Below are 57,671 nucleotides of genomic sequence, written 5' to 3' on the forward strand. Positions count from 1 at the left end.
GGACGCGACAACCGCGGCGGCGGCCGCGACCGCGGCTGGCGCGACTAAGCCGCTGCTTCAGGTCGCTCTACAACGGCCATGAATACGTAAGCGCCCCTGTCCCGCACCACGTAGGTGGTGGGAGAGGGGCGCTTTACTGTTCCATGCGAATGCCATGCGATGCTGGCATTCGGGGAGCGCCGTGGCCTGTGGTGTTATGCCGGGGTGGGCAGGAACATCAGGATCAGGACCAGGAACCACAGCAAGGAGAAGATTCCGGCACCGGCGGCGGCCTTGACGCGGGCGGAGTCGAAGTCGGTGGCCACATCGCGCGGGTCGGCGTCAGCCGGGGGAAGGGCGCCGAGACTGCCCATCATCTTGCGCTGCTGCGGAATGACCATGGCGAACAGGAAACCCCAGGCGAGGACGCTCAGGACAATCGCGGTGTGCATCCAGTAGTTGGACTTGTAGGTCTCCCAGTCGAAGGCGAGCAGGGCGCCACCGAGCAGCGGCACCAGCAGGGAGATCATGCCGTAGGTGGTGGATGTGCGGTGCAGGAAGGACGCGCGGCCGACGGCCTCCTCCGAACCGGAATTAGCTTGCTGGGCGGCTTTGGGGAACGCGGACACTGCCACGGTGACCGGGCCGATCAGCAGGACAGCAGCGGCAACGTGCAGGAAAAGCATGAATGTTGTCATGGCACTTCACTCTACGGAATGCAGCGGAATTGTCCCACCCGAAACGAAGGGAGCGATCAGGCCGCGTACACCGGAGCACTGGCGGCGCATAGCCCGCACGTCGGGCTTCGGGAGCGCAAGGTCGTACTTCCTGGCGATGGCTGCGATGCGCCGGGCATAGGAGCATCGGGCACTGGTGTCAGGTGGGAGCCACTCGCTGGGCAAGGCGTCGGACTTGGCCTGGTTCGCGGTGCGTGAGGTCACCACCAGGTTGAGCGGGTCGTTGGCGAAGGCCAGGCGCTTGTCCTCCGGCCACGCATGGGCGCCGGAGTCCCAGGCGGCGCGCAGGGGAATTATATGGTCGATCTCCACGTCGGCCGGGTCGAGCAGCTCTCCCGTGTACGGGTCGGTGAATGGTGGGGTAGCGGCCATGTCCCATTGGCGGTAGGGGATGGTGCACCTGTCCACCTCCCATGCGCTGGCCATGACTGCCTCGCGCGTGGTGCAGCCGTTGCGCTGCATGCCCCATCCGTCGCCGAAGAAGCTGCGCTCGTAGCCCAGGACGGTGTGGCGGGGGTGGGGGCTGACGGGGACGTCGACAAGCGAGCTCGGCGTGGGGAACGGCACGACCGCAACTGTGGCGATGATGAGGGCGCAAAGGTACGCGCGGAAACGTGTCATGCCTTATTGGACTGCGGTGGGCGTGCGCGGGTTCCCCGCCGGGCATGAAAAAGGGGATGCGGGCGGCGGTGAGGCCGCGCATCCCCGTCTTCGGGTCAGGCGTTTAGCGCTGGGTGCTCTTCAGAGCGTCGTCGAAGCTGTTGTCCGGGTGCGCCATGGCGTAGTCGAAGACGGCGCCTGCGCGGTCGAACTCCGCCTCGGAGGCCGGGTCCGGCTTGGTGGCCAGGGACACGGCGATAAGGGCGATGGTGGCGAAGAGGACACCCGGGACCATCTCGTAGATCAGCTCGGAGGTGGCCGGGACGTAGCCCCAGATCATCACGGTCAGCGCACCGACGACCATGCCGGCCATCGCACCCTGGGCGGTGAGGCGGCGCCAGAACAGGGAGGCCACCACGACAGGGCCGAAGGCGGCGCCGAATCCGGCCCACGCGAAGCCGACCAGGCCCAGGATGGTGTCAGACGGGTTGAGCGCCATGAGGATAGCCACCACGGCGACGAGAATAACCATGGCGCGGGATGCGATGAGCAGCGTGCGGCTGGACAGCTCTTTCTTGGTCAGGCCGCGGAAGAGGTCTTCGATCAGCGCGGAGGACGTGACCAGCAGCTGAGAGGACATGGTGGACATGATCGCGGCTAACACAGCGGTGAGGACCAGGCCGGCGAACAGCGGGTGGAACAGGACGTAGGTCATGTCCAGGAAGATCGTTTCAAAGCCTTCGCGGTCGGTGACGAAGTGCTCGGTCTGGCCGAAGAAGCTCGCGCCGATGATGGCGGTGAACACGGCGCCGACGTAGCAGATGCCCACCCAGATCATGCCGGCGTTGCGGCCCGCGCGGGCCTCGGACGGGCTGCGCAGCGCCATGAAGCGGGTGACAATGTGCGGCTGGCCCATGTAGCCGAAGCCCCAGGCCAGGTTGCCGATGATGGTGGCCGCGGACACCCCGGCGAAGAAGTTGAAGAACGTCGGGTTGCCGTCCGGGTGGGGGCCGTACGGGTTGTCCAGCGGGTAGGAGAAGATGTCGCCGGGGTTGTCGATGGCGAACAGGGCCATGATCGGAACGATGATCAGCGCGGCGAACATGAGCAGGCCCTGCGCGACGTCGGTGTAGGACACAGCGAAGAAGCCGCCGATGAAGGTGTACAGGACGGTGATCGCACCGACGATCAGCATGCCCCACACGTAGTCGCCGCGGAAGGTGGACTCGAAGTAGCGTCCGCCGGCGACCATGCCGGAGGAGACGTAGAAGGTGAAGAAGAAGATGATGATCGCGGCGGCAATGATGCGCAGTGCGCGCGACTGGTCGTGCGTGCGGTTCTCAAAGAAACTCGGCAAGGTGATCGAGTTGTTGGCCACCTCGGAGTAGGCGCGCATGCGGGGCGCGACCCACTGCCAGTTCGCCCACGCGCCGAGGAAGAGGCCGATGACGATCCACAGCTCACTCATGCCGGAGACGAACAGTGCGCCGGGCAGGCCCATCAGCAGCCAGCCGGACATGTCCGAGGCACCGGCGGAAATTCCGGCGACGAACGGGGGAAGGTCGCGCCCGCCGATGACGTAGTCGCCGTACTGGGTGGTTTTGCGCCACCCGTAGTAGCCGATGGCCACCATCAATCCGAAGTAGATGACCACCGCGATGATCATCCAGGTGTTCTCGGACATTGCATCTCCTTTGCAGTTCTTCAAGACCGTAGCTTTTTCAAGGCTCGTGGTTGTCAGAAGCAAGGCTTAAGGATAACGTACGGCTGCACCCAGGGTGCGCGTATGCACTTTTGGGTTGGGTGGTGGTGTCCGCCACCGGTGGTAGAAAAGAAGTTATGCCTAAATTCCTTCTGCACGGCCTGTGGCTGCCCGCCACGGGACTCAACCTGTGGGTTGAGCGTGTGGACGGACACAAGATCCTCATGCCGTCGCAAGTGCCCAAAGGCACGTTTCCGCCGGTAGTAGAGAATATGCTGCAGGATTCGCAGTTCCGGCGGCGCGATTCCATCACCCTGCAAACGCCGCGGGGAAAGCAGGTGCAACTGCGCGCGCCCACAGCGGCATTCTCGCCCGAGGACACAGTGGCGTTTCTGAGCAGTATCGCGCTTCTCGACGACGCGTCGCCCGCCGCCACCTCCGCACAACGCGAGTCCATCGCCCCGGATTTGTACTGGATCATCCGCCTGTACACGGGGCTGACGCGGTTCGTCCGCGCCGGGCGGGTGAGCATCCGCGTCCGCCCGGCGGACGGCATGTGGTTCCCCGAGTGGCAGCTGGGCACCGGCCTGGAGGAGCGCGGCTGGCTGGCGTCCATGGTGGCGGCGGCCCCCGGCGTGATCACAGCGAACAACCTGAACCTGGGCGAGAACGTGTCCACCACGCTGGTCCACTGGATTGCTAGCGCGCACCTGTCCCACTTGAAGGAGCAGACCCGTGCGTACCCGTGGCACGATTTCGCCGACGCCCTGCTGAACTCGCAGGCACTGCGCCGCGGTGGGTCGAGCGTGTCCAAGCAGATCGCGCACTGGAATGGCTCGATCACCGCGGTGAACGTGCAACTGGTCTTCATCGTGGAGGAGCCCGCGGACCCAGTGAAGCTGGCGGAAGAAGCGGACCCCGCCGGCGCGATGCTCAGTGAGCTGGCGGACATCACTGGCCCTGCCGGCTCTGCCCGAGGCGTGAAGGGCGCGCCGATGGATCCGGCGACAGTGCAGTGGCCCGTGCGTGCCCAGGTCCGCGCGGGCACCGACGCGCCCCGGCCGATCCACTTAGACGAGGTGGATGTGGCGGCCTTGTCCAGCCTGCGCGACCAGCTCCGCCGCGCCGTGGAAGTCACGGACCTGGTGGACCCGGAAGCCCACCCGCGCCTGCCGCAGACACCGCTGACTGGCCGTGACGGCGACTGGGACGCGTACCTGAGCACCGACGAGCTGATGCAGCTAGTGGCGCGCGACGCCACACGCCTGCAAATGAAAGGCATCACCGTCATGCTGCCGCGGTCCTGGCAGCGGATGGAAACGACGGCGAAGCTCACTGTCGGCTCGCAGAATGACGGCGACGACGGCGCCACCACCCGCCACTTCGGATTCGAGCAGCTCGTCTCATACGACTGGTCCATCTCTGTCGGCGACACCGAGCTGACCCCAGAGGAGATGCGCCAGCTGATCAACTCCAAGTCCGGCTTGATCCAGCTGCGCGGGCAGTGGGTGATGGCGGACGCGCGCTCGCTGGCCAAGTCCCGCAAATACATCGAGTCGCTTTCGGAGAAGGAAGTCGAAGACGGTGTGATCACCGCCGAGGAGCTGCGCCAGCTCGCGCTTGAGGCGGCCGCGGAAGCGGAGGGCGGGGCGCTGGAGATCGCCGGCGACGTCGATTCGCCCGCCTGGATGGACGCGCTCATCGGCGGCACCGACCGTCCGGCACCGGACCGCCAGCCAATCCCGGACACCGTCACGGTGGAGCTGCGCGACTACCAGCGCCGCGGCGTGGACTGGCTGTACTTCATGTCCCGCAACCAGCTCGGCGCTGTGCTCGCCGACGATATGGGTCTGGGCAAGACGCTCCAGCTCCTGGCGCTCCTCGCCGTCGAGGAAGCCAACGGTGTGAAGACAGGCCCCACGCTCGTCGTCGCGCCCACGTCCGTCGTGGGCAACTGGGCACGGGAGGCCGCGCGCTTCGTCCCCGGCATGCGCATCGGGGTGCACCACGGTCAAGGCCGCCTCAAAGGGGATGCCCTCGTCGAGGAGATCGGGCAGCTCGATGTGCTGATCACCTCCTACGGCGTGGTCTCACGCGATTACAAGCAGCTGGGGCGCGTCGAGTGGGACCACGTGGTGCTCGATGAGGCGCAGGCGATCAAGAATGCGTCCACGAGGGCGTCGCAAAGCGTGCGTGCGATCGGCGCGCGCCACCGCATCGCGCTGACAGGCACCCCCGTGGAGAACCGCTTGGCGGAGCTGCGCAGCCTGCTCGATTTTGTCAATCCCGGCATCCTGGGATCGCAAAGTTTTTTCCGCAACCACTTCGCCAAAGCCATTGAGACGCGCCGGGACGAGCGGCTCGCCGACGAAATGCAGGACCGCCTGCAGCGCCTCACCGCGCCGTTCGTGCTGCGCAGGCTGAAGACGGATCCGGCGATCATCTCGGACCTGCCGGAAAAGAGCGAGCAAGTGGTCACCGTGGACATGACCGACGAGCAAGTGGCGCTGTACACCGCACTCGTCGAGTCAATGAAAAAGGAGCTGGAGCAGCGTACAGGCATGGCGCGCAAGGGGCTCGTGCTGTCCACCATCACGCGCATCAAGCAGATCTGCAACCACCCTGCGCACTTCCTCGGCGACGGCTCGCCCGTGACCATCAAAGGCAAGCACCGCTCCGGCAAGGTGCAGAAGCTTTTGCAGCTTATCGACGAAGCCGTGGAAACCGACCAGCGCGTCCTCGTCTTCACCCAGTACAAGGCCTTCGGCGACATCCTTCAGCCCTACCTGAGCGACCGGCTGGGACAGGCCATCCCGTTCCTGCACGGCGGGGTGTCCAAATCCGCCCGCGACGCCATGGTGGACCAGTTCCAGGACCCGAACGGCCCCCGCGCCATGATTCTGTCGCTGCGCGCCGGCGGCACCGGCCTGAACCTCACCGCCGCCTCCATGGTCATCCACATGGACCGCTGGTGGAACCCGGCTGTGGAGAACCAGGCCACGGACCGCGCCTACCGCATCGGGCAATCGAAGAATGTGCAGGTGTACAAGATGATCACCCGCGGCACGATGGAGGAGTCCATCCAGGACATCCTCGCCGGCAAGCTCCAGCTCGCCGGCGCCGTTGTGGGGGAGGGCGAAGGCTGGATCACCGAGCTGGACACCGAAGACCTGGCTACGCTCATGAGCTACCGGACCAGCGAGTAGGGGAGGAGAAGGAAAAGACATGCCGCGGCCGCAGCTGGACAACGTCACGTGGGTCAATTTCGGCTCCCGCCAAAAGGTGGGGAGTGCAGCGGAGACCACCACGCCGCACGACGCGTCCGAGACCACTCGCTCGCAGATTCTGCGCTACAACGAGGCGGCGCGCACCATCTACCGCGCCGCGGTGCAGAGCGCAGACCAGGGGCGTTTCGCACGTGGCCGCAATTACGCCGACCAGGGCAACGTGCTGGAGCTGCGCGCCGAGCACGGCCGCTTCACCGCCACTGTCGCTGGCTCCCAGAACGAGCCGTTCACCACCCTGGTCATCCTACCGTACCGCGATGCCGCCACCATCCGCGAGGCCCTGGGGATCATGTCGCGCAACGCGAACGCGCTCGCGGAGGTCCGCAACGGCATTTTCAGCCGCGAGCTGCTGGACTGCCTCTTCGCCGCCGAGGACGAGAAGATCCGCTTCCGCTGCGACTGCCCGGACGACTCCCGGGTGTGCAAGCACGGCGTTGCCGCCGCCATTAAGGCAGCCGAGCTTATCGACGCCGACCCCACCCTCCTCTTCCGCCTCCGCAACCTCGACCTGAACACGTTGGAGCGGCAGCTCCGCGAATCCGCCGGTGAGCGAGCAAAAGAATCCGCGAAGGAGGGGTCCGAATTCTTCTGGGACGGCCACGTCCTCCCGCACTTGCCGGATCCGAAGATCGCCCCGATGATCGAGGACTCTGATCTGGACCTGCTGCACAAGGCGATGCAGACCATCTCCTTCACCAACATCGACCAGCTGCGCGCCGTGTCCGATCTGGAGGACCTGTACGACGAGCTGACACGCCGTTGACCGAACGCGCGTTCGCCCGCATCAGCCCACGTCAACGACATGGTTCACTGCGGGTGGTAGTACTAGCAGCATGACCTCGAGCCCACAGTCAGCCACATCTGCCGGCACGCAGCACGTCACCTTCATTCATTCCTCCGATTTCCAGCTGGGCATGACCCGCTGGTTCCTGGATGACGATGCGCAGTCGCGTTTCGACGATTCACGCCTCCGCGCGATCAGGCGCCTCGGCGACCTGGCGACCGAGACTGGCGCCGAGTTCATCGTTGTCGCCGGCGATGTCTTCGATGCCAACGCGTTGAAAGCCCAGACCATGGACCGCGCTTTGGAGGAGCTCGATGCTTTGCCCGTGCCGGTCTACCTGCTGCCCGGTAATCACGACCCGCTGGTCCCCGGTGCAGCGCTGGAACGCGCCGGGCAGCGCGACAACATCACGGTGCTCGCGGATTCCACCCCTGTGGAAGTCCGCCCTGGTGTGGAAATCGTCGGCGCTCCGCTGTTGGCCCGATACGCCACCGAGGACCTCGCGGCCGCAGCACTCGCCGGACTCGAATCGACCGACTCCATCCGCATTCTCGTCGCCCACGGCCAGTGCGAGGACCGCAGCGGCGACAATAAGCCCGACCGGATCGACCTGCCCGGACTCGAAGCCGCACTGAATGCCGGCACCATCGACTACGTGGCTATGGGCGACACCCACTCCGCCGGACCTGTGGGGACGAGCGGCCGTGTGTGGTTCTCCGGCGCGCCCGAGGTCACCGACTTCCACGACCGCCGCGAGGGCGTCGAAGGCGGAGAGGTCAACTCCGGCAAGGCGCTGGTGGGGGAGGTGGAGAAAGAGTCCGCAGCCACCGCCCACGTGAGCGTGGGTGAGCGCGTTGTCGGCGAGTGGACCTTCGACGCCCTGCACTTCGAGGTCGCCGACGCCGCCGATGTGGATGCGCTCCTGGAGCGCCTCGAGTCCTACCCGGAGAAAGCCCGCACGGTGGTCAAATACTCCATCGCTGGCACCCTCGGACTGGAGGCCACCCGGGCCCTCGAGGAGGGAATCGCCGCCAAGGAGAATGTCTTCGGTGCCCTTTTTGAGCGCGAGCGACTCATGGACCTCCACCTGGAGCCCAGCGATGAGGAGCTGGCCAACCTGCCGTTGACCGGATACGCCCGCGACGCGATGTCCTCGCTGTTGGACATGGCTGCCGCACCGTTCGGCGCTGAGCCCGCCCGCGACGCCGTCAACCTGTTGTTCCGTCTGAGCAAGGAGCCGAACTAATGCGCATCCACTCCCTGATAATCGACAACGTCCGCGCTGTCGAGCACCTGGAACTCACCGACCTGCCGGACACCGGTGTCATCCTCATCCACGGCGACAACGAGGCCGGCAAGTCGACGATCCTCGACGCCCTCGACGCTGTGCTTACCGTCAAGCACGACTCGTCCGCCGCGAAGATCCGTGCGCTGTACCCCATCGGCCGCGACGAGCAGCCCGAGGTCACGCTCGGCGCCACCATCGGCCCATACACCTTCACCGTGCACAAGCGCTTCGGCAAAGGCGCGAAAGGCAAAGCCGAGCTATCCATCACCGCGCCCCGCCGCGAGGAGCTGACGGGGGAGCAGGCCCACAACCGCTTGAACGAGATCCTCGCCGAGCACGTCGACCAAGAGCTTTTTGACGCGTTGTTTCTCCGCCAAGGCGCCTTCACCGAGACCATCGAGGCCGCCGGCATTCCGTCGTTCACCCGGGCACTGGAAGCCTCCGGCACTGACCCGGATGCGACGGCTGAGGGCCTGCACGATGACTCCGGGCTGATACAGCGCGTCGAAGCCGAGTTCGGCCGCTATTTCACTGCCAAAGGCAACGACAAACAGGTGCTCACCGCCGCCGACAAGGCTGTTTCCGAGGCCGAGGACGCTGTGCGCGAGGCGGAGGCGAACCTCGACGCGTATGAGCGCGACGTCGACGAATTCGCCCAGTGCGAAGCCACCATGGCGGGCATCGCCGCCGAACTTCCCGCCGCCGAGGAGGAACTCGCGGAACGCGAAAAGGATGCCGCTGCTGCCGCTGAGCTGGCGGGCAAACTCGATGCCGCTCAAGAAAAAGCCGCCCGCGCCGCCGTGGACGTCGAGCGCGCCGGGGAGGACCTCGAGCGCCGCGCCGCCCTCGTCGTCCGCGTCGAAGAGGTCGAGGCGGAACTCGCCGCGGTCACCGAAGAGCTCGAGCCTGCTCGCGAACGCGACCGCGCCGAAGCAGAGGCAGTGGCCGAGAAAGAGGAAGCCCACGCGCACGCACGCGAGAAGGAGACTGCCGCCCGCACGACACTTGCCGATGCCGAGCGTGCGCTTGCAGCAGCCCAAGCGAAGCTGCGCTTAGACGCGCTCGCCGACACCGTTTCGCGTCTGGGCGACGCCGACGACGACATTGCCCGCCTGCGCGAGGCCGTCCCGGAGCGACCCGTCACCGATGACGATGTCCGCGCGCTGGAAACCGCCGCGAACGAGGTCGCTCTTCAGCGCCGCCTCCGCGACGCGGCTGCCGCACGCGTCGATGTGGCTGGTCCCGCAGGCACCGTCATCACCGTCGACGGCGCAGAACACGAAATCGGCGGCGACGATGATGCCGTCGCGCTTCACCATGGCACCGAGCTGACCATCGGCGATGTCACGCTGACCTACCGTGCCGCCGCAGGCACCGACACCGCCAACGACGCTCTGGATGCTGCCGAAGCGGAGCTCGCCCGACTCACCGCAGCGATCGGGTGCGAAGACGTGGCCGGTGCCCGCGCGCTGCGCGACGTCCACCGCGAGTCCGCAGCCGCTCTCACGGCGGCGCTCGATCGCCGACGGGATATCCTCCGCGGGCGCGACGCCGATGTGGTCCGCCACGACCATGCACGGCTGGCCGAACTCGTCGAAGAGAACTCCGATTCCGCAGAACTCGACATCGACTCCGCCGCAGCCGCAGTGGAGGACGCCCGTGCTGAGGTGGAGGACGCCGCGCAGGCAGTGCACGATTTGGCTCTGGCGCTGGTGCAATTGCGCACCAAGCCTGAACACGCGAAACTCGTTGCGCTCGAGGCCCAGGTCGCCGGACTCACCTCCACCGCCGAAGGCACCCGGTCCGATCTCGCCGCAGCGCGGGAGAAGATCGATGACGACGCTTTGGCCGCCACCCGCGACGCTGTCGTCACCGCCAGCGACACCGCGGCTGCCGAGGTAGCTGCCGTCGCCGACGAGGTGGCGCAGGCCGATCCGAAGCAAGCTGAAAGCCTCCGTGACGGTGCGCGCAACCGCGTGGACAACTTGACCAAGCGCTACAACACCGCCAGGGACCGCCGTCTGCAGCTGGAATCTCGCGTCACCAGCGCTGAGGGCGAAGGGGAGAAGCTCGACGCTGCCCGCTCCGCGCTCGAGGTCGCCCGCGTGACGCGCGACCGGCTGCGCAGGAAAGCCGACGCAGTCAAGCTGCTGCGCGAAACACTCGTAGCCCACCGCGACGCCGCCCGCGCGAAATACGCGGCACCGTTCGCGCAAGCGCTGCAGCGCTACGCCAGCCAAGTCTTCGGCCCGGGCACCGAGTTCACGCTCGATGATGCCCTGCAGGTGCAAGCCCGCACCGTCGGTAGCACCACCGTCGACTTGGCCCAGCTCTCCGGCGGCGCGAAAGAGCAGATGGCGCTGCTCACTCGGTTCGCCATCGCTGACATGGTCGCGGGCGGGGATTCCGCCGACACCCATGTGCCTGTCGTCGTCGATGATGCTCTGGGAGCAACCGACCCGCAGCGTCTCGCACTCATGAACGCGTTGTTTTCCCAAGTGGGGGAGAACTCGCAAGTGTTCGTGCTCACGTGCTTCCCGCAACGGTTCGACCGTGTCGCAGCCGCCCGCAGCGCCTCGATCCAGGAACTCAAAGCGCCCCGCTAGGGTCGAATACTCATGGTCCCGGTGCTGGCAGGTTTGATTTCCAGGTGGTGGCCGCTTTTAGTAACCTCGGCATCATGACGGCAGAACCCCGCTGGTTGAGCGATGACGAGCAGTCTTTTTGGCGGCTTTTGATCGCAACTCGCACGACGCTCATGCGCGTCGTGGAGGACTCCCTGCTCGCCAGCTCTGGCCTGTCCAGCCCCGAGTACGCCGCTCTCGTCGTCTTGTCTGAAGCTGAAGGGCAGCAACTGCGCTTGCGCGACCTCTGCTCGGCGCTCGGGTGGGACCGCTCCCGCACCTCCCACCAAGTCACGCGTATGGAGCGCCGGGATCTGGTGACCAAGGAGAAGAGCCCGGGCGACGGGCGCGGGGTCTTGGTCCGGCTCACTGAGAACGGAATGCAGCGTCTTGAGCGTGCAGTGCCCGACCACGTTGAGACTGTCCGCCGCGCAGTGTTCGACCACCTCGACCCAGAGGATATGCCTGCAATTCGGCGTTTCTTCGAGGGAATTCTGTCTGCGGAGGAAATCGCGGCGAAAACTCCCGACGAGTAGTTCCGGCACCGTTCTGGCTGCCATTCTGCTGCTTAGCTGTGAGTTCGTTGTCGCCACCGGTGAGTCGGGGTTGAATGGATGTGGTTAGAGGAACCCGTTCCATCAATGAGTGAAGCGTCCTGGTTTTTGTTCCGCTTATTTAACGCCCAACGTTTGAGCGTCTGATCGTTGATAGTAGGCGTCCTCCATCTCCTGTGGAGTGATATATCCCAGGGATTGATGAAGTCGCTGGTTGTTCCACCAGTGCACCCAGCGAAGGGTGGCGATCTCGACTTCACCGACCGATGCCCACGGCCGGTGGGGATAAATCAGCTCTGTTTTGTAGAGCCCGTTGACCGTTTCAGCCAACGCGTTGTCATAGGAGTCGCCGACGGTGCCGACAGACGGATCGATACCTGCCTGGGTGAGCGCTTCACCGTAACGGATCGAGACATACTGCGAGCCGCGGTCACTGTGGTGGACAAGCCCTTCTGAGCGAAGATCACCAGCGTGATACAGGGCGTGCTCAAAGGCCTCCAACGGCAGTTCATCGGTACGCATGCTCGCCCGAGTCGCCACACCGACGATCTTCCTGGAGTACACATCGGTGATAAACGCGGTGTAGGCAAAACCAGACAAGGTGCGCACATAGGTGATGTCAGCGACCCACAACCGGTGCGGCGCGGGTGCAGTGAAGTCACGGTTGACCAGGTCAGGGCGGCAATCCGGCACGTTGGCCCGAAGCGTTGTCATCGGTGTGCGGCCACGCCTGCGGCCTTGAATACCAGCTTGCTTCATCAAACGCGCGGTCTGATCACGACCGATGTTCCAGCCGGCGCGCTGCATAGCCTTCCACATCTTGCGGACCCCGTAGACGCTGAAGTTGTCCTCGTAGACCCTCACCAATTCAGGAATAAGCAGCGCATCTGACAAACTCCTCGCCGACGGCGCTCGTGCTTTCGCTGCTCGGTAACCGCGAGAGGTGATGAACCCACATTCTGTCTCTTTCAAGGTGCGACAGATAGCCTCGACCCCGAAGCGATCGCGATACGCATCGATGTATTCGATCATCTTCTGGTGGGACGGTCGAGTTCCGCCGCGAAAAAAGCTGACGCGGTTTTCAAGATCTCGTTAGCCCTGCGTAGCTCCTTAATCTCTTTCCGGAGCCGCTTCAGCTCGTCAGCCGCTGACTCGCCGGCGCCAATCTCAACATCGGACGAGGCCATATTCGGCTTCAACCAATCGTTGAGCGTGTGCGCTGGAATGCCGAGCTTTTCACCGATCTCTACGGCTGCACCCCATTTCGAACACCCTTCGAGCTCAACGAGATCCTCAGCCAAACGCACTGCCTTGGCCTTGAACTCGTCACTGTACTTCCTTGGCATGATTCCAATCCTTCTCTAGAAATGATCGGAACTAAACCCAGGACACTTCAGAGGGAGGACCCGATATGTCCACACCGACCAACCCGAACGACAATAACCAGGGCAACATCAACCCGAACCCGTACCCGAACCAGGGCCCTGTGAACCCGGGCGCGTACCAGCAGGGCCAGGAACCGCTGGGGTCCCGTAAGCTGCACCGCTCGGCCAACAACCGCATGCTCGGCGGAGTCTGCGGCGGCATCGCCGAGACCTATAACCTCGATCCCACACTTGTCCGCGTCATTTTCGTCGCGCTGACTCTCCTCGGGTTCTCCGGGATCCTGCTGTACATCATCTGCTGGATTGTCATTCCGGACTACCGCTACTAACCAACAGTTCAAACACATGAAACGGCGGTGCAGGCTGTAAAACCTGCACCCCCGGTTCAGTCTTGCGCGCGGCAGCGGGCGTTAGGCGCGCTTGATGCCGGAGCCCTCGATCTCGATGGCGATCTTCTCGCCGACCAGTGCGCCGCCGGAGTTCAGCGGAGCGTCGAAGTCGATGCCGAAGTCCTTGCGGTTGATGGTGGTGGACGCCTCGAAGCCCAGGCGGGTGTTGCCGAACGGGTCTTCCTCAACACCGAAGGTCTCTACGTCGAGAGTGACGGGCTTGGTCGTGCCCTTGATGGTCAGGTCGCCGGTGACGGTGCCGTTGCCGGAAGCGTCGACGTCGAAAGAGGCGGAAGCGAACGTCATCTGCGGGAACTTCTCCACGTCGAAGAAGTCCTCGCCCTTGATGTGCGCGTCGCGGTCCTCGTTGCGCGTATCGACGGACCCCGTCACCACCGTTGCCTCCACCTTGCTGTCAGCCGGGTTCTCCTGGTTGGCGGTAAGAGTAGCGGTGAAATCGGTGAACTCGCCGCGGACCTTGGTCACCATTGCATGGCGGACGGTGAATCCCACGGAGGAGTGGGCGGTGTCGAGATCGTAAATGCCGCTGAAGTTGGACGGGTTAGTCACGAGCAATGCTCCTTTAGTTTCGGTTCAGATTTAATGTTTCGTTGTTGTCACGTCTACGACGCAACGGGTCCCACTATAGAACGCATGATGTAGACACGTCAACAAAATGGGTTCCTGCAGGCGCTCGACGGCCCTGACGCAATTACCGGCTTGGCTTGACGTAGTGATAGATTAATGGGCGCTGTTGAAAGCACTGTCTCCGTAGCTCAGTGGATTAGAGCATCGGTTTCCGGTACCGAAGGTCGCAGGTTCGAATCCTGTCGGGGACACCATTTGACCTGGGGGTTTCACGAAACTGTTCCAATCTTTTCACGAAACCCCGCGCCGGCCGAAGGAAAACGGCCGCGAACACAAAAATGACCCGCTCCGTTCGTTCGGAGGGGTCATTTTTCTCTTCTAAAGCGCCGTTCCTGCGGGTTAAGTAGCAAAAAGTGTGTCTGGTCGGCGTGTCGTCGGTTGGGTGCACTTTTTGTTATTTGAGTGGTCCTTTTCTGATTCCTATCGAGTGTTCGTATTCGGTTGGGATAGCGTTGTCGTAGAAGGCTGGTCGGCCTGTTTGGTGGTCGGCTTTGTTTCGGTCTTCTGGGACGAGATCGGGAACTTTGGCGAGTTGATCTTGTCCATAAGCGCACTGCCTGGCGATCTGTAACGGGTCGTCAGGCAGTTGCGTTTTCGTATGCAAGTACCATTCGAGCATTTTGCGTTGCCGCTCGCCTGATCTGCCGCGGTGGGCATCAGCGATGCGCTTGAGTTGAGCGTTGACGCCACCTTCAAGACTATTGGTGGTCGATGCCCACCGGGCTGGTTCGAGTGCGCCTGGTGGTGGCTGCAGGTAGGTGAATAGCCAGTTGTTGCGCGATAGGTGCAGAAGCGAGTTATATGCCTTGCGTACCCGGATGTGGGTGAATTCCCACTGGTGATTCAGCGTACGACGCTCTTTGGGCACAGGTGTCTTCTCGTTCAAAAAGTCCTTGTAGACCTGGCCGAAGTCGTGCAGGTGTAGTGTCCATTCCCTGGCTTGGTCGAGGTTGGTGATTGTGGTCAGTTTCAACGCGAGTGCGTAGATGGCTTTGCCGGCATCAGTGCGGGGGCGTGCTGTGGTGTAGCGGCGGATGACGCGTTGGGCATGGACAAGACAGCGTTGGATCACAGTGTTGGGCCAGCAGGCTTTGATCGCCGAGTAGGCGCCTTGGCCGCCGTCGAGGACGACGCATAACGGTTCGGCGATACCGCGCAGCAGTTGTGTGTAGGCGTGGGCTGATTCGCCTTTGGCCCAGTGCCAGGCGATGACGTGGTCGAAGCTTGCAGCTACGAGCAGGCAGCCGGCGTCGGTGTAGGTGCCGTCGATGAAGATCTGGTCGTAGACCCGGTTGGGGTCTGGGGTGTTGGGCACATCGATGAGCCAGAACGAGGCGAACCGGCGGTCCAAGGTCCACCTACTGACACCTGCTTGCCTGGCAATGTCTGTCAACGGGGCTGTGCCGGTGACGTAGGTGTGGAACCTGGCGAAGTCGCGGGCGCGGGTCTGGTCGGTACGGCGGCGAGTGAAAGTGGATCCGCAATCTTTGCACCGCCACCTGATAGAGCCTTTGGAGGTGGTGCCGTTCTTCTTCGTTTCCCCATTACATAAGGGGCATCGTGGTCTGTTTGGTGTCACCGGGAAAGCACACCAACACCCGGGTAGCACATGCAGGTGCCATTCCGGTGGATTGAACGAAAAACGGGCCCGAATAAGGTCTGGAACCTAATTCAAGCCCGATTTAGGTAGGTTGAGCAGCGTCAACGATGAAACTCAGACACACATTCTGCTACTTAACCCGTTCCTGCTCGGGTTGTCGCGCAGGATTGTTTAGGAGCGCGGACCCAGCCGGGAAGAGTTTCCGTACTCATTCCGAGCTCGCCGGCGATGCAGAATTCCGCACCGCGAGACGTGTGAGGGTCAGCTTGCCCGTGCAGCACCAGTTCGATGGCGCGCTACTGAACTCAGGGGCGAATTTCGAGGGAGTATGTAGGATTCCTTTTCCAAATTCCCGCCCTCTACTAAACCCGTGGCGAACCAGTAGTGGCGCGTGCACTCAGAGGCTGTGGCCTCGTTCAATTGGTGGCGCGGTTTTTGCAGCGCTCCATGGCGGCCTTGTTGCTGCGATCACACAGGACTGGCTGCGTGTAGTTGTTGGGGTCTGAACCGAGAGGGGTACGCCCGGTCGGGGCTGTGTGGAACACTGTCGCTACGTCAGAGCCCGAAGGCTCCGCCGCTAACGAGGATCACGATGCCGAGGCCTATGAGAACGACGGGAAAGAGGATGTCCTCCCAGCGTTCGAGCACTTCCGCGATCGGGGGGCGGGTGGCGACGAACTTTGCCAGGGCCACCAAGACCGCAACGAGCGCGAGGAAGATAACGCAGTAGGCGACTACTGCGAGAGGTTCCACGCTGAGGAAGACAGGGGTGTAGACACCGATGTTGTCGCCGCCATTGGCAAAAGTGACGCCTGCGACTGTCCCTACGCCGACCTTCTTGCCGGAAACCTTGGCCTCGTCGTCATCGTCGTCATCGTCTCCGCGCCAGGCCTCCCATGCGGCCCAGAGGCCGATGCCCAGCGGGATGAGACCAAAGTATGGAATGGCTGCCGGGGGCAGAAATGCTCCGGCGCCGATGGTCACAAGGATCGCGGCGACGAGGATGCCGGCAAATCCGAGGTACTGGCCGGCCAAAATACGGGCGGTGGTGCCGCTCTGGCCTGCCCCTCGCGCGAAGAAAAGGGAGAGCACGATGATGTCGTCGATGTTGGTAGCTGCGAACAGGCCTATAGCCTGCAAGACCGTGGTGAGCATTACGCGCCCTCCCCAGCTACGTCGCATCCGGGAAGCGAGCAGGCGGGATCCATGCACGGGGCGTCTTCGTCTACTGCCAGGGTGGCATCGACCAGTGTCGTCAGCGCCTGCGCCAGGTGCGGATCGGCAATCTCGTATCGTGTCCGACGACCCTCGGGCTCGGAGACGACGATCCCGCAATCGCGCAGGCATGCCAGGTGGTTGGACACATTCGAGCGTGTCAGGTCCAAAGCTCGAGCCAGTTCCGCCGGGTAAGCGGGATGGTCGAGCAGGGTCAAGATGATCCGCGATCGAGTGGGATCGGCCAGTGCACGACCCAGGCGGTTCATCACGTCGAGACGCGAAGCAATAGTCAGCATGAACTGAACTATACAGCGAGCACTGAACCTGTCAAGTCTGATGTAGTGGCGTAGCCGTGTGTGCTGCCCAGAAGACAGTGGAAGTGGCAGAGATACCGGCAAAGTTGCGAAACAGCGTCGCCAGCTCGAGATCCAAGTTGTGCGCGAGCCTGGCGTAGTTGGCGAGATCGGTTTTCAGGCCCCAAGCAATGACCCGAACGGAACAAAACACGATGGCCTCATCATCTTGAACCGGGAAGGCTCGAACAAACTTATCCACCTCATCCACAGCCTCGACTCGATTCCCGTTTGCAGCGGGGACACCTCGGGGTTCGACGACGGTTCGCGCCGCCAAGGAGAGCCTTGCCGGATGGATTGCCGAGAGGGACAACAAGGGAGAGAACACTGGCGACGGTGCATACTTGGTTGAACCACGCTCGTTTCTGACGATCGGCCCATACGCGATTTGTGCCGCGCCCAAGGCAAACGAATTAGCTCGAAGTTCCGTAGCTTTGGAAGTTTCCGCTCGAACCGCAAGTCACCGGAGGTACTCACCTTTGACGAGCTTGTCGAGCGTTCACGTTGGAGCGTGGAGCTTGCCGAGAGGCAGGAAGAGGCGGAAGCGGAATTTCCTAACTTTCCGCCCTAAGGAGCGCTCCTGCTCACGTCATATAATTGACTCCTGTTGTGTAACCGGAGTCGGAACCCGGTGTAACCGGAGCGTAACCGCGAACCTGATATAACTGGTCAGGACGTTTCATGAAAGCCCCGACCTGGGGGTTTGCGTTTCTGACGGATTCAGATTTACAAAACTTTCGTTTGGCCCTGCTCCAAAATTAGAAACGCACCCCAGAGTGAGAACGCTGGGAAACCACTTTCCAGGTATCCCAGCGCGAACCCCTCCCCAAAACTCGCCCCTCAAGTTTTGCTGGCTATGACCATCTGCTTTCTCGCTCGCCATGCGAGTACCGCTAGGGTGCTCGGCTCCGGCGGCGAGCACCACACTGTTGGCGCTGTGAAGGCGTGCGAGTATTTATCAGTGCTGAACACTGACCGCCGTACGGGCGTAATCACCCTTTCTGGGCCGAGTAGTTTTCTTGCTTCGTAACCGCAAAAGCCGCTAAAACGGCCCCAAAAACCTTTCCAAAAACTCTCTTACCTGTAGAAATGTTTTCTTGCCCGTTTTTTGCTTCCTGACTGCCCGTTCCAGATGCCTGGCCGGCCCGGGGAGCTAGGCGGATCTAGTCGATCGGGGCGACGCGGATGAGGTTTCTGTCGGGGTCGGCGACGACGAAGGTGGTGCCAAAGACCTCCTCGTACGGTTCGCGGAGGACGGACACACCCTTGCCTTTCCACCTCTCAAAGGTGGGAATGACATCGTCGGCGGGAACATTGAGGCACACCTCGGTGGTGCGGGTGCCCGCGGTTCCAAGAGCGCCGGAGTTGCCGGTCCAAAGGGCTAGGGAAACGTCTTCGGCCAGAGCGAACGTGACGTAGCGGGGCGAGACGAAGCCGGTGTCGAGGCCGAGAAGATCGCGGTAGAAGTCGACGGATGTGTCGATGTCCGAGACGTAGACGATGAAAACGATTTCGCGGTTCACGGATTGCTCCTTAAGTAGGGGACGGTACTGCCAGCATAAGAGCAAAGGGACTCATCGAGCCGACGACAATTCCTCAGGGCTATTCCTGCACCTGCGGCCGGGCAGCGGAACCGCCGGCCTCGCTGCGGGGTTTAGAGCGCCACGTGACCACGGCGCCGGCGAGCGCGACCATAGGGATGCCCACGAGCATGCGGGTGGTCAGCTCGTCGCCCATGAACAGCCAGCCGAGGATCGACCCGACCACAGGATCAAGAGCAAAGAGCGTGCCGACGACCTGCGCAGACGTAATCCTCGCCGCCAAAGTGTCGGCGATGTAGGGGATCACCACACCGATGAGTGCGGCGAGGGTGAGGATGAGCCAGGAGTGGGGGGAGACGTCGATAAGCTTCGGTGCCGCGATGGGGAGCGTGACAAGTGCAGCGACGGCGACCGAAATGGCCAGGTCCGTGAGCCCGCCGCCCTCGGCCTTGCCCACGCGCTCAGCGAAGACGGTGTACGCGGCGAAGAACGCGCCGGCGAGGAACCCGTAAACGAGGCCGACCGGGTCCATGCCGGACGACGGCCCCGCGATGAGAACCACACCGATGAAGGCGACGAGCGCCCAGCCGCGTTCGCGCCAGCGCTTGAGCCCCAGGAACGACACGAGGCAGGGTCCAAGGAAGTCGAGCGTGACCGCCACGCCGAGCGGGAGACGCTCGACAGCCGCGAAGTAGAACTGGTTCATCGCGGCCATGGCGATGCCGTAGATGCCCGCGTTGATCCAGCGTTGCAGCGTGAACGTGCGCACCGCCGGGCGGAACGCCACGAGCATGACCACCGCGGAGACGACCAAGCGGAACGTCGACACAGCGACGGTGCCCAGCTCCGCGAAGAGCGTGGACGAGACCACCGCCGACGCCTGGATTCCCAGCGAGCCGACCAGCACGAGCGCGACCGGACGTAGGTCCACCGAGCTGTTCATGTGCGCCATATGCAGCCTCCTTTGCCTGGAAAACCCGACTACAGCGGCAAAACCCGTTCATCGTATAGGCCGCGCCGCAGCGGGGGCAAGATAGGGTGGCTTAGGCGAAGGCGAGCACGATCAGCTGCACCAGAATGTTGTTGCACATGTGCAGGATGAAGCCCGCCCACAGCGAGCGGTGCCAGCGGGTCACCAGCGCGAACGCGACGCCGGCGAAGAACGTGTAGACGATGGCCGGCGGGGCGATGTGCACAAGCCCGAACACCAGCGAGGTCAGCAGCACGCTGGCAACCGCCGGCATCACGGTGTCCAGGTACCCCATGAGGAGGCGGCGGAACACGAGCTCTTCGAGGAACGGTCCGATCAACAAGTACGCGCCCAAAGTAATGAGCACGAGGGTGCTGCCGGCGCCGGCCGGACTCGAAGCGCCAGACGACTCGAGACCAAGCAGTGGCCCGACAATCGACGTGCAGGCCGCAGACGCGACGATCGCGAGGGGGACTTGCCACACCAGATGCCATCCGCGCTTGCCCAGGGGCCGGAACCCGAGTGGGAGCCCGCGGCGCTTCATGTACGCGACCAACGCGACGCTAGGGATAGCCAGAGACAGGATGATCAGCACCGGCAGGAGCGTCCTGACCATGCCGCCGAGGTCGAGGCCCTTCAGGCCGAATGCCGAGCCGATCAGCAGCGCGTACACCGCCAGCATCGCGGCGACGCCGACGATCATGTCCTTCAGTTGCGGGCGGACGCTCAGGGGATCCAGCTCAGAGTCGCTCATGGGAGCACAGCTTATCGACGACACATGAGCCCCGCCCGCCGCTGCCAGGCAACGGTGAGCCAACCCCGATGCAACGGGCATTAGTTCATCATTGCTCTCAACGGTTCATGTCTCATAGTGGTTCTTGCGGGGTTAAGTAGCAAAAAGTGTGTCTGGTCGGCGTGTCGTCGGTTGGGTGCACTTTTTGTTATTTGAGTGGTCCTTTTCTGATTCCTATCGAGTGTTCGTATTCGGTTGGGATAGCGTTGTCGTAGAAGGCTGGTCGGCCTGTTTGGTGGTCGGCTTTGTTTCGGTCTTCTGGGACGAGATCGGGAACTTTGGCGAGTTGATCTTGTCCATAAGCGCACTGCCTGGCGATCTGTAACGGGTCGTCAGGCAGTTGCGTTTTCGTATGCAAGTACCATTCGAGCATTTTGCGTTGCCGCTCGCCTGATCTGCCGCGGTGGGCATCAGCGATGCGCTTGAGTTGAGCGTTGACGCCACCTTCAAGACTATTGGTGGTCGATGCCCACCGGGCTGGTTCGAGTGCGCCTGGTGGTGGCTGCAGGTAGGTGAATAGCCAGTTGTTGCGCGATAGGTGCAGAAGCGAGTTATATGCCTTGCGTACCCGGATGTGGGTGAATTCCCACTGGTGATTCAGCGTACGACGCTCTTTGGGCACAGGTGTCTTCTCGTTCAAAAAGTCCTTGTAGACCTGGCCGAAGTTGAAGCGTCCTGGTTTTCGTTCCGCTTATTGAACGCCCAACGGCTGGGCGTGTGATTGTTGATAGTAGGCATCTTCCATCTCTTGTGGGGTGATGTATCCCAATGACTCGTGCAGGCGGTGGTTGTTCCACCAGTACACCCAGCGAAGGGTCGCGATTTCGACTTCCCCAACCGACGTCCACGGCCGGTGGGGATAGATCAGCTCGGTCTTGTAGAGACCGTTGACCGTTTCCGCCAACGCGTTGTCGTAGGAATCGCCGACGGTGCCAACGGACGGATCGATCCCAGCTTGAGCGAGTGCCTCACCGTAGCGGATGGACACGTACTGCGAGCCGCGATCGCTGTGGTGGACTAGTCCTGCAGCACGAAGATCACCTGCGTGATAAAGAGCGTGCTCAAAAGCCTCAAGAGGCAGCTCATCGGTGCGCATGCTCGCCCTGGTGGCAACCCCGACAATCTTGCGGGAGTACACATCGGTGATGAACGCGGTGTATGCAAACCCCGACAGGGTACGCACGTAGGTGATGTCAGCGACCCACAGCCGGTGCGGCGCTGACGCGGTGAAGTCACGATTGACCAGATCAGGACGACGATCCGGGACATCAGCCCGAAGCGTTGTGATCGGAGTGCGGCCCCTTCTGCGGCCTTGGATGCCGGCGAGTTTCATCAACCGTGCCGTCTGATCACGACCGATGTCCCAGCCGGCGCGCTGCATGGCCTTCCACATCTTGCGTACCCCGTAGACGCTGAAGTTGTCCTCGAAGACTCTCACCAATTCGGGGATCAGCAGCGCGTCTGACAAGCTCCTGGCCGACGGGGCTCGTGTTTTAGCTGCTCGGTAGCCGCGAGAGGTGATAAACCCACATTCTGTCTGCCTTAACGTGCGACAGATGGCCTCGACCCCGAAGCGATCGCGATACGTGTCGATGTATTCGATCATCTTCTGGTGGGACGGTCGAGTTCCGCTGCGAAAAAAGCTGACGCGGTCTTTAAGATCTCGTTCGCCCTGCGCAGCTCTTTGTTCTCCTGCCGCAGACGCTTCAGTTCGTCGTCAACCGACTCGCCAGTGCTCCGCTGAACGTCGGGGGACGCTTTGACAGGTTTCAACCAGTTGTTGAGCGTGTGCGCCGAGACGCCGAGCTTCTCGCCGATCTCCTCCGCCGCCGCCCACTTCGAACACCCCTCAAGCTCAACGAGCTCCTCGGCTAACCTCACCGCCTTGTCCTTGAACTCGTCACTGAACTTCCTAGGCATGATCCAATCCTCCTCTAGAAACGATCGGAACTAAACCCAGGACGCCTCAAAGTCGTGCAGGTGTAGTGTCCATTCCCTGGCTTGGTCGAGGTTGGTGATTGTGGTCAGTTTCAACGCGAGTGCGTAGATGGCTTTGCCGGCATCAGTGCGGGGGCGTGCTGTGGTGTAGCGGCGGATGACGCGTTGGGCATGGACAAGACAGCGTTGGATCACAGTGTTGGGCCAGCAGGCTTTGATCGCCGAGTAGGCGCCTTGGCCGCCGTCGAGGACGACGCATAACGGTTCGGCGATACCGCGCAGCAGTTGTGTGTAGGCGTGGGCTGATTCGCCTTTGGCCCAGTGCCAGGCGATGACGTGGTCGAAGCTTGCAGCTACGAGCAGGCAGCCGGCGTCGGTGTAGGTGCCGTCGATGAAGATCTGGTCGTAGACCCGGTTGGGGTCTGGGGTGTTGGGCACATCGATGAGCCAGAACGAGGCGAACCGGCGGTCCAAGGTCCACCTACTGACACCTGCTTGCCTGGCAATGTCTGTCAACGGGGCTGTGCCGGTGACGTAGGTGTGGAACCTGGCGAAGTCGCGGGCGCGGGTCTGGTCGGTACGGCGGCGAGTGAAAGTGGATCCGCAATCTTTGCACCGCCACCTGATAGAGCCTTTGGAGGTGGTGCCGTTCTTCTTCGTTTCCCCATTACATAAGGGGCATCGTGGTCTGTTTGGTGTCACCGGGAAAGCACACCAACACCCGGGTAGCACATGCAGGTGCCATTCCGGTGGATTGAACGAAAAACGGGCCCGAATAAGGTCTGGAACCTAATTCAAGCCCGATTTAGGTAGGTTGAGCAGCGTCAACGATGAAACTCAGACACACATTCTGCTACTTAACCCTTCTTGCGCGCGACAAAGCGCGGCACGGGAAAATGACAGCAGATCGGCCCGCACCCTCCAGGCGGAAGGTGCGGGCCTATCTGTGTGCGCGTTCAGCGGTTTCCCGCTCGGCCGGCGCTAATCGACGATGACGACGATCAGGTCACGCGGACCGTGCACGCCCTCGACGCGGACGAGCTCGATGTCGGACGTTGCCGACGGGCCGGAGATCAGCGTGGTGGGCAGCTCCGGGTCGAGTTTGGCGAACATTTCCGGGACACCGTAGACCACCGAGTCCATGTGCACGATGCACAGGTGGCGGTCGGGGACCAGGCTTAAAGCGCGGCGGCCGCACTCGCCGGCACCGGCCTCGGACTGGAGGCAGATGGTGCCGGTCTGAGCGGAGGAGACCACGGAGCCGGTCACAACAGCGTCGACGCTGTTCAGTTCGCGGGGGTCGACGGAGACATCGTCAGGCACTGCGTTCCCGTCGAAGGAGGAGAACAGAGCGGCATCGAGGCCCTGCGCGTAGCGGACCTCTTTGCTGTCGTGCTCGCGCAGGATCTCCGCGATGGTCGCGCCCAGCTCGTCGGAGGAGGCGGTCTTCACATCCGCCTTGTAGTCCACGAGTCGGTCGATGAGCATCTCGCGGAGCTCGTCGCGGTTCAGCGGCGACTCGGTGCGGTAGTCGTGCGCGTGCTCGACGCTGGCAGGAGAGTCGGCCAGCTTGTGCGCATTGCGGATGCGGGCGAGGATGTCTTCCTTAGCGGTACCCATTACTGGTCCTCCTTGCGGTTGTAGCGGGTCCAGGACTCCTCAGGGCCGTCCTCGGCCGCGGCGGTGCCGAGGTGGTCCGGAGCAGAGTGGGTCTCCACACCTTTGGTGCGGGCCTCGGAGAGCAGCGTCTTCGCCTCGTCCGTTTCGAACCACTGGCGGAAGGACTTCTTCGGCGGCACCGCGACATCGCGGTACTCGGTCCAGCCGGAGACTGGCGGAGGCATCGTGCCGATGACGCCGTCGAAGCCACCGAGAATACGGCCGGCAGCAACCATGCGCACTGCCTTGTCCCACAGCTTCGAGTGGCCCCAGATCTTGCCGATGGCAGAGAACATCGCGCCCTCAACCGCCGGACGGTGGTTCTCCACCTTCTGGTGGCGCATCTCCAGCAGGACGTCGGTGATGGGGATCTTCACCGGGCACACTTCGTCGCAACGCCCGCACAGGGAGGACGCGTACGGCAGGGACGCGGTGACGTCGTCGGTGGAATCCATGCCCGCGAGCTGCGGGGTGAGGATCGCGCCGATCGGGCCCGGGTAGACGGAGCCGTAGGCGTGGCCGCCGGCGCGCTCGTAGACCGGGCAGACATTCAGGCAGGCGGAGCAGCGGATGCACTTCAGGGCTTCGCGGCCGATCTCGTTGGACAGGGCAGCGGTGCGGCCGTTGTCCACGAGCACGATGTGGAAGTCCTGCGGGCCGTCATTCTCCGTCACACCCGACCAGATCGAGGTGTACGGGTTCATGCGCTCGCCTGTCGACGACCGCGGCAACAGCTGCATGAACACACCCAGATCCTCGTACTTGGGCAGGATCTTCTCAATGCCCATGACGGTGATCAGGGTCTCCGGCAGGGTCAGGCACATGCGGCCGTTGCCCTCGGACTCGACGATGGAGACCGAACCGGTCTCGGCAATACCGAAGTTGCAGCCGGAGATGGCCACCTTGGCCTTCATGAACTGCTCGCGGAGGAACTTGCGGGAAGCCTCGGCCAGTTCAGCCGGCTCCGCCGTCAGTTCATCGCCGACACCGGGCATCTTCTCCGAGAAGATGTCGCGGATCTCCGCACGGTTGCGGTGGATGGCGGGGACGACGATGTGGGACGGGAAGTCGTCGCCAAGCTGGACAATGAGCTCGGCGAGGTCCGTCTCGCGCGCGTTGATGCCGTTGTCCTCCAGGACATCGTTGAGCGCGATCTCCTGCGTGGCCATGGACTTGATCTTGACCACGTCGGTTTCGCCGGTCTTCTTGATCAGGTCGGTCACAATTTGGGACGCTTCTTTGGAGTCGCGCGCCCAGTGCACATGGCCACCGCGCTTGGTCACGTTCTCTTCGAACTGCTCGAGCAGCTCCGGCAGGCGTGCGAGCGTGTCGCGCTTGATGGTCGAGCCGGCCTCGCGCAGCGCCTCCCAATCGTCGAGCTCGTCCACAACGCCCTGGCGCTTGAGACGGATCTGCGTGGTGGCGTAGTTCAGGTTGCGGCGCTGGGTCGAGTTGTTGAGCTCGGTCTTAGCGTTCTTCTGAAACTTGCCGTATTCGCGGAAGTGCCCCAAGTCGCGCGGCGCGTGGGGCGGCATCGTTGGGTTACCCAGTCCGACCTTCACAGCATCTTCTCCTTCGTGTACGCGGCGGACTCCGGGGTCCACGGGTGCTCGCGGGTGGAGGCGAGAATCTCAGCGATGTGGATGGCGCGAATGCCCGTGTGCTGGCGGGACATGGCGCCACCGATGTTCATCAGGCAGGAGGAGTCGCCGGCAGTGACGTACTCAGCCTTGGTGTCCTTGATGTGGCGCACCTTGTCGGAGACCATCGCAGCCGAGGTGTCGGAGTTCTTCACGGCGAAGGTGCCGCCGAAGCCGCAGCATTCCTCGACGTTGTCCAGCTCCACGAGCTCCAGTCCATCGACAGCCTTGAGCAGGTCCGTCGGGCGGTCGCCGACCTTGATGAAGCGGCGGGAGTGGCACGTGGAGTGGTAGGTGACGCGGTGCGGGAAGAACGCGCCCACGTCGGTGGTGCCCATGACGTCGACGATGAACTCGGAGAGGTCGAGGGTCTTCTTGGTGGTCTTCTCGGTGCCGGCAACGAGCTCCTTGGAGCCATAGCGCTCGGCGATGCGGGTGTGCTGCTCGCGCACCGCGCCCGTGCAGGAGCCGGACGGGGTGACCACGTAATCGATCGAGTCATCCGCGAAAGCGTCGACATAGTTCTCGATCATGGGCACCGTTTCCTTCTGGTACCCGGTGTTGATGTGCATCTGTCCGCAGCAAGTTTGCTCCGGAGGGAAGACGACCTCGCATCCAAGTCGGGACAGGACGAGAGCTGCCGCCTTGTGTGCATCGGGGAACAAAGCGTCCCCAATACACGTAGTGAACAGGGCTACGCGCACTGCTGGTTCCTTTCTGGGTAGGTATGTGCCAGCTGCATGTAAGGCGGAAATCAGGTTACCGCCTCATAGGGGTGACGCTACCCCTAAAACGCGGGCAGCGCCTAAGTGGTTACGGAACCATCGGGACCAGCCCGCTGAGCAGGTTCGTTTGCAGGAAGATGAGGGTACACACGGCGAGCAGGAAGCCGAAGGACCAGCCGACGACCTTCTTGAACAGTTCGGACTCGCGCCCCTCCATGTCCACCGCGGTCGCGGCAATGGCGAGGGACTGAGGGGAGATCATCTTGCCCACGACACCACCGGTGGTGTTGGCGGCGAGCATGAGGTCGGGGTTGAGGTCGAGGCTCTCTGCGGCAGTGACCTGCAGCTTGGCAAACAGGGCGTTGGCTGAGGTGTCGGAGCCGGTGACCGCCACGCCCACCCAACCGAGAACGGGGGCGAAGAAGGCGAATGCCGGGCCGAGGTTGGCAAAGAACGCGCCGATCGAGACGGTCTGGCTGGAGTAGTTCATCACGTATGCCAGCGCGAGGACCGTGGCGATGGTGAGTGCGGACCAGCGCATGCGCGAGGCTGTGCCCACGAATTCCTGGCCCACTTGACGCCAGGTCAGCTTGTAGCGGCCGTTCTCGGTGAAGATCATGTAGAACACGGCCACGATGAGTCCGGAGATGACCAGGAGACTGCCCGGGTTGTTCAGCAGCTGCAGCTTGTATTCGGTGCGCTGCATTTCGTCGCCGGTGGAGGTGAACATGTGTCCGGTGATGTACGGCCACGGGATGGCGATGTCGGTGGACTTCAGCCAGTTCGGGATCGTGGTGCCCAGGTTGGCCAGGCCGAAGATGAACACCACCACGGCGTAGGGGAACAGCGCCCACCACACACGGGAGCCGGTCAGCTCATCAGCGTCCTCGACATGAACCTCCTCGAGTCCGAGGCGCTCGCGGAGCGCGGGGACGCCGACAGGCTTCCAGAACTGCAGCAGAACGAACGCGGCACCGAGAGCAACGATGCAGGCCACGACGTCAGTGAGCTGGTACGCGAAGAAGTTGGACGTCGCCCACTGGGCGATACCGAAGGACAGGCCGATCACCACGGAGGCGGGGGCGGTTTCGCGGACGCCGCGCCAGCCGTCGATAAGAAAGGCGATGATGAACGGCACGAAGAACGCCAGGAACGGTGTCTGGTGGCCGACGATTGCCGCGATGTTCGCGGTCTGCTCGGCGGTGCGGTCGCCCACGTCGCCGGCGGTGGTGATCGGGATAGCCACGGCGCCGAACGCCACAGGCGCGGTGTTGGCGATGAGCACGACAGACGCCGCGCGCAGCGGCGGGACACCGAGCGCGAGAATCATGGTGGCAGTAATGGCCACCGGTGCGCCGAAGCCAGCGAGGGATTCAAGCAGGCCGCCGAAGCAGAACGCGATGAGCATTGCCTGGATGCGCACGTCGCCGCTGCCCATTTTGTCGAACACGAGGCGCAGGTCCTCGAAGCGGCCGGACGCGACCGTGATTTGGTAGAACCAGATCGCCGTGAGAATCACGAAGACGATGGGGACAAGGCCGTATACACCGCCGCGGAAGACGGACGAAATGGCCATGACGACGGGCATGTTGAAGCCGAAGATGCCCACGATGAGGGCCACGAGCAGGGCGACAGCACCGGACGTGTGGGCGCGCGCTTTGAACCCGAGGAGCATCACAAAGAAGGTCACCAGCGGGAGCGTGGACAAAATGGCAGAGAGGGCAAGGCTGCCTGCCACCGCATCCGGCTGAATTTGATAGGTCATGAAAGGCGAATCTTTCTCGTCTGAGGAGGGAGGAAGGGGCGTCGCGCAACGGAAGCCCCTGCCGATTTTTTCCGGGAAATTATTGCACTATGGCCGTCCTTTTGCGCAAAACTCGCCAAGGTTTTGGCCCAGAGGGTGCACCCGCCGTACCGCTCACGGTGCCGCGGGGCCCGAGCGCATTCTGACCGCGCTGGAGAGCTGCTCTACACTTTCACCACATGACCCCAGCTGACCTTGCCGCCACTGTTAGAACCGCGACATTGGACGTGCTCGCCGGCCGCGAACTGCCGGACGGAGCCGACGCCGAATCGATCGTGCCCGCAACCGTCACCGTGGAGCGCCCGCGTAACCCGGAACACGGGGATTACGCCACGAACGTCGCTCTCCAGGTGGCCAAGAAAGCGGGAATGAATCCGCGGGAGCTCGGGCAATTGCTTGCCGACGCCTTGTCGTCCCTCCCCGAGATCGACTCCGCCGAGATCGCCGGCCCCGGCTTTATCAACCTCCGCCTCGGCGCCGCAGCCACCGGCGGCATTGTCGCCGGCATTTTGGAGAAGGGGGAGCGCTACGGTTCCTCGGACCTCTACGACGGCGCGAAGATCAACCTGGAATTCGTCTCCGCCAACCCGACCGGCCCGATCCACCTGGGTGGCACTCGGTGGGCAGCCGTCGGTGATTCCCTGGGCCGCGTGCTGGAATTTTCCGGGGCGTCCGTGACCCGCGAGTACTACTTCAACGACCACGGCGGCCAGATCGACCGCTTCGCGCGTTCCCTCGTGGCGGCGGCGAAGGGCGAGCCGACACCGGAGGACGGGTACGGCGGGGAATACATCGGGGAGATTGCACAGGCGGTCGTCGATAAGCGTGCTGACGCTTTAGACGGCACTGACGCCGAGGTGCAGGAGACCTTCCGCGCGGAAGGCGTGGAGATGATGTTCGCGCAAATCAAGCAGTCGCTGCACGACTTCGGCACCGACTTCGACGTGTTCTTCCACGAGAACTCGCTGTTCGAGTCCGGCGCTGTGGACCGCGCGATCCAGACGCTGAAGGACAACGGCAACCTGTACGAAGCCGACGGTGCATGGTGGCTGCGCTCCACCGATTTCGGCGACGACAAGGACCGCGTGGTGCTCAAGTCCGACGGCAATGCCGCGTACATCGCCGGCGACATCGCGTACGTGGCGGACAAATTCGACCGCGGCCACACCCTGGCTATCTACATGCTCGGCGCTGACCACCACGGCTATATTGCGCGTCTGCGCGCCGCCGCCCAGGCCCTGGGCTACGACCCGGAGGCCGTGGAGGTGCTCATCGGGCAAATGGTCAACCTCGTCCGCGACGGCAAGCCGGTGAAAATGTCCAAGCGTGCCGGCACCGTGATCACCCTCGACGACCTGGTGGACCTCATCGGCCGCGATGCCGCCCGCTACTCGCTGGTGCGCTCGTCCGTGGACTCCACCCTGGACATCGACCTGGATCTGTGGGAGAAGCAGTCCAACGACAACCCCGTCTACTACGTGCAGTACGGCCACACGCGCCTGGCGTCCATCGAGCGCAAGGCGGCTGAGGCGGGTGTGACTGCCGACGGCGCCGATCTCTCCCTGCTCACCCACGAGAAGGAAGGCGACCTGATCCGAACCCTCGGCGAATTTCCGGCTGTGGTGAAGGCCGCCGCCGAGCTGCGCGAACCGCACCGCATCGCACGCTACGCCGAGGAACTGGCCAGCGTCTTCCACAAGTTCTACGACGCGTGCCAGATCCTGCCCAAGGCCGGCGAGACACCGGAGCCGATCCATTCCGCACGCCTGGCCTTGGCCGCCGCGTCCCGCCAGGTGCTCGCGAACTCCCTGCGTCTGCTGGGCATCACCGCGCCGGAAAGGATGTAGGGCATGCTCGATCCCGTTCTGAACACAGCCAACCTCTCGCGCGACGACCTGTTGCGCATGCGGCACAACGAGGCCGGCTGCTTCAACGACCTGCCCGCCCACGTGTGGCCGCGCAACGCCGAGCGCCACGAGGACGGCTCCGTGTCCGTCACCGGTGTCCCGCTGACCGAGATCGCCGCCGAGTACGGCACCCCGGTGATGGTCGTCGACGAGGACGACTTCCGTTCGCGCTGCCGCGACATGGCCCGCGCGTACGGCGATCCGGCGCACGTGCACTACGCGGCGAAGGCGTTTCTGACGTCGCGCATTGCCACTTGGGTGGCTGACGAGGGTCTCGCTCTCGACGTTGCCAGCGAGAACGAGCTGCTCATCGCCCTGGCCGCCGACTTCCCACCGGAGCGAATCACCGCCCACGGCAACAGCAAGAGCGACTCCTTCCTGCGCCGCTGCGTGACCAGCGGTGTCGGCCACGTGGTCATCGACTCCCACCAGGAGCTCGACGCGCTGAACCGCATCGCCGGGGAAGAGGGCACCACCCAGGACGTGTTCATCCGAGTCAAGCCCGGTGTGGAGGCGCACACCCACGAGTTCATCGCCACCAGCCACGAGGACCAGAAATTCGGTCTGTCCCTGGCGTCCGGCTCCGCGTTCCGCGCTGCGCAGACGGCGCACGACGCACCGAATCTCCGCCTGACCGGCCTGCACTGCCACGTCGGCTCCCAGGTCTTCGATGCCGAGGGCTTCAAGCTCGCGGCCTCGCGCGTGCTGGGCCTGTACGCCAAGATCTACAAAGAGCTCGGGCTCCAGCTCGACTTCCTCGACCTCGGCGGCGGCTACGGCATCGCGTACACGGTGGAGGAGGAGCCCCTCAACGTCGATGCTGTCGCCCGCGACCTGCTCCGCGCCGTCAACGACGCGGCCGGGGATCTGGGCATCGCGCCGCCCACCGTGATCGTGGAGCCGGGCCGCGCGATCGCGGGCCCCGCAGCCGTCACTGTCTACTCCGTGGGCACCGTCAAGGATGTTCACGTGACCGACGAGGCCACCCGCCGCTATATCGCCGTGGACGGGGGAATGAGCGATAATATTCGCACCGCGCTCTACGGCGCGGAATACGATGCGCGCATTGTCAACCGCCGCACCGAGGGTGCCCCGCACGCGACGCGTCTGGTCGGATCCCACTGCGAATCCGGCGACATCCTGATCAATAATGCCCTCTGGCCTGACGATATCGCCCCCGGCGACCTCATCGCGCTGGCCGCCACCGGCGCCTACTGCTACTCCATGGCGTCCAACTACAACTGCTTCGGCCGCCCCGCGGTGGTGAGTGTGCGCGACGGAAAGGTCACTCCGATGGTCCGCCGCGAGACAGTCGAGGACATACTTGCCCGAGAGGTTTTTGTAGACTCTTAGGGCATTGCGTCCGCACCGGCCGCTCCACCCCGCCACCTCGGGGAAAGTGGCCGCCAAATACGACACAGGAGAACCATGACTGCGCTGAGCGCCGAAGGCAGGAACGGAAACTACCCCGGTAAAGGCATCGGGCAACCCGTCGGGGTGGCCGTGCTGGGTATGGGCACCGTCGGCACTGAGGTCCTGCGCCTGATCAACGAGTTCTCCAGCAACCTCGAGAACCGCATCGGTGGTCCGATCGACGTCCGCGGCGTGGCCGTGTCCGACCTGAGCAAGAAGCGCGAGGTGCTCGACCACTTCCCGGACATCACGCTCACCGACAACGCACGTGAGCTGATCGACCGGGACGACATCGACATCGTCGTGGAGGTCATCGGCGGCATCGACTACCCGCGCGAGCTCGTCCTCGCCGCGCTCAACGCGGGCAAGTCCGTGGTCACCGCCAACAAGGCGCTCATCGCCGCGCACGCCGACGAGCTTTCGGACGCCGCTAACGCCGCCGGTGTCGACCTCTACTACGAGGCCGCCGTCGCCGCCGCGATCCCGGTGGTGGGCATGTTGCGCCGTTCCCTCGCCGGCGACCAGGTGCAGCGCATCTCCGGCATTGTCAACGGCACCACTAACTACGTGCTCGACGCGATGACATCCACCGGTATGACCTACGACGAAGCTCTCGCCGAGGCGACCCGCCTGGGGTATGCGGAAGCGGACCCGACCGCAGATGTCGAGGGCCACGACGCCGCTTCCAAGGCCGCGATCATGGCATCGATGGGCTTTCACTCACGCGTCACCTACGACGATGTCCACGCCGAAGGCATCACCGACATCACCGCCGAGGACATCGAGGCGGCGCGCGAAGCCGGCTTCACCATCAAGTTGCTCGCCATTTGCGAGCGGCTTATCGACGACGCCGGGCTGACCTCCGTCTCCGCCCGCGTCCACCCGACGCTGGTGCCCAACGACCACCCGCTGGCCACCGTGGACAAGTCCTACAACGCCGTGTTCGTCGAGGCCGAGGCCGCCGGCCGCCTGATGTTCTACGGCAACGGCGCCGGCGGCGCTCCCACCGCCTCCGCTGTCCTCGGCGATCTGGTCGGTGCCGCCCGCAACAAGATTCACGGCGGCCGTGCCCCGGCTGAGAACCCCTACGCGCACTACCCGGTCGCGGACTTCGGCGACGTGCCCACGCGCTACCACATCGACATGTCCGTGGTGGACCGAGCCGGTGTTCTCGCCGAGATCTCGCGTCGTTTCGCCGCACAGAATATCTCCATCTCCGCTGTCCGCCAGGAGGAGTCCGGTGAGCACTCCCGCCTGATCGTGGTCACCCACGAGTCCCTCGAGCGCAAGCTCTCCGCCATTGTGGACGAGCTCCGCGAGATCGACGAGGTCAAGGCCATCAACTCGGTCATCCGTCTCGGGGCGTAACCATGAGCATTGATCTTGAGGTAGGCCTGCGCGCCCGCGTGACCGTTCCGGGCAGCTCCGCGAACCTGGGCCCCGGCTTTGACACCCTCGGTTTGGCCGTGGGGATCTACGACACCGTCGAGGTGGAAGTCACGGCCTCCGGCTTGGAGGTGGAGATCTTCGGCGAGGGCGCCGAGGACCTGCCCCGCGATTCCTCCCACCTGGTGGTAAAAGCCATCAACTCTGGTTTGCACGCGGCTGACGTTCACGCCCCCGGACTGAAGGTCACCTGCCACAACAACATTCCGCAGTCCCGTGGTCTGGGTTCCTCCGCGTCCGCCGCTGTCGCCGGTGTGGTCGCAGCGAACACGCTGGCCAGCGGACCGCTGAGCACCGATGAGATCGTCCAGCTCAGCTCCGCCTTCGAGGGCCACCCGGACAACGCCGCCGCCAGCGTCGTCGGCGGGGCAGTGGTGTCGTGGACGGACATTCCCGTCGACGGCGTCTCCCAACCGGAGTACCGCGCGGTGCCGCTGACCGTGCACCCCGATATCATCGCTACCGCGCTCGTCCCGGACTTCCACGCGTCGACGAACGCCGTGCGCAAGGTACTGCCGTCCCACGTCACGCATACCGATGCCCGCTTCAACGTATCCCGCACCGCGGTGATGACGGTGGCGATCCAGACTCACCCGGAGTTCCTCTGGGAGGGCACCCGCGACCGCCTGCACCAGCCGTACCGTGCCGATGTCCTGCCGGTCACCGCAGAGTGGGTCAACCGCCTGCGCAACCGCGGCTACGCGGCTTACTTGTCCGGCGCCGGTCCGACTGCCATGGTGCTGTCCACCGAGCCGGTGGACGCGAAGATCCTCGACTCCGCTCGCGAATACGGCCTCCGTGTCCTCGAGCTCGACATCGCTGGACCCGTCACCGCGGAGCTTCTGCGCGCCTAACGTTCCGCTCCTACAACGGCGAACGCCCCGCAGCGGGAATGCTGCGGGGCGTTTCGTCGATAAGCGAGCGTTTAGTGCTCAGCCTCGTACTTGACGGGCTCGGGCAGGCCGCGCTCCTGGCGGACGCGGCGGGAGATGCGCTCGAGAGCGATGAGGGACTCCACGACCATCTCCGGGGTGACCGGGAACGGCATGTTGTGGATGGTCTCCTCCTCGGCGGTGGCGGCCTTGGCCACGGCCTCGAGCTCTTCGGTGTCCTCAGGGGAGAGGCCGACCTCGGTGAGCGTGTTGGGCAGGCCGACCTTGGTGGTGAACTCGATAAAGTCCTCGAGCTCCTTGGTGTCCGCGCCCTCCATGATCAGCTGGGCGCAGGTACCGATGTTGACCTTCTGGCCGTGGGACAGACCGTGCGTCTGCTCGGCGGCGGTGAGGCCGTCGTGGATGGCGTGTGCCGCTGCGAGACCGCCGGACTCGAAGCCAAGGCCGGACAGCAGCGTGTTGGCCTCGACAACCGCCTCGAGTGCCGGGGTGACCACGCCGGAGCGGACTGCGTCGAGCGCCGGCAGGGCGTTCTCCCAGAGGATGTCCCAGCTCAGCTTGGCCAGGGCAGCACCGGCGCGCGTCGGGTGGCCGCCGTTCATCGTGGTGCCGTTGCCCTTGGCTGCGGCGCGGGCCTCAACCCAGGTGGCCAGGGCATCGCCGATGCCAGCGACGAGGAACTGCTCCGGAGCGCCCGCGACGAGCTGGGTGTCGATGAGGACCACGTCCGGGTTCTTCGGGTAGAAGCGGTACTCGTCGAACGCGCCGTCCTCGGTGTAGATCACGGCGAGCGTGGATGTCGGTGCGTCGGAGGAAGCGGCGGTGGGGACACTAGCCCACACAATGTCGGCATTGAAGCCGGCTGCCTTCGCGGCGTCGATGGCGGAACCGCCGCCGATGCCGACGATGATGTCGTAGTCGTTCTCCTTGATCTTCTCCACCAGACCGTCGACGGCCTTCGCGGTGGCGAATTTCTCGAAGCTAACGCGGTTGACCGGAAGGCCTTCCTTCTCAAAACCTTCGGTGAGCGGCTTTTCGACGATTCCCCACACCGTGTCGTCCGACACGAGCAACGGGTTCTCGCCGAGCTTCTTCAGGTGCTCGCCGAGATCGGCGATCGCACCCTTTCCTTGGATGTAACGGGACGGGCTAGAGAAAATGTCGTGTTGTGCCATACCCCCAACGGTACGCAAGTCTGTCGCACCGTGTTTTTGGTTGGCTTAGTAGCGGTTGCCCCCGCGCTAGTCGGCGGCGGGGGCGCCGGTGCTGTCCTCCTCGGCTGGGCGGGTGCCGGGGCCGGGGAGGGTGATGATGTCGAATTCGTCCTTGGCCAGGTGCGACCGCAGGTCGACCTTGTCGAATTTGCCCACCGACGTCTTGTCGATGGAGCTGACGAATGTCCAGTACTCCGGCGCCATCCACGTGGGCAGCTCGCTGGCCAAGTCCTTGCGGAGTTTCTTGGCCAGGTCGATCGTGGGGGTGACGTCGGCATGGAGTACAGTCACAGCCAGCGGGCGCTCACCCCACTTCTTGTCGGGGTACCCGATGACGGCGCACTCGACAACCTCGTCAGACTCCATGATCAGGTTCTCCAGCTGGGCAGAGTAGATCCACTCGCCGCCGGAACGGATGACGTCGCGGGAGCGGTCGTAGAGCGTCATGAACCCGTCGGATGTCACCGTGCCCACATCGCCGGTGCGCAGCCAGCCGGTGTCGGTGAAGGAATCGTCGGAGCGGGGGACGGGTTCGCCGCGGAACGTCGATACGCGTTCGGACGCCTCGGGGTCCGACGGCCAGTAGTAGGAGCCGATGACCATGTTGCCGCGGACGTGGATCTCGCCGTCGTTGCGGTCGGTGCGGGAGACAATGCCGCCGTCGTTGACCACTCGGTACTCCAGCCACGGTGCGAAGCGGCCCTGGGAGACGCGGTACGCCCAACGGCGCTCGCCGGACGCGCCCGACGGAGGGCGGGCCACCGTGCCCACCGTGGAGGTCTCCGTCATGCCCCAGACGTGAATGATGTCCACGCCGTAGCGCTCCTCCCATACCTTGATCAGCGCCGGCGGGGCGGGGGAGCCGCCAACATAGATCTCCGTCAGGGACATGCGCTCCGGCGGGTTGTGCAGGTAGTGGACCATGAGCTGGATCCACAACGTGGGCACGCCGTGCGCCACGCGCGGGTGGGTGCCTGCGATGAGCTTGGCCAGCGTCGGCGCGGACACGTCCGAATCCGGCAACACCAGGGGAGTGCCGGCCAGAAACGCGCTGAACGGGACGTTCCAGCTGAGAACGTGGTAGATCGGGATGCAGCACAGGAAGGACTCGCCGTGCGTGATCGCCAGCGAGTCCGTGGCGCGCAGACTCATCGCCGTCAGCCAGATCGACCGGTGGGAGTACGCGATGCCCTTCGGCGGGCCGCTTGTCGCCGTGGAATAGCAGATCGCCGCGGCAGTGTTCTCGGGGAGTTCGGGCCAGGGGTAGAGGGTGGAAGCGCCGTCGAGAAGCGACTCGTACGAGAAAACCTCGATGGTGCCTGGAAGCTCGCTGCGCAACTCGTCGACATCGCCCAAGCCTGTGAAGCACACCGCGCGCACCGTCGGGCACGCGTCCAACAATCGGCCGAGCTTCCGCGCCAAACGCGGGTCCGCGACAATGACCTCGATCTCCGCGTGGTTGACGATGTACGCGATCTGGTCCTCCATCAACTGCAAGTTCAGCGGCACGAACACCGAACCCTTCGCTGATGCCGCGAACATCACCTCGAGGTGCTCCGCGCAGTTGTACATCAACGTGCCCACGCGCTGGTCCCCGTCGATGCCCAAGTGGTCCTCCAACGCATGCGCGAACGCCGCCGCCCGTGCCCCGACCGCCGCGAACGTGGTCTCCTCGGCCTCGCCCGAGCGCCACGTGGTCACCTTCGTGGAACCGTGGACCGACGCCCCGTACTCGAGGATACGGCCGACCGAGAACGGCACTTCCTGCATGGTGGAAAGCATGCAGCTCACTCTACCGTGGGCCGTTTTGTGCGGGTTGGTGAACCGGTGTCCCGCGCCGTCCGCTACACTGTCGGACAAGATCGTGACCTGAGGCGCTTTTCGCCTCGCAGATTTTCACCGCCTCCATGCCAGCTGGTTTTCGAGCATGCAGCGCGAGTCCGATCTAGCGTGCACCACCTCCGCCCCGTTTATTGCGGGCTTTGAAGGCCCGTCGGCCGAGAGTGGGGATAACCGCGTGAAAACAGCGTCGCACGAATATGACGAAAGGACATCCGTGACCGATACGGGTAACGCCGCGAGCCAGGACCTGGCATCGCTGAAGCTTCCGGAGCTGCGCAAGATCGCCGCCGAAAAAGGCCTGCGCGGCACGTCCGCCCTGCGCAAGGGCGAGCTGATCCAAGCCATCACCACGGGCACCGTCCCGCAGCGCGCACGCCAGCGCGCCAGCGAGCAGGCCGCCGCCGACAACGCGGAGACCGGTTCCGCGCCGAGCGCCGAGAACCGCGAATCCCGCGACAACAAAGATGACAAAGGCGAGGAGCAGCGCTACGAGTCCCGCTCCGCCGCCCGCCGCGCGCGCCGCAACCGTGCCAAGCACGGCGACAATGAGCACAAGCTTGACGACGGCTCCGCCAGCCCCGACAACCGCGACAGCTCAGACAACCGGGACAGCTCCGGCGACTCGAACGATTCTGCCGACTCGGGGCGCTCCGGCGACCGCGAGGACAACAACGGCCGCGGCCGGGGTGGAGACCGGGACCGCGACAACCGCGGCGACAATCGCCGGGATAACGAGGACCGCGACGACCGGGGTGACCGGAACGACCGTGGCAACGGCAACGGCAACGGCGGGAATAACCGCGGCGGGAACAACAACCGGGGCGACCGCAACGATCGCGGCGGCGACAACAACCACGACGGCGGCAACGGCAACGGCGGCGGGGGCCGCCGCGGGCGCCGGAACCGACGCAACCGCCGCAACCGCGACAACAACAACGGCGGCGGGAATAACCAGAACCACAACAACAACGGCCAGGACTTGGACCCGGAGGAGTTGCAGGAGGTCGCGGGCATTGTCGACATCGTCGACAACAACGCCGCGTTTGTGCGCACGACGGGGTACCGGGCGAACCAGGCCGACGTGTTCATCAACAACAACCTCGTGCGCCGCTGCGGTCTGCGCTCCGGCGACGCGGTGATCGGACAGGTTCGTGCGAACGGCCAGGGCCACACGCACGGCAACGGCCGCAACCGCCAGCGCTACAACCAGCTGGTGCGCGTTGACACCGTCAACGGCATGACGGTGGACGAGGCGAAGCAGCGCGCGGAGTTCCACAAGCTCACCCCGCTGTACCCGAATCAGCGCCTGCGCCTGGAGACGGAGCCGAACATCCTGACCACGCGCGTGATCGATCTGGTCATGCCCATCGGTAAAGGCCAGCGCGCGCTGATCGTCTCCCCGCCGAAGGCAGGTAAGACGACGATCCTGCAAAACATCGCCAACGCGATCGCGCACAACAACCCGGAGTGCTACCTCATGGTCGTGCTTGTGGACGAGCGCCCCGAGGAAGTCACCGACATGCAGCGCTCCGTCAAGGGCGAGGTCATCGCCTCCACCTTCGACCGTCCGCCGAGCGAGCACACCGCCGTGGCGGAGCTCGCCATCGAGCGCGCGAAGCGCCTCGTGGAGATGGGCCAGGATGTTGTGGTCTTGCTGGATTCCATTACCCGTCTGGGCCGCGCGTACAACAACTCCTCGCCGGCATCGGGCCGCATCCTGTCTGGCGGTGTGGACTCGAACGCGCTCTACCCGCCGAAGCGCTTCCTCGGCGCCGCCCGCAACATCGAGGAGGGCGGCTCGCTGACCATCATCGCCACCGCCATGGTGGAGACCGGGTCCGCCGGCGACACCGTCATCTTCGAGGAGTTCAAGGGCACCGGTAACGCCGAGCTCAAGCTCGACCGCAAGATCGCGGAGCGCCGCGTCTTCCCGGCTGTGGACGTCAACCCGTCCGGTACACGCAAGGATGAGCTGCTCATGAGCCCGGAGGAGGCGCGCATCATGCACAAGCTGCGCCGCATCCTGTCCGCGCTTGATCCGCAGCAGTCCATTGACATGCTGATCAAGCAGCTGAAGAAGACCAAGAACAACGGCGAGTTCCTCGTCGGCGTGGCGCAATCCGCACCGATGGCGGCTGACCAGGAGACGGAGGACTACCAGTAATGGCAGAGAAATCGCAGGTCTCGCTTGTCGACGACTACGTCTCCGAGTACCAGGGCATCCAAGCCCAGATGAGCGACCCGGAAGTGGTGGGCGACCAAGACCTCTTCCGCAAGCTCTCCAAGCGCTACGCGCAGCTGCAGCCGATCATCAACTTCAACAACGAGCTCAACCAGGCCCGCGAGGACCACGAGGCTGCCGCCGAGATGGCGTCCGAGGACAAGGAGTTCGCTGAGGAGGCCACCCGCCTCGCAGGCGAGATTGTCCGCCTCGAAGAAGAGCTCGCCGACCTGCTCGCCCCGCGCGACGAGCACGACGCCGACGACGTGATCATGGAGATCAAGGCCGGCGCCGGCGGCGAGGAGGCCGCTCTGTTCGCCGGCGACCTCGCCCGCATGTACCAGAAGTACGCCGAGAAAGCTGGGCTGACCTGGGACGTCCTGGACGTCGCGGAGTCCGATCTGGGCGGTGTCAAGGACATGACGGTGTCGGTGACCATGAAGAACCCGTCGCGAGACGGCGCGTGGTCGAAGCTGAAATTCGAGGGCGGCGTCCACCGTGTCCAGCGCATCCCGGTGACGGAATCGCAGGGGCGCATCCAGACTTCCGCAGCCGGCGTCTACGTCTTCCCGGAGACTGAGGATGTCGCGGACGTCGAGATCGACGAGAAGGACATCCGCGTCGACGTGTACCGCTCGTCCGGTAAAGGTGGCCAGGGCGTGAACACGACGGACTCCGCCGTGCGCATCACGCACCTGCCCACCGGCATTGTGGTCACGTGCCAGAAGGAGCGTTCGCAGATCCAGAACCGCGCCCGCGCGATGCAGGTCCTCCAGGCCCGCCTCGAGCAGGCCGAGCGCGAGAAGGCGGAGGCTGAGGCAGCGGAGGGCCGCGCGTCCCAGGTGCGCACCATGGACCGCTCGGAGCGCATCCGCACCTACAACTGGCCGGAGAACCGCATCTCGGATCACCGGATTGGTTTCAAGGCGAACAACCTCGATTCCGTCCTCGATGGAAACATGGACGACCTGATCGGCGCGCTGCAGACCCACGAGCGCCAGGAGCGTCTTGAAGCCGAATAGTCTCCGCGAGACCATCACCCGCGCCGCGCAGCTGCTTGCCGACGCGGGCGTTTCATCTCCGCTTGTCGACGCCCGCCTCATCGCTTCCCACCTCATCGGCATTACCCCGATGGAGCTCGTGTTCGCCGAGCCGCCCGCGGGTTTCGATGACCATTACGCCATTCTCATCTCCCGCCGGGCGAAGAGGGAGCCGCTGCAGCACATCCTTGGCACAGCTCCGTTCGGCGTCCACGACTTCCGTGTCGGACCGGGCGTGTTCATCCCGCGCCCGGAGACCGAGGTGCTCGCCGAATGGGCGGTGGACCTAAAACCAAGCGGAACTGTCGTCGACTTCGGCACTGGATCGGGAGCTCTCGCCATTTACATCGCTGAGCGTGCACGACCCGCGCAGGTGATTGGGGTGGAGAAGTCCGATGTCGCAGTGGCCGCCGCACGCGAGAATGCTGCGCCATTTCCTAATGTCCGGATTATCCAGGGCGACATGACGGACCCCGGCCTCCTTGAGGAGCTCACCGGAACCGTTGAGCTTATCGTGGCGAATCCGCCGTACGTTCCGTTCGTACCGGAAGAAGCAGGGGAGCTGGAGCCGGAGGTGTATCACGATCCGCTCGACGCAGTCTTCTCGGGCGACGACGGCATGGACGCGATCCGGGGGCTCATCCCCGTCGCCGCGCGGTTGCTTGCCCCCGGCGGCGCACTTGGAATCGAGCACGACGACACCACCGCCGAACTGACTCGCCAGCTCGTCGAAGCGGACGGATCATTCGGGGACATCCGCAACATGGCCGACCTGACAGGACGCAAGCGTTTTGTCACGGCGAGTAAGCTTTCGACCAACTGACCGCAACAGGAAAAGGAGCATCCCTCCGATGCCGAGCAGAATCTACGACTGCCTTGACCCCCAGGGGCGCCAAGAGGGCATTGACATCGCCGCCCGCGCTGTGCGGGCAGGGCAGTGCGTGGTGCTGCCTACTGACACGGTGTACGGGATTGGGGTGGACGCGTTCAACCCGGATGCCGTCGCTAAGCTGCTTGCTACGAAGCGGCGCGGTGCGGACATGCCCGTGCCTGTTTTGGTGGGCTCGTGGACGACGATCCAGGGTCTCGTGCGCGAGTTCACCGACACGGCGAAGACGCTTGTCGAGGCCTTCTGGCCCGGAGGTCTCTCCCTCGTCGTGCCCGAGGCTCCGTCCTTGCCGTGGAATCTCGGTGACACGCGCGGCACCGTGCTGCTCCGTATGCCGCTGCAATCGGTGGCGATCGAGCTGCTCCGCGAGGTCGGCCCGATGGCCGTGTCCAGTGCCAATATCTCCGGTCAGGCCCCGCCAGTCTCCGCTGCCGGCGCCCGCGAGCAGTTCGGCGAAGCAGTGCAGACGTACCTTGACGGCGGAACATCCCAGGTGGGCACCCCGTCGACGATTCTGGACATTTCCGGCCCCACCCCTGTGATTCTCCGCGAGGGCGCCGTGAGCCCCCAGCAAATTGGTGAGGTCCTGAACCTTGACCCCGAGGAGCTGAGGCGGAAAGACAGGTAGAGCCATGACCGGATCTGGTGTCCCGTTACGGGAACTCGGGCTGGTCATTCTCGTCGCCGCGGTGATCAGCTACTTGGCGACGGGCCCCGTCCGCTCGCTGCTCGTCCGTACCGGCCGCATCGCTGAAATCCGCGAGCGCGACGTGCACACTCAACCGACACCGAGCCTGGGCGGGGTAGCCATGTTCACCGGCTTTCTGTCGGCGGTGTATCTGGCGATGCAGTTGCCGGCGCTCACGCGTGGTTTCGCACCCGTGACACCGGAGATGACAGCGGTGGTCATCGGCGCCTTTCTCATCGTCGTGGTGGGGATTATCGACGACCTCTACGAGCTCGGCGCCCTCTCCAAATTCTTCGGCCAGATCGTCGCGGCCGTGACGATGTCCGTGATGGGCCTGTCGTTCAGCGTGTTCTATCTGCCGTTCAATGGCGGCACCACCCTTATTCTCGATCAGACTCAGGGCGTCGTCGTGTCCTCCTTGCTCATCGTGATGCTCATTAACGCCTTCAATTTCGTTGACGGCATCGACGGTCTGGCAGCCGGTCTCGGCATGATCGCGGGCGCGGCGATCCTGGTCTTTTCGCTCACTGTGCTCCACGATCAGGGTGGTGCCGTGTCCGCGTATCCGCCCGCCATTATCTGCGCCGCGCTGGTGGGAATGTGCGCGGGCTTCCTGCCGCACAATTACGAGCCCGCGCGAATCTTCATGGGGGACTCCGGCGCGATGCTGATCGGTCTGCTTCTCGCTGCTGCATCGATCTCCGCGTCCGGCAAGATCAACATGTCCCTCTACGGCACCGCCGACTTTGTCGCCCTGATCAGCCCGTTCATTGTCGTGGTGGCCGCCGTTGCGCTCCCCGTGATCGACCTGGTCATGGCCGTGATCCGCCGCGTCTCCCAAGGCAAGAGCCCGTTCGCGGCCGACCGGCAGCACATCCACCACCGGTTGCTCGCACTTGGGCACACACACCGTCGCACGGTGCTGGTGCTGTATATGTGGGTCTCCGCAATCGCGTTCGGTGCTGTCAGTTTCTCGGTCATCCCGTCGCGGTATGCCGCGGTGCTTCTCACTACCGCGGTCGCATTGGCGGCGGTAGCCACAGCTGTGCCCGCGATGAAGGGGAAGATCGGCCCCTCGCGGTAGCATGAGCTTCTGTGAAACCTAACGGCACCGACGCGAACACTCCCCACGGCACCGAATCCGATTACCGCGAGTATGAGGACCCCCAGGCTCCGCTCAAGCGCGCCCTGAAACTCGGCGGCTGGGCGCTCGTCGCCCTCACCATTGTCTCTTTGGCTGTGTGGGGCGGAATGCGTGACCTACCGGGGATCTGGGGGGTACTGCTCGGCTCGGCCATCGGCGGCGGTTTTGTTCTCCTGACCGTCGTCTCGGTGCTGCTGACCTCGAACACTACGCCGGCGACGACGATGACGGTCGTGCTCGGTAGCTGGTTGGTCAAGCTCTTAGTCTTGATGGGACTTCTCGCGTGGCTGCGCACCATGACGTTCTACGACACCGCCGCCTTCGCGGTCACCATCATCGCCGCGCTCGTCGTCGTTCTGGCCACCGAGGTGTGGGGAATCATGACGACGCGGACGCTGTACGTGGGGTAGCGGGGGAAGCGTCGATAAGCGGGTGCCCCCTGTGATCTACCTAACAGGGACCTGAATGGTGCCCGCACCTGCTCATACGCGGAGTGTGAAACAGAACCCCCTCAATCCCCGCGACAGGCTCCCCCCAACATGCCCGATTCGTGCTCTCTGCTGATAGGCTGATCGCGGGTTAGAAGAGGAGAGCTACGCCTTAATGGGGTAACCGCCTCTAAAAGTCCCCTGCACCGCGGTAGCTGATGTGCGACGGAGTCCGCCGCGGAAGGCAGAAATGAAGACGTCCATCGCACCGCACTTCCCGCAAGTGCGGCCCGAGAACGGGAGAGAACGCTGAGCGTTACAACTTTGGCCATGAGGGGTAGCTTCCACGCACCCGAATTGGACCCAGAATTTTTCCCGGGGCAATACTACGACCAATTGATCGGGGGAGATTTCCTCGGCGGTTGGTTCGCGCTGGATCGCATCATGCTCGTCCGCCTGTTCATGGCGGCCGTGCTGATCATCCTGTTCCTGCTGGCTTTCCGGAAACCTCAGCTGGTTCCCAAAGGTCTGCAGAACTTCGGTGAGCTCGCAGTGGACTTCGTCCGCGTGCAGATCGCCGAAGACATCTTGGGCAAGAAAGAAGGCCGCCGATTCCTTCCGGTGATCGCGACCATCTTCTTCACGGTCCTCTTCATGAACGTTGCCACGATCATTCCGGGGTTGAACATCTCGCCGAGCTCGCGAATCGGTCTGCCGATCGTGCTCGCGCTGGTGGGCTACATCACGATGATCTACGCAGGCGCCTCGCGCTACGGATTCGGCAAATACGTGAAGCACTCGCTCGTGATTCCTAACTTGCCTCCCGCGCTCCACCTCCTGGTGGTGCCGATCGAGTTCTTCTCGACGTTCATTCTGCGTCCGGTCACCCTGGCTCTTCGTCTCATGGCGAACTTCCTGGCCGGCCACATCATTCTCGTCCTGCTGTACTCCGCCACGAACTTCTTCTTCTGGCAGCTCAACGGCTGGACTGCGATGAGTGGCCTCACACTGGTCGCAGCGGTTCTGTTCACCCTGTACGAGTTGATTGTCATCTTCCTGCAGGCGTACATCTTCGCCCTCCTGGTCGCGGTGTACATCGAACTGTCGCTGCACGCAGATTCGCACTAGTCAGGCGCGAACTGACACACGGTCAACTGAATAACCCCACTCACCTCGTCACCGCCCGGGCCTCCAAAGGCGCGGGCACCAAGAAAGGGAACGACTTTCCATGAACGACATCATCCTCGCGCAGGCAGCAGAAGCTACCGAGTACACCGGCCTCGGCGCCATCGGCTACGGCATCGCCACCATCGGCCCGGGCCTGGGCATCGGCATCCTCGTCGGCAAGACCGTCGAGGGCATGGCACGCCAGCCGGAGATGGCCGGCCAGCTGCGCACCACGATGTTCCTGGGTATCGCCTTCGTTGAGGCTCTCGCCCTGATCGGCCTCGTCGCCGGCTTCCTGTTCTAGAAGAACACGCACCACACACTCGTAAACCTTTTAGATCAGGAGCAACCAATGACGAACGTCATCTACCTACTTGCGGCCGAGGAGGCCGAGACGTTGCCGCTCGACGGTGGCAACTCTATCCTCCTGCCCAAGACTTACGACCTCGTCTGGTCCCTCGTTGTCTTCCTCATCATCTTCCTGCTCTTCTGGAAGTACGTGCTTCCAAAGTTCCAGGAGGTCCTCGCCGAGCGCGAAGACAGGATCAAGGGCGGCATTGAGCGCGCTGAGTCCGCTCAGGCACAGGCCAAGGCTGCTCTGGAGAAGAACAACGCACAGCTCGCTGAGGCACGCGCCGAAGCCGCCGAGATCCGCGAAGCTGCCCGCCAGAAGGGCAAGGAGATCGAGGCTGAGGCTCGCGCTAACGCTGAGGCCGAGTCCCGCCGCATCGTCGCAAACGGCGAAAAGCAGCTGCAGGCTTCCCGCGAGCAGGTCATCGCCGAGCTGCGTAACGAACTGGGCCAGAACTCCATCACGTTGGCTGAGGAACTCCTCGGTGAAGAGCTGTCGGACAACACCCGCCGCTCCAACACCATCGACTCTTTCCTGAGCCAGCTGGACACCGTCTCCGCCCGCTCGGCGACGCGGAAGTGAGGTAGTCCATGAGAGCAGCTAGCCGCGAAGCACAGACTCGGGTCGCCGAGAAGCTAGACGCATTTCTGCGTAACGCCGGCGACACCGTTTCCATCGCAGCACAGGTCGGCACCGAGCTCTTCCTTGTTGTGGACCAGCTCGAACAGCACCGCCCGTTGCGCGTGGCAGTCGCGGACGCATCCCTGAAGCCGGAGCAGCGTTCCGGCATGATCAGCGACGTCTTCGGCGGCAAGGTGGCGGACGCCACCCTTACCGTGCTGAAGCAAGCCGCAGAGCAGGAGTGGTCGACCCCGCGCGAGTTCCGTGAGGGCCTCGTGCACTTGGGCCGCCGTGCCCTGCTGCGCGGTGCCGAAAGCGAGGGCAAGCTCGAGCACGTCGAGAACGAGCTCTTCGCCCTGTCCCGCCTCCTCGAGCGCGAAGGCGAGCTGACCCAGCTGCTGTCCGACCGCCGCGCAACCGCAGACCAGAAGCGTCAGCTTTTGGCGAGCGTCCTGTACGGCAAGGTGACCATGTACACCGAGGCGCTTGCGCTTCAGGTGGTCGGCCGCCCGGAACACAACCCGGTCGACGACATCGCCGCAGTTTCGCGCGAGTCAGCCGAATTGACGGGAAAGACGGTTGCGGAGGTCACGTCCGCGACAGAGCTGACGGATGCGCAGCGTGACGCGCTGGCAGACAAGCTAGGCACAATTTACGGCCGCGAGATGGCCATCCACTCCGAGGTTGACCCCAGCCTCCTCGGCGGTGCGACCATCCGCGTTGGCGACGAGCTTATCGACGGCTCCACGCGCGGCAAACTGTCGCGCCTGCGCGCCGACATGGCAGCCAACACGGCTTATTAATGACGAAAATGCTGGAACAAACTACCGAGAGCAGGAAGAACATGGCGGAGCTGACGATCTCCTCCGATGAGATCCGTAGCGCGATAGCGAACTACACCTCGAGCTACTCCGCGGAGGCCTCCCGTGAGGAGGTCGGCGTGGTGACGTCGGCTGCAGATGGTATTGCCCAGGTTTCCGGGCTGCCGGGCTGCATGACCAACGAGCTGCTTGAGTTCCCGAACGGCGTCATCGGCGTCGCACAGAACCTCGACACCGACACGATCGGTGTTGTGGTCCTGGGTAATTTCGAAACCCTCACCGAGGGCGACAAAGTTGTACGGACCGGCGAGGTCCTGTCCATCCCGGTTGGGGATGACTTCCTCGGCCGCGTGATCAACCCCCTGGGTCAGCCGATCGACGGCCTTGGCCCGATCGAGGCCGAAGAAGAGCGCGCGCTCGAACTTCAGGCCGCAGGCGTCCTCGACCGTCAGCCGGTCGAGGAGCCGATGCAGACGGGCATCAAGGCTATCGATGCCATGACCCCGATCGGCCGTGGCCAGCGTCAGCTGATCATCGGCGACCGCAAGACCGGTAAGACCGCGGTCTGCATCGACACCATCCTCAACCAGAAGGCCTACTGGGAGACCGGCGACAAGACCAAGCAGGTTCGCTGCATTTACGTCGCCATCGGCCAGAAGGGCTCCACCATCGCAGGTGTTCGCCGCACCCTCGAGGAGAACGGTGCCCTGGAGTACACCACGATCGTGGCTGCTCCGGCGTCCGACTCCGCCGGCTTCAAGTGGCTCGCACCGTTTGCCGGCGCAGCCCTGGGCCAGCACTGGATGTACCAGAGCAACCACGTCTTGGTCATCTACGACGACCTGACCAAGCAGGCTGAGGCGTACCGTGCCATCTCGCTGCTGCTGCGTCGCCCGCCGGGCCGCGAGGCATACCCCGGTGACGTGTTCTACCTGCACTCCCGTCTGCTCGAGCGCGCCGCCAAGCTTAACGACGAGCTGGGCGCCGGCTCCCTGACCGCTCTCCCGATCATCGAGACCAAGGCGAACGACGTCGGTGCCTTCATTCCGACGAACGTCATCTCGATTACGGACGGTCAATGCTTCCTGCAGTCCGACCTCTTCAACCAGGGTGTGCGCCCGGCTATTGACGTCGGTATCTCCGTCTCCCGTGTCGGTGGTGCCGCACAGACCAAGGGCATGAAGAAGGTCGCCGGTAACCTGCGTCTGGACCTGGCCGCATACCGCGATCTCGAGTCCTTCGCTGCCTTTGCGTCCGACCTGGACGACGCTTCCAAGCGTCAGCTTGAGCGCGGCCAGCGCCTCGTCGAGCTGCTGAAGCAAGCCGAGAACTCCCCGCAGCCGGTCGAGTACCAGATCATCTCCATCTACCTCGCTAACGAGGGTGGATTCGACTCCGTTCCCGTCGAAGATGTCCGCCGTTACGAGGCAGAGCTGCACGAGACGATCCGCGCTGAAGCCCCGGGCGTGTACGAGCAGATCGACGGAGGCGCCGCACTGTCCGACGAGTCCAAGGAGACTCTGAAGTCCGTCAACGAGCGCTTCGCACGCAACTTCCAGCCAACCAACGAGGAGCACGTCGTCCGCGAGCCGGAGGCCAAGCCCCTCGATGAGGCGGATGTGTCGAAGAACCAGCTCAACGTTTCTCGTAAGTCGCAGAAGCGCGGCTAGTTCGCCCACCGAGTTCGAACTAGATAAGCGAAAACGACTCACTACGACTTAAGAGAAAGGAGGAGCACACACCATGGCTACACTTCGCGAACTGCGCGACCGAATCCGGTCAGTCAATTCCACGAAGAAGATCACCAAGGCCCAGGAACTGATCGCGACGTCGCGCATCACCAAAGCCCAGCAGCGCGTTGAGGCGGCCCAGCCGTACGCCAACGAGATGCAGGACATGATGGAGCGCCTCGTGTCGGCGACGTCTCTGGACCACCCGATGCTTCGTGAACGCGAAAACGGCAAGGTGGCGGCAATGCTCGTGGTCACATCCGACCGCGGCATGGCCGGTGGCTACAACCACAACGTGCTCAAGAAGGCCGGCGAACTGGAGCGCATGCTCCAGGACAACGGCTACGAGGTGGTCCGTTACGTGACCGGCGGCAAGGGCGTCAGCCACTACGACTTCCGTGATCAAGAGATCGCAGGGGAGTGGACCGGTTGGTCCCAGGACCCGTCTTGGGAGTCCACGCACGATGTCCGCCAGCACATGATCCAGGGCTTCGAAGCCAGCTCCGAAGGTGAAGCGAAGTGGCGTGACGGCCTTCGCGGATCTGAGGGGCAGTCTGTCCGCGGTTTTGACCAGGTGCATGTCGTGTACACGAAGTTCGTGTCCATGCTGTCGCAGGAGGCCACCGTCCACCAGCTGCTTCCGATTGAGCCCGTCTTCGAGGACGTGGAATTCGAGCAGGAAGATCTGCTGCACACCTCTGGCAACGTCTTGCCGGACATGGATTTCGAGCCGGACGCAGATTCTCTGATGGAGCAGCTGCTTCCCGCGTACGTTTCCAGGTCGCTCTACTCGATCTTCCTGGAAGCGTCGGCAGCCGAGTCCGCATCTCGTCGCACCGCGATGAAGAACGCGACGGACAACGCAACTGAACTTGCCGGCGAGCTCTCGCGTGAAGCGAACCAGCTCCGTCAGGCAAAGATCACCCAGGAAATCACCGAGATTATCGGCGGCGCTGGCGCGTTGTCCGGTAGCGGAGAAAGTGACTAGAACATGACTACAGCTCAATCTTTTGATGGGCGTAACGACGAGCCGACCGGGGCCGATGACAACGTCGCAGCCTCCGGTGCCGTCGAGAACGCCGCTGATAATGCCACCCAGGCTCGTAGCGCTGAGAGCACCCAGAAGCCGCAGGGCTCCGAGAACGGCCGCGTCGTGCGTGTTATCGGTGCCGTCGTCGACGTGGAGTTCCCGCGCGGCGAGCTGCCGGAGCTCTACAACGCTCTGCACACCGACATCGAGCTCGAGGCAGTGGCAAAGACCATTACTCTCGAGGTCGCTCAGTTCCTGAGCGACGGTCTCGTCCGCACCATCGCCATGGCTCCGACCGACGGCCTCGTCCGTGGTGCCAAGGTCGTCGACACCGGTAACCCGATTTCGGTTCCGGTCGGCGACCAGGTCAAGGGCCACGTCTTCAACGCCCTCGGCGACTGCCTCGACGACCCGTCGGTCGGCCAGGACGGCGAGCGTTGGGGCATCCACCGCGAGCCCCCGGCGTTCAAGGACCTCGAGGGTAAGACCGAGATTCTCGAGACCGGTATTAAGGTCATCGACCTGCTCACCCCGTACGTCAAGGGCGGAAAGATCGGCCTCTTCGGCGGTGCAGGTGTGGGTAAGACCGTTCTTATCCAGGAGATGATTACCCGTATTGCACGCGAGTTCTCCGGTACGTCGGTCTTTGCCGGCGTCGGCGAGCGCACGCGTGAGGGTACGGACCTCTTCCTCGAGATGGAAGACATGGGCGTTCTTCCGGATACCGCCCTTGTCTTCGGCCAGATGGACGAGCCGCCCGGGGTCCGTATGCGCGTGGCCCTGTCCGGCCTGACCATGGCGGAGTACTTCCGCGATGTCCAGAACCAGGACGTGCTTCTGTTCATCGACAACATCTTCCGTTTCACCCAGGCCGGTTCTGAGGTGTCCACGCTGCTCGGCCGTATGCCGTCCGCCGTGGGCTACCAGCCGACCCTGGCTGACGAGATGGGTGTGCTCCAGGAGCGCATTACCTCGACCAAGGGCCGTTCGATTACGTCTCTGCAGGCCGTTTACGTTCCGGCGGACGACTACACCGACCCGGCACCGGCAACGACCTTCGCCCACCTGGATGCGACCACCGAGCTCTCCCGTTCCATCGCCTCGAAGGGTATTTACCCGGCTGTGGACCCGCTGACCTCGACCTCCCGCATCCTGGAGCCGGGTATTGTCGGCGAGCGCCACTACGAGGTCGCTCAGAAGGTGATCAACATCCTGCAGAAGAACAAGGAGCTGCAGGACATCATCGCCATCCTCGGTATGGACGAGCTGTCCGAAGAGGACAAGATCACCGTCATGCGCGCCCGTAAGATCCAGCGCTTCCTGGGCCAGAACTTCTTCGTGGCGAAGAAGTTCACGGGCGACGAGGGTTCCTACGTGCCGCTCGAGGAGACGATCGACGCCTTCGACCGTCTCGCGTCCGGCGAGTTCGACCACTACCCGGAGCAGGCCTTCAACAACCTCGGCGGTCTGGACGACGTCGAGGCTGCATACAAGAAGCTGCAAGAGAAGTAGGAGTAGCTCATGGCTGAAATCACCGCGCATCTCGTTTCGGTTGAGCGCAAGCTGTGGTCTGGCGAGGCGAAGATCGTCACCGCCCAGACCACTGAAGGTGAGATCGGCGTGTTGCCTGGCCACGAACCCTTCTTGGGCCAGCTCAAGGAGAACGGCGTTGTGACCATCACCCCGGTCGACGGCGACAAGATCGTCGCGGCTGTCCAGGGTGGGTTCGTCTCGGTGACTGGTAACAAGGTCACCATCTTGGCGGACTACGCGATCTTCGCCGACGAGGTCAATTCCAACGAGGCTTTCGACGAGAACGATCCGACGTCGAAGGCGCGCCACGACGCAGAGCAGGCAGCTTTGCGACGTAGCGGCACCGCCTAAGCTCTCCCTCCCCGCCCGGACCATGCCATCGGCTGGTCCGGGCGGTTTCTTTTGTCTGTGTGGCGCAGAGTGCCGTGGGGGACTAACTGAACTTGGATGCGCTCGTTACCCGCCAAAGATGTGCCCAGCATCTGCACCGCCCAAAGTGAGGCCGACGCTTAGGAACCTTCCGTGTGCATTCGGGGGGAGTCGAACTTTCGGCGGTTAATCTCCTGTGCGTCGGGTCATTAAACTGAACCTCTATGAAGCTATTGGGGTTCCTCTTCGGCGCTGTGGCGATCGTGCTGCTAGCTGGTGCGTTGTGGCGGTTCCTCACAGTGCGCAACAACGGGACACCAGCGCTGATGCGTACGCTTCCCGCGGCCGGAACACACGGCTGGCGCCATGGCATCGCCGTGTATAGCGGCGAAACGATGCGCTTTTTCAAACTGCGATCGATGTCTTTTTCTGCCGACCTCGAGCTTGACCGCTCCGCGCTGACTATTACAGGAAACCGCGACGCCACCGAGACCGAACGGGACTTCATGCCCGGGGTCGAGGTGGTCGTTTTGGTTTCGTCTGATAGCGCGGAACACGAGTTCGCGCTTAACCGCCGAGCCGCTATGGCACTGATCTCGTGGGTCGAATCCGCTCCTGACAGCCGGCAAGTGCGCACCGACATGAATCGTCTCCATCAGCGCGCGTTTCGCGGCAACGCCTGATCCGTGGGTGTTACGCGGCAACGCCTGATCCGAGGACGTTTCGCGGCAACGCCTGATCCGAGGGTGTTACGCGGCAACGCCTGATCCGTGGGCGTTACGCGGCAACACCTGATTCGTGCAATGAGTTTGCTTGGCGTCTGGGTCGCCGGGAGGCCCGTGGGATATCGGCGCTAGGGTAGAAGACTATGCGTCTTGTTATTGCCCGCTGCTCGGTGGATTATGTCGGCCGTCTGGATGCACATCTGCCGCTCGCGGACCGTCTCATCATGGTGAAAGCGGACGGTTCGTTGTCGGTGCATGCGGATGACCGCGCTTATAAGCCTCTGAATTGGATGACGCCACCGTGCACGATCGCGGAGGAGCCCATCCTCGATGTCGACGGTGAGGAGACCGGCGCCCAACTCTGGGTCGTGGAGAACCCGAAGGGTGAGCAGCTGCGCGTCACCATCGAGGAAATCCACTCGGATGTGACGTACGACCTCGGGGTGGACCCAGGCTTGATTAAGGATGGCGTAGAAGCTCACTTGCAAGAGTTGTTGGCGGAACACATCACCACCCTGGGCGAGGGCTACACACTCGTTCGGCGCGAGTACCCGACGCCGCTCGGCCCTGTGGACATCATGGCCAAAGACGCTGAAGGTGGAGCAGTCGCCGTGGAGGTGAAGCGCCGCGGCAATATCGACGGGGTGGAGCAGTTGACCCGCTATATCGAGATGCTCAGTCGTGACGCGCTGATCGGCCCAGTGAAAGGTGTGTTCGCAGCCCAGGAAATCAAGCCGCAGGCGCGGACGCTGGCTGAGGACCGCGGTATCACGTGCGTCACTCTCGACTACGACGAGCTGCGAGGCATCGAGTCGAACGAGCTCCGTCTCTTCTAAGAGGTTCGAAGGTCTGAGAGGTTCAAAGGTCTAAGGGGTTCAAAGGTCTAAGGGGTTTGGAAGGTGCCGCGGAAGAATCGTCGCTACGCGCAACAACTGCGACCGCTCCCACGTGATGGTGGTGCCTACTGGGGCACCCAAGAGGAAACCGGGCCGCACGGGGACATCTATCTCGTGCGGCAGATCGGTTCGGCATCCGCCAAGAAGTACTACGTATGCCCCCGCTGCAACCAGAACATTCCGCCCGGAGTGGCGCATGTGGTGGCGTGGCCCCGCGACACCGGTGGCAGAGGGGATGACAGGCGGCACTGGCATAGGCATTGCTGGGAGCGTCGTTAAGCGAATAGGGCGTCCATCGCTCCGGGCGTGCTGTTGCGCACGATGTGGCCGCGCGGCGAGCGCCAAGCGGGCGTGCCGTTGACGTTCACTATGCGCCCGCGCTTCTTCTGCTCTGGGTCGTCGTCGTTGACGCGGTTGTGGTAGCGGCACAGAGGCGCGAGGTTCGCGATGTTCGTCTCCCCGCCGTGCTTCCACGCGGTGATGTGGTGGATCTCGCACGCGTCTGCGCCGTGGCGGCAGTCGGGCACCGGGCACGTGGGGCTCGTTGCGCGAGCGAGGGTGCGCTGCTTGTCATTCGCTAATCGACGCCCCCGGTACAGGTTCACCGCCCCCTCCTCCACGTGGAATGTGGCGGCCTCCAGGTAATTCTCTGCTGTGGCGTAGTAGGTGTTGAGGAACTCCGCGCCCGTCATGGTCGTGCCGTCTGTGAGCTGCAATATCGTTTCGTCTCCCTCACCTTTGTGGATCTTCACCCATTCATGGAGTGGGATGAGTATGAGTGGGCGTGGCACCGCGTACGGGACCGCTGGGGTGGCGGCGTTTGGGGAAGTGATTGCGTTGTTTTCGGCGCTGTCGTCGACCGAGCCGCCATTTTCTGTGGTACCGGGCGGGTTGAAACCGCGCATGAGGCGCAAGAAGTTCTCGAGCATTTGTGGCGCGACAGGTTTGGCGGTGTCGGCGCCGGTCATCAGGGCGTGTTCGAGATCCGCCATGTCGCGTTGCTCAGCTGTGACCGTCATGGTGCGCCGGCCCGATCGTGTCCGGGAAAACGTCACTTGCTTGCGGGGAGGAGTGTTCTTGTCTTGACCGGGTACGAGGCGTTTGGCCAGGCGGGCGAGGGCTTTGTAGTTGCCGGTTGCGTCGAGAAGCGCGAGACGCAGCTTAGCTTTCGTGCGATTCGAGGAGATCTTTTTGATCTTGCGCTCGATGAGGGCTAACTGGTCGAGTGATAAACCGCTGCGTCTCGCCTTGTCGCGTGCGAGCCTCTGTTTCTGCGGCGACGTGGTCGGGCCGAAGTAGGTTTCCTGTAGCCCGTCCCACGCGTTGGCGCGGGTGGGGTCTAGCCCGGCATCGACGGCTGTCTGCTTGTGGAAGTCCTCCAGCACGTCGATTGCCGAGTCCGTCATCGTCTTAATCAGGTTGTCGAATGCTGTCATACCCGGCACGTTAGCGGCCACGAAAACAGACTGTAAAGGGCTAAAAGCCCACTATAATGTGCATTTTCGGGGAACCTTCAGCCACGTGATGGTGCCGGAGTGAAACGTGCTCAGTCCCGCGCGCTGGCGGGGCCGATGAGGCAGGTCGACGCACCTGCCGCCAGAATCGGCGGTCCCGGGATCGACTTGCCCGGGACCGCCGGCTGTGCCGGCTGCTGTTAGCGCAGACGGTAGAACTGCGCGCTCATTGCCGGGACGTGGAACGAGGCGGACTGCTCAAAGCTGTCCCACGGCTGCGCGTCGGTGGGCACGGTGCCGTCGAGCGGATTGCCGGCGCCGTTGTAGCGGGCGTCGTCGGTGTTGAGGATGAGCTCCCATTCTCCGGCTCGGGGCAGCCCGAGGCGGTAATCGGGCTGGGACTCGCCGGAAAGGTTGATCACGGCGAGCACCGGCGTCGCGTCCACTCCCCAGCGGACGTAGGCGAGGATGTTGTGATCGGAGTCGTCGCCCTTGATCCACTGGAAGCCCATCGGGGTGTTGTCCTGGCTGTACAGTGCAGGCGTGTCGCGGTACAGGTGGTTGAGGTCGCGCACGAGAGTGCGGATGCCCTCGTGGTACTCGTGGTCCCAGCCTTCGAGGTCGTCCCAGTTGACAGAGCCGGATTCGGCCCACTCGGTAGTTTGGCCGAACTCGCAGCCCATGAACATGAGCTGCTTGCCGGGGTGAGAGAACATGTACGCGAAGAGGTTGCGCACACCCGCGGCTTTGTTCCAGGCGTCGCCGGGCATGCGCTCCCACAAGGAGCCTTTGCCGTGGACGACTTCGTCGTGGCTGAACGGCAGGACGTAGCGCTCGGAGAACGCGTACACGAGGGAGAACGTGATCTCGTGGTGGTGGTAGGAGCGGTGGATGGGGTCGAGGGAGAAGTACTCGAGGGTGTCGTTCATCCAGCCCATGTTCCACTTCAGGGAGAAGCCGAGACCGTCGGCGGAGGTTTGGGCGGTCACGCCCGGCCACGCGGTGGATTCTTCGGCAATGGTGAGAACGCCGGGGTGGGTGCGCTGGACGGTCGCGTTGACTTCCTGCAGGAACTGGACGGCATCGAGGTTCTCGCGTCCGCCGAACTGGTTCGGCAGCCATTCGCCCGGGTTGCGGGAGTAGTCGAGGTACAGCATGGACGCGACGGCGTCGACGCGGATGCCGTCGAGGTGGAACTCCTCGAACCAGTACAGGGCATTGGCGACGAGGAAGTTGCGCACCTCGTTGCGGCCGAAGTCGAAAACGTAGGTGCCCCAGTCCTTCTGTTCGCCGCGGCGCCAGTCGGGGTGCTCGTAGAGGGGGGTGCCGTCGAAACGCGCGAGCGCCCATTCGTCTTTGGGGAAGTGGGCGGGAACCCAGTCGACGATGACACCGATGCCTGCGTTGTGCAGCTTATCGACGAGGTACCGGAAGTCATCTGGCGATCCCCAACGTGCGGTGGGGGCGTAGTACCCGGTGACCTGGTAGCCCCAGGACCCGCCGAAGGGGTGCTCGGCGACGGGAAGGAACTCGACGTGGGTGTAGCCGTTCTCCTGCAGGTACGGGACGAGTTCATTGGCGAGTTCGCGGTACCCGTAGCCGACGCGCCAAGAACCGATGTGGACTTCGTAGACGCTCATCGGGGCGTTGGTGGCGTCGGTGCCGGGGCGGGCCGCCATCCATTCGTGGTCCGTCCAGGCGTACTCGTCCACGCCTGCGACCACGGACACGGTTTCCGGCGGAGTCTTGGTCTGCTTCGCCAACGGATCCGCCTTATCGACGGCCCGTCCGTCCGCCCCCTGCACCGTGAACTTGTACTCCGTGCCGGGCTCGATACCCGGGATGAAGATCTCCCAGATGCCGGTGGATCCGAGGGTGCGCATTGGGTACTGGTTCGGGTTCCAGTTGCAGAACTCGCCGATGACAGCGACGCCTTTAGCATTCGGAGCCCACACCGCAAAGGACGTGCCCTGCACCTGGCCCATCGACGTGTTGTAGGTGTGCTGGTTGGCACCGAGGACCTCCCACAGGCGTTCGTGGCGACCTTCGCCGATGAGGTGGAGGTCGAAGGAGCTGAGCGTCGGCAAGAAGTGGTAGGGGTCCGCCGTGATCACCGGGTCGCCCTCGGGGTAGGTGATCCGGAGGCGGTAGTCGGGTGCCAAATCGTCGTCGAGGGGCAGCACCCACATGTCGTCCCCGATGGGAGTCATGGGCAGGCCCTCGTTGTGGATGAGTACTTCCACACCGGTCGCGCCGAGCATGCGGGTGCGGATCACAGAGCCTGTCGACGTCGCGTGCCACCCATAAAAGTCGTGCGGCGCATGGTGTTTGCACTCGAGGAGTCGGGCCCGGTCCTCGTCGGGAATGAAGTGCGCCGGGTCCAGCTGTGCGGTGGTGTCGTCGAAGCCGGAGGTCATAGTGTTCCTTTGCCTGGTCGAAGTGATGCTAGTTTGCTGTTCAGTTTGTCGGTGTATCGGATTTCCGAAAGTCGGGTTGCTGTGTGGCCGGGTTGCCGTCACACAGCGTGGCACTGAGCTGCTCGTGCCGCTGTGGCACTGAGTCGCTCGTGCCGCTCGTGCAGCTCATGCCGCTCACGCCGTCATGCAGCCATGCGACCGCAGCACCCGCTTGTGGGGCCATCTTACGGGCGATAATCCTCGTCGGGGACGCGGCGGAAGGCGAGGTGGGTGCGGGCGGGCTCGTCGATAAGCGGAAGCCGGAAGATGTGGGCGACGTTGCCCATGGGGCTCAGGCGGACGAAATTGCGCATCGACCAGTCGTAATCCTCGCCGGAAACTTCGTCGTGGACGGGGAATGTCGCGCCGGGGGCGAGACCGAGCGCCTCCATATTGAGGGTGACGGTGGCTTCCTGGGTGTACGTCGGGTCGAGGTTGACCACGACGAGGACGCTGTCGCCGGTTGTCGCGTCGAATTTGGAGAAGACGATGATGTTGTCGTTGTCCGCGTCGTGGAAGTGCAGGTTGCGCAGCTGCTGGAACGCCGGGTGCTCCTTGCGGATGCTATTCAGCAACGTGATGTACGGCTCGAGCGAGTCACCGCGCTCAAGTGCGCCCTCGAAGTCGCGCGGACGCAGCTCGTACTTCTCGGAGTTGAGGTACTCCTCGCTACCGGGGGCGACGGGCTCGTGCTCGTACAGCTCGAAGCCGGAGTACATGCCCCACAGCGGGCTAAGCGTCGCGGCGAGTGTCGCGCGGATCGCGAACGCGGCGCGGTTGCCGGTCTGGATGAACGCCTGGAGGATGTCCGGCGTGTTCACCCAGAACGACGGACGGGAGATGTCGGCGAACCGGACCGCCTGCTCGGTGAAGCCGGTGAGCTCCTTCTTCGTGGTCTTCCACGGGAAGTAGGTGTAGGACTGCGAGAACCCGGCCTTTGCCAGCCCGAGCAGGCGTGGCGGGCGGGTGAACGCCTCGCCGAGGAAGATCACGTCGGGGTGGGTTTCGTGGACCTTTGCGATGATCCAGTGCCAGAAATCCACCGGTTTCGTGTGCGGGTTGTCCACGCGGAAGGTGGTGATGCCCAGCTCGACCCACACCATGAGCGCCCGGTAGATCTCCTGGTAAATCCCGTCGGCGTCGTTGTCGAAGTTGATGGGGTAGATGTCCTGGT

General features: G+C 63.7%; 49 protein-coding genes, 1 tRNA gene, 2 pseudogenes and 1 other annotated feature (1 of these 53 only partly in view). Of the genes and pseudogenes, 28 read left to right on the forward strand and 24 right to left on the reverse strand.

Annotated features, from left to right (window positions below; genetic code table 11):
- Positions 1-194: 194 nt before the first annotated feature.
- The 3 genes from CZ338_RS01955 to putP form a co-directional block, all read right to left on the reverse strand.
- Complete coding sequence (locus CZ338_RS01955) at positions 195-677, reverse strand: DUF2269 domain-containing protein (RefSeq protein ID WP_087116562.1); 483 nt, start codon at positions 675-677, stop codon at positions 195-197.
- A gap of 6 nt (positions 678-683) precedes the next feature.
- Positions 684-1,337 carry an HNH endonuclease family protein gene (locus CZ338_RS01960; protein WP_087116564.1) on the reverse strand — a complete coding sequence of 218 codons (654 nt, stop codon included), beginning with the start codon at positions 1,335-1,337 and terminating at the stop codon, positions 684-686.
- A gap of 103 nt (positions 1,338-1,440) precedes the next feature.
- Positions 1,441-3,000 carry a sodium/proline symporter PutP gene (gene putP / locus CZ338_RS01965; protein ID WP_087116566.1) on the reverse strand — a complete coding sequence of 520 codons (1,560 nt, stop codon included), beginning with the start codon at positions 2,998-3,000 and terminating at the stop codon, positions 1,441-1,443.
- 155 nt (positions 3,001-3,155) lie between these two features.
- Between putP and CZ338_RS01970 the strand changes: the two genes are divergently transcribed.
- The 5 genes from CZ338_RS01970 to CZ338_RS01990 all read left to right on the forward strand — a co-directional run bounded on the left by CZ338_RS01970 (position 3,156) and on the right by CZ338_RS01990 (position 11,537).
- Positions 3,156-6,224, forward strand: coding sequence for a DEAD/DEAH box helicase (locus CZ338_RS01970; RefSeq protein WP_087116568.1), 3,069 nt, complete (start codon positions 3,156-3,158; stop codon positions 6,222-6,224).
- Positions 6,225-6,243: 19 nt separating this feature from the next.
- Positions 6,244-7,068: an SWIM zinc finger family protein gene (locus CZ338_RS01975; protein ID WP_087116570.1), complete on the forward strand. Its 825-nt coding sequence runs from the start codon at positions 6,244-6,246 to the stop codon at positions 7,066-7,068.
- 70 nt (positions 7,069-7,138) lie between these two features.
- The gene (locus CZ338_RS01980; protein WP_087116572.1) at positions 7,139-8,335 is read left to right on the forward strand and encodes a metallophosphoesterase family protein; all 1,197 of its coding nucleotides are present in this window, start codon (positions 7,139-7,141) and stop codon (positions 8,333-8,335) included.
- Positions 8,335-10,983 carry an AAA family ATPase gene (locus CZ338_RS01985; protein ID WP_087116574.1) on the forward strand — a complete coding sequence of 883 codons (2,649 nt, stop codon included), beginning with the start codon at positions 8,335-8,337 and terminating at the stop codon, positions 10,981-10,983. The genes CZ338_RS01980 and CZ338_RS01985 overlap by 1 nt, the downstream gene beginning before the upstream one ends.
- Before the next feature lie 74 nt (positions 10,984-11,057).
- A complete protein-coding gene (locus tag CZ338_RS01990) occupies positions 11,058-11,537 on the forward strand; it encodes a MarR family winged helix-turn-helix transcriptional regulator (protein ID WP_087116787.1) in 480 nt (159 codons plus the stop codon).
- A 135-nt stretch (positions 11,538-11,672) separates the two neighbouring features.
- Here the strand turns inward: CZ338_RS01990 and CZ338_RS01995 are convergent.
- Positions 11,673-12,901, reverse strand: a protein-coding gene (locus CZ338_RS01995) for an IS3 family transposase (protein WP_143341226.1) whose coding sequence is annotated in 2 segments (ribosomal slippage) — positions 11,673-12,625 and positions 12,625-12,901 — 1,230 coding nt in all. Because the reading frame shifts where the segments join, the coding sequence is not laid out codon by codon here.
- Positions 12,527-12,626 (reverse strand) — a sequence feature (AL1L pseudoknot). Its footprint overlaps the gene before it by 100 nt.
- 65 nt (positions 12,902-12,966) lie before the next feature.
- On the opposite strand from CZ338_RS01995, the gene CZ338_RS11315 reads away from it, so the two are divergent.
- Positions 12,967-13,269, forward strand: coding sequence for a PspC domain-containing protein (locus tag CZ338_RS11315; RefSeq protein ID WP_204211813.1), 303 nt, complete (start codon positions 12,967-12,969; stop codon positions 13,267-13,269).
- 81 nt (positions 13,270-13,350) lie between these two features.
- Here CZ338_RS11315 and CZ338_RS02005 read toward each other — a convergent pair whose 3' ends face one another.
- Positions 13,351-13,899: a YceI family protein gene (locus tag CZ338_RS02005; RefSeq protein ID WP_087116575.1), complete on the reverse strand. Its 549-nt coding sequence runs from the start codon at positions 13,897-13,899 to the stop codon at positions 13,351-13,353.
- A 195-nt stretch (positions 13,900-14,094) separates the two neighbouring features.
- Between CZ338_RS02005 and CZ338_RS02010 the strand changes: the two genes are divergently transcribed.
- Positions 14,095-14,171, forward strand: a tRNA-Arg gene (locus tag CZ338_RS02010).
- A 200-nt stretch (positions 14,172-14,371) separates the two neighbouring features.
- Here CZ338_RS02010 and CZ338_RS02015 read toward each other — a convergent pair.
- From CZ338_RS02015 to CZ338_RS02080, 14 genes and pseudogenes are all read right to left on the reverse strand, one after another.
- Positions 14,372-15,556, reverse strand: a complete 1,185-nt coding sequence (locus tag CZ338_RS02015; protein ID WP_087116577.1) for an IS1249 family transposase — start codon at positions 15,554-15,556, stop codon at positions 14,372-14,374.
- A 576-nt stretch (positions 15,557-16,132) separates the two neighbouring features.
- Positions 16,133-16,732: a cadmium resistance transporter gene (locus CZ338_RS02020; protein WP_204211815.1), complete on the reverse strand. Its 600-nt coding sequence runs from the start codon at positions 16,730-16,732 to the stop codon at positions 16,133-16,135.
- On the reverse strand, positions 16,732-17,091 hold the full coding sequence (gene cmtR, locus CZ338_RS02025) for a Cd(II)/Pb(II)-sensing metalloregulatory transcriptional regulator CmtR (protein WP_087116789.1): 360 nt from the start codon (positions 17,089-17,091) through the stop codon (positions 16,732-16,734). The genes CZ338_RS02020 and cmtR overlap by 1 nt, the downstream gene beginning before the upstream one ends.
- Positions 17,092-17,122: 31 nt before the next feature.
- The gene (locus CZ338_RS10860; RefSeq protein ID WP_154669277.1) at positions 17,123-17,359 is read right to left on the reverse strand and encodes a hypothetical protein; all 237 of its coding nucleotides are present in this window, start codon (positions 17,357-17,359) and stop codon (positions 17,123-17,125) included.
- 952 nt (positions 17,360-18,311) lie between these two features.
- Positions 18,312-18,671: a VOC family protein gene (locus tag CZ338_RS02035; protein WP_087116582.1), complete on the reverse strand. Its 360-nt coding sequence runs from the start codon at positions 18,669-18,671 to the stop codon at positions 18,312-18,314.
- Between the two features lie 79 nt (positions 18,672-18,750).
- The gene (locus CZ338_RS02040; protein WP_235839390.1) at positions 18,751-19,641 is read right to left on the reverse strand and encodes an EamA family transporter; all 891 of its coding nucleotides are present in this window, start codon (positions 19,639-19,641) and stop codon (positions 18,751-18,753) included.
- A 91-nt stretch (positions 19,642-19,732) separates the two neighbouring features.
- Positions 19,733-20,413 carry a CPBP family intramembrane glutamic endopeptidase gene (locus tag CZ338_RS02045; protein WP_162287287.1) on the reverse strand — a complete coding sequence of 227 codons (681 nt, stop codon included), beginning with the start codon at positions 20,411-20,413 and terminating at the stop codon, positions 19,733-19,735.
- A 187-nt stretch (positions 20,414-20,600) separates the two neighbouring features.
- Positions 20,601-21,116 (reverse strand): annotated as a pseudogene (locus CZ338_RS02050) (IS1249 family transposase); the annotation flags it as partial.
- A gap of 27 nt (positions 21,117-21,143) precedes the next feature.
- Positions 21,144-22,372 (reverse strand): IS3 family transposase gene (locus CZ338_RS02055; RefSeq protein ID WP_235839365.1). Its coding sequence is split into 2 segments (ribosomal slippage): positions 21,144-22,096 and positions 22,096-22,372, totalling 1,230 coding nucleotides; the frame shifts between segments, so codons are not numbered across the junction.
- A gap of 48 nt (positions 22,373-22,420) precedes the next feature.
- Positions 22,421-23,092: pseudogene (locus CZ338_RS02060) on the reverse strand (IS1249 family transposase); the annotation flags it as partial.
- A gap of 279 nt (positions 23,093-23,371) precedes the next feature.
- Positions 23,372-24,010, reverse strand: a complete 639-nt coding sequence (locus CZ338_RS02065; RefSeq protein WP_087116586.1) for a LutC/YkgG family protein — start codon at positions 24,008-24,010, stop codon at positions 23,372-23,374.
- Positions 24,010-25,584, reverse strand: a complete 1,575-nt coding sequence (locus CZ338_RS02070; protein ID WP_087116791.1) for a LutB/LldF family L-lactate oxidation iron-sulfur protein — start codon at positions 25,582-25,584, stop codon at positions 24,010-24,012. Before CZ338_RS02070 ends, CZ338_RS02065 begins: the two co-directional genes overlap by 1 nt.
- Positions 25,585-25,607: 23 nt before the next feature.
- Positions 25,608-26,393 (reverse strand): (Fe-S)-binding protein, encoded by a 786-nt coding sequence (locus CZ338_RS02075; RefSeq protein ID WP_087116587.1) that lies wholly within the window; start codon positions 26,391-26,393, stop codon positions 25,608-25,610.
- A gap of 109 nt (positions 26,394-26,502) precedes the next feature.
- Positions 26,503-28,179 carry an L-lactate permease gene (locus CZ338_RS02080; protein ID WP_087116589.1) on the reverse strand — a complete coding sequence of 559 codons (1,677 nt, stop codon included), beginning with the start codon at positions 28,177-28,179 and terminating at the stop codon, positions 26,503-26,505.
- A 218-nt stretch (positions 28,180-28,397) separates the two neighbouring features.
- Between CZ338_RS02080 and argS the strand changes: the two genes are divergently transcribed.
- The 4 genes from argS to thrB all read left to right on the forward strand — a co-directional run bounded on the left by argS (position 28,398) and on the right by thrB (position 33,838).
- Positions 28,398-30,065 (forward strand): arginine--tRNA ligase, encoded by a 1,668-nt coding sequence (argS, locus tag CZ338_RS02085; protein WP_087116591.1) that lies wholly within the window; start codon positions 28,398-28,400, stop codon positions 30,063-30,065.
- A gap of 57 nt (positions 30,066-30,122) precedes the next feature.
- Positions 30,123-31,478, forward strand: a complete 1,356-nt coding sequence (lysA, locus tag CZ338_RS02090; RefSeq protein ID WP_162287296.1) for a diaminopimelate decarboxylase — start codon at positions 30,123-30,125, stop codon at positions 31,476-31,478.
- A gap of 75 nt (positions 31,479-31,553) precedes the next feature.
- Positions 31,554-32,906, forward strand: a complete 1,353-nt coding sequence (locus tag CZ338_RS02095; RefSeq protein WP_087116595.1) for a homoserine dehydrogenase — start codon at positions 31,554-31,556, stop codon at positions 32,904-32,906.
- A 2-nt stretch (positions 32,907-32,908) separates the two neighbouring features.
- Entirely contained in the window at positions 32,909-33,838 is a 930-nt protein-coding gene (thrB, locus tag CZ338_RS02100) for a homoserine kinase (RefSeq protein ID WP_087116597.1), read from the forward strand.
- Positions 33,839-33,909: 71 nt separating this feature from the next.
- Here the strand turns inward: thrB and CZ338_RS02105 are convergent, their stop codons facing one another.
- Together CZ338_RS02105 and CZ338_RS02110 are read right to left on the reverse strand one after the other, a co-directional pair.
- Positions 33,910-35,052 (reverse strand): glycerol dehydrogenase, encoded by a 1,143-nt coding sequence (locus CZ338_RS02105; RefSeq protein WP_087116599.1) that lies wholly within the window; start codon positions 35,050-35,052, stop codon positions 33,910-33,912.
- Positions 35,053-35,118: 66 nt separating this feature from the next.
- Positions 35,119-36,873, reverse strand: coding sequence for a long-chain fatty-acid--CoA ligase (locus tag CZ338_RS02110; protein ID WP_087116601.1), 1,755 nt, complete (start codon positions 36,871-36,873; stop codon positions 35,119-35,121).
- 274 nt (positions 36,874-37,147) lie between these two features.
- On the opposite strand from CZ338_RS02110, the gene rho reads away from it, so the two are divergent.
- The 17 genes from rho to CZ338_RS11040 all read left to right on the forward strand — a co-directional run bounded on the left by rho (position 37,148) and on the right by CZ338_RS11040 (position 52,866).
- Positions 37,148-39,097, forward strand: a complete 1,950-nt coding sequence (rho, locus tag CZ338_RS02115) for a transcription termination factor Rho (RefSeq protein WP_087116792.1) — start codon at positions 37,148-37,150, stop codon at positions 39,095-39,097.
- On the forward strand, positions 39,097-40,176 hold the full coding sequence (gene prfA, locus CZ338_RS02120; RefSeq protein ID WP_087116603.1) for a peptide chain release factor 1: 1,080 nt from the start codon (positions 39,097-39,099) through the stop codon (positions 40,174-40,176). Before rho ends, prfA begins: the two co-directional genes overlap by 1 nt.
- Positions 40,163-41,017, forward strand: a complete 855-nt coding sequence (prmC, locus tag CZ338_RS02125; protein ID WP_143341233.1) for a peptide chain release factor N(5)-glutamine methyltransferase — start codon at positions 40,163-40,165, stop codon at positions 41,015-41,017. The genes prfA and prmC overlap by 14 nt, the downstream gene beginning before the upstream one ends.
- 28 nt (positions 41,018-41,045) lie before the next feature.
- Complete coding sequence (locus CZ338_RS02130; RefSeq protein ID WP_087116604.1) at positions 41,046-41,711, forward strand: L-threonylcarbamoyladenylate synthase; 666 nt, start codon at positions 41,046-41,048, stop codon at positions 41,709-41,711.
- Positions 41,712-41,715: 4 nt separating this feature from the next.
- Positions 41,716-42,855, forward strand: a complete 1,140-nt coding sequence (locus CZ338_RS02135; protein WP_087116606.1) for a glycosyltransferase family 4 protein — start codon at positions 41,716-41,718, stop codon at positions 42,853-42,855.
- An 11-nt stretch (positions 42,856-42,866) separates the two neighbouring features.
- A complete protein-coding gene (locus CZ338_RS02140; RefSeq protein ID WP_087116608.1) occupies positions 42,867-43,325 on the forward strand; it encodes a hypothetical protein in 459 nt (152 codons plus the stop codon).
- Between the two features lie 348 nt (positions 43,326-43,673).
- Positions 43,674-44,471 (forward strand): F0F1 ATP synthase subunit A, encoded by a 798-nt coding sequence (gene atpB, locus CZ338_RS02145; RefSeq protein WP_087116610.1) that lies wholly within the window; start codon positions 43,674-43,676, stop codon positions 44,469-44,471.
- 100 nt (positions 44,472-44,571) lie between these two features.
- Entirely contained in the window at positions 44,572-44,814 is a 243-nt protein-coding gene (locus CZ338_RS02150) for an ATP synthase F0 subunit C (RefSeq protein ID WP_076598385.1), read from the forward strand.
- Positions 44,815-44,862: 48 nt separating this feature from the next.
- On the forward strand, positions 44,863-45,444 hold the full coding sequence (locus CZ338_RS02155) for a F0F1 ATP synthase subunit B (RefSeq protein ID WP_087116612.1): 582 nt from the start codon (positions 44,863-44,865) through the stop codon (positions 45,442-45,444).
- Positions 45,445-45,452: 8 nt separating this feature from the next.
- On the forward strand, positions 45,453-46,286 hold the full coding sequence (locus CZ338_RS02160) for a F0F1 ATP synthase subunit delta (protein WP_087116614.1): 834 nt from the start codon (positions 45,453-45,455) through the stop codon (positions 46,284-46,286).
- Between the two features lie 8 nt (positions 46,287-46,294).
- The gene (atpA, locus tag CZ338_RS02165; RefSeq protein WP_087116794.1) at positions 46,295-47,974 is read left to right on the forward strand and encodes a F0F1 ATP synthase subunit alpha; all 1,680 of its coding nucleotides are present in this window, start codon (positions 46,295-46,297) and stop codon (positions 47,972-47,974) included.
- A gap of 73 nt (positions 47,975-48,047) precedes the next feature.
- Positions 48,048-49,022 (forward strand): F0F1 ATP synthase subunit gamma, encoded by a 975-nt coding sequence (locus CZ338_RS02170; RefSeq protein ID WP_087116616.1) that lies wholly within the window; start codon positions 48,048-48,050, stop codon positions 49,020-49,022.
- Positions 49,023-49,025: 3 nt separating this feature from the next.
- A complete protein-coding gene (gene atpD, locus CZ338_RS02175) occupies positions 49,026-50,576 on the forward strand; it encodes a F0F1 ATP synthase subunit beta (RefSeq protein ID WP_235839392.1) in 1,551 nt (516 codons plus the stop codon).
- A gap of 9 nt (positions 50,577-50,585) precedes the next feature.
- A complete protein-coding gene (locus CZ338_RS02180) occupies positions 50,586-50,948 on the forward strand; it encodes a F0F1 ATP synthase subunit epsilon (RefSeq protein ID WP_087116618.1) in 363 nt (120 codons plus the stop codon).
- A 272-nt stretch (positions 50,949-51,220) separates the two neighbouring features.
- Positions 51,221-51,649, forward strand: a complete 429-nt coding sequence (locus tag CZ338_RS02185) for a DUF2550 domain-containing protein (RefSeq protein WP_162287288.1) — start codon at positions 51,221-51,223, stop codon at positions 51,647-51,649.
- 185 nt (positions 51,650-51,834) lie between these two features.
- A complete protein-coding gene (gene nucS, locus CZ338_RS02190; RefSeq protein ID WP_087116622.1) occupies positions 51,835-52,527 on the forward strand; it encodes an endonuclease NucS in 693 nt (230 codons plus the stop codon).
- Positions 52,528-52,590: 63 nt separating this feature from the next.
- Positions 52,591-52,866, forward strand: a complete 276-nt coding sequence (locus CZ338_RS11040) for a hypothetical protein (RefSeq protein ID WP_087116624.1) — start codon at positions 52,591-52,593, stop codon at positions 52,864-52,866.
- Here CZ338_RS11040 and CZ338_RS02200 read toward each other — a convergent pair.
- The 3 genes from CZ338_RS02200 to CZ338_RS02210 all read right to left on the reverse strand — a co-directional run.
- Complete coding sequence (locus tag CZ338_RS02200; RefSeq protein WP_235839393.1) at positions 52,863-54,044, reverse strand: HNH endonuclease signature motif containing protein; 1,182 nt, start codon at positions 54,042-54,044, stop codon at positions 52,863-52,865. The two genes, CZ338_RS11040 and CZ338_RS02200, sit on opposite strands and share 4 nt — an antisense overlap.
- 197 nt (positions 54,045-54,241) lie before the next feature.
- Positions 54,242-56,458 carry a 1,4-alpha-glucan branching protein GlgB gene (gene glgB, locus CZ338_RS02205; RefSeq protein WP_087116627.1) on the reverse strand — a complete coding sequence of 739 codons (2,217 nt, stop codon included), beginning with the start codon at positions 56,456-56,458 and terminating at the stop codon, positions 54,242-54,244.
- Positions 56,459-56,682: 224 nt separating this feature from the next.
- A protein-coding gene (locus CZ338_RS02210; RefSeq protein WP_087116628.1) for a maltotransferase domain-containing protein crosses the window boundary here: on the reverse strand, positions 56,683-57,671 show its end. 1,039 nt of this gene lie beyond the right edge of the window; only the last 989 of its 2,028 coding nucleotides appear in the window; the start codon falls outside the window, past its right edge; its stop codon occupies positions 56,683-56,685.

This window comes from Corynebacterium urinipleomorphum (genome assembly GCF_900155535.1).
Taxonomy (GTDB): Bacteria; Actinomycetota; Actinomycetes; order Mycobacteriales; family Mycobacteriaceae; genus Corynebacterium; species Corynebacterium urinipleomorphum.

Bases quoted from the DNA above. Each gene is read 5' to 3' on its own strand.
- CZ338_RS01955 (WP_087116562.1), bottom strand. From the start codon at position 677: ATGACAACATTCATGCTTTTCCTGCACGTTGCCGCTGCTGTCCTGCTG.
- CZ338_RS01960 (WP_087116564.1), bottom strand. From the start codon at position 1,337: ATGACACGTTTCCGCGCGTACCTTTGCGCCCTCATCATCGCCACAGTT.
- putP (WP_087116566.1), bottom strand. From the start codon at position 3,000: ATGTCCGAGAACACCTGGATGATCATCGCGGTGGTCATCTACTTCGGA.
- CZ338_RS01970 (WP_087116568.1), top strand. From the start codon at position 3,156: ATGCCTAAATTCCTTCTGCACGGCCTGTGGCTGCCCGCCACGGGACTC.
- CZ338_RS01975 (WP_087116570.1), top strand. From the start codon at position 6,244: ATGCCGCGGCCGCAGCTGGACAACGTCACGTGGGTCAATTTCGGCTCC.
- CZ338_RS01980 (WP_087116572.1), top strand. From the start codon at position 7,139: ATGACCTCGAGCCCACAGTCAGCCACATCTGCCGGCACGCAGCACGTC.
- CZ338_RS01985 (WP_087116574.1), top strand. From the start codon at position 8,335: ATGCGCATCCACTCCCTGATAATCGACAACGTCCGCGCTGTCGAGCAC.
- CZ338_RS01990 (WP_087116787.1), top strand. From the start codon at position 11,058: ATGACGGCAGAACCCCGCTGGTTGAGCGATGACGAGCAGTCTTTTTGG.
- CZ338_RS11315 (WP_204211813.1), top strand. From the start codon at position 12,967: ATGTCCACACCGACCAACCCGAACGACAATAACCAGGGCAACATCAAC.
- CZ338_RS02020 (WP_204211815.1), bottom strand. From the start codon at position 16,732: ATGCTCACCACGGTCTTGCAGGCTATAGGCCTGTTCGCAGCTACCAAC.
- cmtR (WP_087116789.1), bottom strand. From the start codon at position 17,091: ATGCTGACTATTGCTTCGCGTCTCGACGTGATGAACCGCCTGGGTCGT.
- CZ338_RS02040 (WP_235839390.1), bottom strand. From the start codon at position 19,641: ATGGCGCACATGAACAGCTCGGTGGACCTACGTCCGGTCGCGCTCGTG.
- CZ338_RS02045 (WP_162287287.1), bottom strand. From the start codon at position 20,413: ATGAGCGACTCTGAGCTGGATCCCCTGAGCGTCCGCCCGCAACTGAAG.
- CZ338_RS02065 (WP_087116586.1), bottom strand. From the start codon at position 24,010: ATGGGTACCGCTAAGGAAGACATCCTCGCCCGCATCCGCAATGCGCAC.
- CZ338_RS02070 (WP_087116791.1), bottom strand. From the start codon at position 25,584: ATGCCGCCCCACGCGCCGCGCGACTTGGGGCACTTCCGCGAATACGGC.
- CZ338_RS02080 (WP_087116589.1), bottom strand. From the start codon at position 28,179: ATGACCTATCAAATTCAGCCGGATGCGGTGGCAGGCAGCCTTGCCCTC.
- argS (WP_087116591.1), top strand. From the start codon at position 28,398: ATGACCCCAGCTGACCTTGCCGCCACTGTTAGAACCGCGACATTGGAC.
- lysA (WP_162287296.1), top strand. From the start codon at position 30,123: ATGCGGCACAACGAGGCCGGCTGCTTCAACGACCTGCCCGCCCACGTG.
- CZ338_RS02095 (WP_087116595.1), top strand. From the start codon at position 31,554: ATGACTGCGCTGAGCGCCGAAGGCAGGAACGGAAACTACCCCGGTAAA.
- thrB (WP_087116597.1), top strand. From the start codon at position 32,909: ATGAGCATTGATCTTGAGGTAGGCCTGCGCGCCCGCGTGACCGTTCCG.
- CZ338_RS02105 (WP_087116599.1), bottom strand. From the start codon at position 35,052: ATGGCACAACACGACATTTTCTCTAGCCCGTCCCGTTACATCCAAGGA.
- CZ338_RS02110 (WP_087116601.1), bottom strand. From the start codon at position 36,873: ATGCTTTCCACCATGCAGGAAGTGCCGTTCTCGGTCGGCCGTATCCTC.
- prfA (WP_087116603.1), top strand. From the start codon at position 39,097: ATGGCAGAGAAATCGCAGGTCTCGCTTGTCGACGACTACGTCTCCGAG.
- CZ338_RS02130 (WP_087116604.1), top strand. From the start codon at position 41,046: ATGCCGAGCAGAATCTACGACTGCCTTGACCCCCAGGGGCGCCAAGAG.
- CZ338_RS02135 (WP_087116606.1), top strand. From the start codon at position 41,716: ATGACCGGATCTGGTGTCCCGTTACGGGAACTCGGGCTGGTCATTCTC.
- atpB (WP_087116610.1), top strand. From the start codon at position 43,674: ATGAGGGGTAGCTTCCACGCACCCGAATTGGACCCAGAATTTTTCCCG.
- CZ338_RS02150 (WP_076598385.1), top strand. From the start codon at position 44,572: ATGAACGACATCATCCTCGCGCAGGCAGCAGAAGCTACCGAGTACACC.
- CZ338_RS02155 (WP_087116612.1), top strand. From the start codon at position 44,863: ATGACGAACGTCATCTACCTACTTGCGGCCGAGGAGGCCGAGACGTTG.
- CZ338_RS02160 (WP_087116614.1), top strand. From the start codon at position 45,453: ATGAGAGCAGCTAGCCGCGAAGCACAGACTCGGGTCGCCGAGAAGCTA.
- atpA (WP_087116794.1), top strand. From the start codon at position 46,295: ATGCTGGAACAAACTACCGAGAGCAGGAAGAACATGGCGGAGCTGACG.
- CZ338_RS02170 (WP_087116616.1), top strand. From the start codon at position 48,048: ATGGCTACACTTCGCGAACTGCGCGACCGAATCCGGTCAGTCAATTCC.
- atpD (WP_235839392.1), top strand. From the start codon at position 49,026: ATGACTACAGCTCAATCTTTTGATGGGCGTAACGACGAGCCGACCGGG.
- CZ338_RS02180 (WP_087116618.1), top strand. From the start codon at position 50,586: ATGGCTGAAATCACCGCGCATCTCGTTTCGGTTGAGCGCAAGCTGTGG.
- nucS (WP_087116622.1), top strand. From the start codon at position 51,835: ATGCGTCTTGTTATTGCCCGCTGCTCGGTGGATTATGTCGGCCGTCTG.
- glgB (WP_087116627.1), bottom strand. From the start codon at position 56,458: ATGACCTCCGGCTTCGACGACACCACCGCACAGCTGGACCCGGCGCAC.